The following is a 57,671-nucleotide window of genomic DNA, read 5'->3' on the forward strand; positions in this document are numbered from 1 at the left end:
CCTGGCCAGCTCCAGGATCTCCATCAGTGTGGTCGTCTTGCCGCAGCCCGACTCGCCGACCAGACCGAGCGTCTCCATCTCACGGATGTCGAAGCTGATGCCGTCCACCGCGTGGACCGTGCCGACCTGCCGCTTGAAGATCGCCCCCTTCATCTGGGGGTAGTGCCTGATCAGGTCCTTGACGGCCAGAACCACCTCACGCCGGCCGCGCGGCAGCCCTACCGGCGGGCGCCCGTGAACCATGGGAGGCTCGGCCCCGTTCCCGTCCTGGCCGCCGGTCCCCGCCTGGTAGATCTGGGCGGGCGACCAGCCCTCCGCCTCGATCTCGGCCGAGCGGATACAGGCGACCAGATGTCCGGGAGAGCCCACCGGCTCCAACGGCGGCTCCGCCTCCGCGCAGGCCGGAATCGCCAACGGGCAGCGCGGCTCGAACGGGCAGCCGGGCGGCAGCGCCGCCGGCGACGGCGGATTCCCCTCGATCGGGACCAGCGGTTGCCCGGCACCCCGGTCCAGGCGCGGGATCGAGGCGAGCAGGCCCATGGTGTACGGCATGCGCATGCGGTAGTAGATGTCGTCCACCGACCCGACCTCGACGGGGCGGCCGGCGTACATGACCAGGACGCGGTCGACGGAGCCGGCCACCACTCCCAGGTCGTGGGTGATCAGGACGATCGCCGCGCCGGTCTCCCGCTGAGCCTTCTTCAGCACCTCCAGCACCTGGGCCTGGATGGTGACGTCGAGCGCGGTGGTCGGCTCGTCACAGATGATCACATCGGGGTCGTTGGCGATCGCCATCGCGATCATCACGCGCTGGCGCATACCGCCGGAGAACTCGTGCGGGAACGCCTTGGCCCGCTGGGCGGCGTTGGGGATGCCGACCAGGTCGAGCAGCTCGACAGCCCGCTCCGCGGCCCGCTCCCTGGTGACCTTCTGGTGGATCCGCACGGCCTCGGCGATCTGGTCGCCCACCCGGTAGACCGGGGTGAGCGCGGAGAGCGGGTCCTGAAAGACCATCGAGATGGTCTTGCCCCGGAACGCGGCGAGGGTCTTCTCGGATGCCCCGAGGATCTCCCTGCCCCGCAGCCGCACAGAGCCGGTGGCGTGGGCGTGTGGCGGGAGGAGGCCCATCACGGCCAGCGAGGTGACCGACTTGCCGGCCCCCGACTCGCCGACGATGCCGAGCACCTCACCCGGACGGACCGTGTACCCCACCCCGCGGACGGCGCGCACCGCCCCACGGCCGGAACCGAAGGTCACGTTGAGGTCGGTCACCTCGAGGACCGGGTCGGTCAGGCCCCCCGGACCGGGCCGGGCCCCCGTGCCCACCTGGCGCTCGTCACACTTTCTCATTGTCCACCCCTCTTCGCGGTGGGGTCGAAGGCGTCGCGCAGGGAGTCGCCGACCAGGTTGACCGCGAGCACGGTGACGATCAGCAGTCCGGCGCAGAACCAGAACGTCCACGGTGCGTAGACGGCCGTCTTGGCGCCGTCGGCGATGAGGCTGCCCAGCGAGACGTCGGGCGGCTGGATGCCGAAGCCGAAGTAGGACAGGGAGGTCTCGGTGAGGATCGCGGCGCTGACGTTCAGCGTGGCGTCCACGGCCAGCAGCGAGGACATGTTGGGGATGACGTGCCGGAAGATGATCCTCACCGGTGGGACGCCCATGAACCGGGACGCCTGGATGAACTCCCGCTCCTTCAGCGAGATGGTCATGCTCCGGACGATCTTCGAGGTGACCATCCAGAGGAAGAGCGCCAGCACGAACACGAACAGCATCCACTGGCCCTCGGCGAAGAGCGGTGACATGATCGCCAGAATCAGGAAGGCCGGAAGCACCAGCATCAGGTCGGTGACCCAGGTCAGCGACCTGTCCGCCCAGCCCGCGAAGTATCCGGCGAAGGCACCGACCACAGCTGCCAGCGTGGTGCCGATCACCGCCGCGAGCAGGCCGACGATGAGTGACTTCTGCATGCCGCGCAGCGTGACCGCGTACACGTCGGCGCCGGTCTGCAGGGTGCCCCACCAGTGCTCGGCGGAGGGCGGTTGCAGGAACGCCATGAAGTCCTTGTCGGTGTAGGTCCACCGGCCCAGGTAGGGGCCGGCGAACGCCAGCAGGAACATCAGAGCCAGCAACGCGAACCCGATCCTGCCCTGGAGCGAGCGGAAGAAGCGGCCGGCGACCACCCGCAGCCGCGACGGCGCCTTGATTCGGCCTATGGCCGCCCTCTGCTCGGCGAGCTCCTCGTCCGAGATGGTCATCTTCTCGCTCACCCCACCCGCACCCGGGGGTCCAGGACGGCATGGAGCACGTCGGAGGCCAGGGAGGCCACCAGAATCGCGAAGGCCGCGAAGCAGCTGATCGCGGCGACGGTGTTGACGTCGTTGGTGGAGATGGAGTTGACGAGCTGCTCACCCATGCCGTGCCAGCCGAAGATCTTCTCGGTGAAGGTCGTGCCGACCAGCAGCGAGCCGAAGGTGAAGGCGAAATAGGTGACCGCCGGGATCAGCGCCGTGCGCAACGCGTGCCTGATCAGCGCGGTACGGCGGCGCAGCCCCTTGGCCATGGCCGTGCGGATGAAGTCGGCCCCGAGCACGTCGAGCATCATGTTGCGCTGGTAACGGCTGTAGACGGCGATCAGCCCCAGCGAGAGCGAGAGCGTGGGCAGGATCAGATGCTGGATCCGGTCCACCAGCTGGGCGGGGAGACCTCCCTGCAGTCCGGGAGACGCCTCACCGCTGACCAGGAAGACCTGCGCGCCGACCAGCCCGTTGAACCAGACTCCGATGATGATCAGAATGTTGGCCAGCACGACGGTGGGGACCGCGAGGACGGCGAAGGAGGCACCGGTCGACAGCCGGTCGAACACGCCGTACTGCCTGACCGCCGCACCGGCGCCGACCAACACGCCGGCGACGCTGCCCAGGATGAGTCCGATGGTGATCAGACGCAGGGTGACGGCGACCCGCCGCCTGAGGTCCGCCCTGACCGAGTCACCGGTCACCGTCTTGCCGAAGTCACCGTGGACGATGCCGCCCGCCCAGGTCAGGTAGCGCTCGAACAGCGGAGTCCTGTCGTTCAGGTTCAACTCGGTGAGACGCGCGTCGACGACCGCCTGCGGGATCGGCGGGTTGCGTCCCTCGTAGTTCGACCTGGGATTGAGCGCGCCGGCCGCCAGCATGTAGGCCAGACTCGTGGCGACGACGATCAGCATGAGGTAGTTGAGCAGTCTGCGAAGAAGGAATCCCGCCATCGTCTCCCCCCCGCGGTCCCTGCTGTCGGTGGCCATCTTGCTACATCTTGCGGCCACTCAACTACAGAGAGTCCTCAATCGGGGGTGCGATCTCAGTCAAGGACCCCGTCCGTCCCTCACTGCGGAGGTTCGCCAGGCGGCACGCGGGGTCACGCCCGACGGGTCCGGACCGCAGCCCGCAGATCACGCCGGCGGATCCGTCCGGGCACCGCTCAGGTCATCGTCCGGCGAGTTCGTCCACGGCGGCGCGCAGGTCGGCGCTGGTGATCGTGGTCAGGTCGGCGGCACTGGCGGTGCCGCCCCCCAGGGCGGCCAGGCGCACGTCGCGGCGGAGCGCGGCACGCTCGAACAGCGAGCGCGCGAACCGGCCGTTGCCAAGGCCGTCGATCAGGCCCTCGTCACAGACCCAGGTGAAGACCTCGGCCAGATCCCGGCGGGCGCCCTCGTCGAAGCGGTCGCCCGACCGCTCGGCCAGCAGCCCGGCGATCTCGGCCAGTTCGCCCGGCGCGTAGGAAGGGAACAGCACGCGCTGGTTGAATCTGCTGGTCAGGCCGGGGTTGGTCGCGAGAAACCCGTCCATCTCCCGCTCGTATCCGGCCAGGATGATCACCAGCCGGTCGCGGTCGTCCTCGGCCCGCTTGAGCAGCGTCTGCACGGCCTCGGCGCCGAAGGCGTCACCCCCGGCGTAGCCGGTGTTGATCAGGCTGTAGGCCTCGTCGATGAACAGCACCCCGCCGAGCGCCCGGTCCACCAGTTCATTCGTCTTGATCGCGGTGGCCCCGAGGTGCTGGCCGACCAGATCGGCCCGCTGGGCCTCCACCACGTCGGGCTGGGTGAGCAGCCCCAGCGCGGCGAAGATGCGGCCCAGGATGCGGGCCACGGTGGTCTTGCCGGTGCCCGGCGGCCCGGCGAAGACGAAGTGGCGCATCTGCGGCGGGGTCGGCAGTCCCCGCTCCTGGCGCATCCTCGCCACCCTGAGCTGCGCGGTGATCGCGTGGACCTGCCGCTTGACCGGCTCCAGGCCGGCCATCCGGTCGAGGTCGGCGAGCGCCTCCTCCAGGGTGGGCGTGGCCTGGTAGCCCTGGAAGCGGACGGTGAGTTCACCGAAGGCCTTGATGACGTCCTGCGCGGAGGTGGTCACCAGGTCCTCGGTGGTGGGCGAGCCGCCCCCGCCCACCACCCGCACGTCCCGGGCCTGGGCCGCGGCCTCCACCAGGCTGCGCACGAACCGGGCGTTGCCCAGCTCGTCCACGATCGCGCGCCGGTGCACGTCCTCGAACCGGGCGAGCAGCGCGGGCCCGGCGTCCTCGGCCATCCGGTCGCCGCGCCGCCGCTGCAGGAGCTCGGTGATCTGGAGCAGCTCCTCCGGTGCGTAGCTGGGGAAGCGGACCCGGCTGGCGAACCGGCTCGACAGGCCGGGGTTGGAGGACAGGAAGGCGGTCATCTCCTTCTCGTATCCGGCCAGGATGATGATCAGGCGGTTGCGGTCGTCCTCGGCCCGCTTGAGCAGCGTCTGCACGGCCTCGGCCCCGAACCGGTCGGGCTGGCCGTCGCCGGAGTTGATCAGGCTGTAGGCCTCGTCGATGAACAGCACCCCGCCCAGCGCCCGGTCCACCAGTTCGTTCGTCTTGATCGCGGTGGCCCCGAGATACTCTCCCACGAGGTCGGCGCGCTGGGCCTCCACCACGTACGCCGTCTCCAGCAGGCCGAACGCGTAGAAGATCTTCGCCACAGTCCTGGCCACGCTGGTCTTCCCGGTGCCCGGAGGGCCGACGAACACGAAGTGGCGCATCGGCGGCTCGGTGGAGTATCCGGCCTCCTTACGCAGCCGGGAGGCCTCGATCGAGGCGGCGATGGAACGCACCTGCTCCTTCACCGGAGCCAGGCCGATCATGCTGTCCAGCTCGCCGAGGGCCTCCTCCACCGAGATCGGCGGCGTCGCGGCCCGATCGCCGGACGCTACGGCCGGCTGGCCGCCCTCGCGGGCCCGTACCCGGACCGGTTGTCCCTCTCCCGCCAGTGCGGCCCTGACCTGGCGGGCCTGGACGAAACGGTGGACCAGCACCGCGGCGGCCACACCGTACGCGGCCCACAGGGCGGCGGCAGGCGCCACCGTGGTGAGCGCAAGAGCCACCAGGGCGGCAGGGGCCAGCGCCATGAGCGTGGTCAGCCACGGCGGGACCCAGCGGATGAGGTGCGCGATCCCGGCCACCGAGGGGGCGAGGAGCAGCAGCCCCGTCGAGGGGGCGGGCTGTGCGCCGTACAGGCTCTGGAAGATCGGCAGGAGCAGCAGCCAGGCCGCCACCACCACCAGGGTGGCGGCGGCGCGGGGGAAACGCAGGGTCAGGGCCATGAAGGCGAGCAGGGTGAACGGGACGAAGAACGCGTTGAACGGCGACCAGCCCATGCCCAGTGCCAGGGCGGTCGTGCCGATCAGCAGCCCGGCGTAGATCAGCCTGCGCAGAAACGGTGAAAGCTGGAAATAACGCAGCCTGACATGTTCGAACGCATCCCGTGCCGCCGCGCGCCCCGCCGGCCGGGCCCTGTCGGGCTCCCGCATTACGCCTCCCCGGTCCGAACCCGGTTATACCGCACCGGGAAGGCGTTTGCGCGTGCCTGAGCAACGCGCCACGCCGTCGCACGACACGATCAGATAAACGGATGAGACCGGATGAACTCTATGATCCGGGCATCACATTCCGGCCACGTGTCCTGCCACGGGAGACGTCCCGCTCCCGCCGCCGCGGTGCCGGGTGCCGGGCAGGGGAAGTCACCGGCCGGAGAGAGGTCTCCGGTGCCTTTCAGCCGGAGCGCGGGCGGCTCTGATGGCGGCCCGGATACTCGCCGACCACGACGTGCTTGGGGGCGACCCGGAGCACGGCGGCCTCGGTGTCACCTACGGCGATGCCTCGCATCTCAACCCAGAACCGGCGATCCAGTGGGTCGGCGACGAACACCGCCACTCTGGGATCGCGCTCGGCCGCCTCCCACGCGTCGTCACCGGCGATCAGGCGGAGCTCCCCGTCCGGGCCGACCGAGCTGACCGAGCCGATGGCCAGCACGCGTGGTCCGATGGGGTCGGCGTAGGCGAGCACCACTTCGCGGGCGTGGGTGAAGGTCCGGCGTACCTCTTCGCTGACCCCCACCGGAGGCCTGACATCACCCGGCGGGCGGGAGTCACCGCTCTCCCCCATGATCAGGGAAGCTCGCCACGGCCCCGGCGCGCCCCGCCACCACGCCCACGCCGACCTCGCGGCGAAGACCGCCACCAGGGCGGCCAGCATCCCGGCCCCGGCCTGCCGGGACCAGTCGCCCATCACCCCGGGAAGCCCCAGCGCCGGTACGGCCGCCGCCGCGCCAAGCGCCAGGGACGCGGCGACCAGCAGGGCAAGCGCCGCCCCGAGCCAGCGGTCCGTGTCGAGCACCTGGCGGAGGCAGGGGGCAAGGCCGCCCCGTTCATGCGCCCAGCCGAGCACGAGCGGGACGGCCGGCGCGGCGAAGGCCCACTCCGGCTCGTCCAGGACGAGGGTCATCCCCGCCACCACGACCAGTGCCGACCACGCGCGGCCCGCCACCAGCCAGAGGGTCACGTCGATGTCCCGCCGGGCCGTACGGTCCTCGTGGACCGCGGTGAACTCGGCCAGCGCCCTGACCGGCCGCCCCCGCCACGCCTCGACCAGCACGCGCAGGACGATGACGACCGCGCCGTTGAGGAGGACCAGTGCGGCGAGGGCCGCCCACACGCCGTCCACCGGACCGAAGATGAGCAGAGGAGCCGTCCGGGGGAGGGTGGCGATCACCGCGACGTAGGCGGCGACGGCGATCAAGGCGATCAGGACGGACACGCCGAGCCACGGATCGCGGGCGAGCATGCCGGGAACGTAGGGCCAGAGCCTGATCTGGTGGGCCTGCCTGAGGGTGATCGCCAGGACGACGGCCGGTATCGCCCCGCCCCCGATCCTGGCCTCGGCGGCCATGCCGAGCCCGAAGGCCACCGTGACGACCGCGGCGAGCGACGCGGCCAGCAGGACACGGACCTGCCGGGACCACATCTCCATGGCACGTCTGGTCCTGCCGGTCTCACGGGGATCGACGGGCCACGCGGGATCGTGATGCCCTCGGGGGCGTCCCCAACGCAGGAAGGTCAGGCCGAGGTTGATCCTGGCGCCCAGGTGATCGTCCAGGTGGCGTAACGCGTTGCGGTAGGCGTTCTCGGCACGGCGGTGCTCGCCGCGTAGCAGCGCGAGATCACCGATGAGAGCATGCGGGTCGGGCTCCTCGGGCGCGTAGCGGACGGCCCTGCTCGCCTGGGCCCACGACTCCCGCCAGCGTCCCGGCACCCGGCGGAGGGCCGCACCGAGACGCAGCCGCGCGGCCCAGGATCCGGGCGCCAGCCGTACGGCCTCCTCGGCGGCGGCCACGGCCTCCGCGTCACGGCCGAGCCGTTCGAAGGCGAGGCTGGCGAGACGATATCCCCAGTCGGCTCCGGATCCGGCCGGATCACGCTCCACCGCCTGGCGGGCGGCCTCCAGCGCGTTCTCCGGCCGGCCGCGGACCAGCCAGGCGGCGGCCACGGCACACCATTCGCGAGGACTGTCGGGGTCCATTGGCGGCGGGACCCGAGCGGGGTCCTGCCCGCCGGGACCGCTCACCACGATGGCTCATGGGCCTTGCGCTGACTCCCCACGACCGCCATGGTCCGTGCGCGATCACCGTTTGCCTAGATGGCGGATATATGCCTCTATCTCTCTAGAGAGGTCACTATCTGTCACACGATATGCCCATCCGCATGCATCATCTGATGCCGTCTCCCGCAGTGCCTGACTTCGCCTAAGCTGCGACGCATGTCCGTCCCGGCTGGCAACCCCTGAGCAGCCCATGATCACAATGGGTGCCGTGGCCGGCGCGACGCGCGACAGAAACGATCCGCAGACGCGCGGGGCCGGCCGCTGGTCGGTGCTGATGCTCCTCTGCTTCAGCCTGCTGCTGATCGCGGTGGACGCCACGGTGCTGCACATCGCGGTCCCCACACTGGCCACCGCGCTCGAACCGAGCTCTGTCGAACTGCTGTGGATCATCGACGTCTACTCTCTGGTGGTCGCGCCGCTGCTGCTGACCTTCGGCACGCTCGGCGACCGCTACGGACGGAAACGCCTGGTGCTCGCCGGCTACCTGGTGTTCGGCGCCGCCTCCGCGGCGGCCGCGTTCGCGGCGACCCCGCTCACGCTCATCACCGCCCGGGCGATTCTTGGCATCGGCGGTGCGATGATCATGCCTGCCACGCTCTCCATCATCCGGCAGGTCTTCACCGACCGGCGGGAGCGCGCGATCGCGCTCGGTGTGTGGAGCGCCGTGGCCGCGGCCGGAGCCGCTGTCGGACCGCTCCTCGGCGGTCTGCTCATCGAGCACTTCTGGTGGGGCGCCGTCTTCCTGATCAACGTGCCGATCCTCCTGGTGCTGCTGCCCGCCGCCGTCAGGGTCCTGCCCGAGTCACGCCGGCACGCCTCACGGCCGTGGGACGCACCCAGCGCGCTGCTGTCGGTGTTCGGCATCCTCGCGCTGGCCTTCGGCCTGAAGGAGGCGGGCGCGGGGCATCCGGGCGGGGTGGTGCCGGTCCTGTGCGGAGCCGGACTGCTGACCTGGTTCGTCCGCAGGCAACGGCGGCTGCCCTCCCCTCTGCTCGACCTCGGCCTGTTCCGGAGGCGAGCGTTCTCCGTCGGGGTGGCCGCCGTGCTGCTGACGGTCTTCGCACTGGTCGGGCTGGAGCTGATGCTCGCCCAGTACCTGCAGCTCGTCCTCGGTGACAGCCCGCTGGCGGCCGCCGTCCGCATGCTGCCCCTGATGATCGCCTCCGTCGCGGGCGGTCTCGCCGGGGCGCAACTGCTGCGCTGGATCGGGCTGCGCGCCACGATGAGCGGCGGGCTCGCGCTCACCGCCCTGTCTCTGCTCCCTCCGCTGGGCTGGGGCACCGAGCCGCATCCGCTGATGCTCGCCCTCTGTTTCGTCGGCATCGGCTTCGGCATCCAGGCCACCCTGCTGGCGGCCTCCGACACCATCATGTCGTCCACCCCGGAATCACGGGCGGGGAGCGCCGCCGCGATCGAGGAGACCGCCTACGAGCTCGGAGCCGGGCTCGGAGTGGCGGTCCTCGGCACGATCACCACCATCGTCTACGCACCCTCACTTGCCTCGGTGCCGGGCGTTTCCCCCGAGCTGATGGGTCTGGCCCGCCAGTCGCTCGCCACCGCCGCGCACGTGGCACAGGAGATCGGCGGCACCACCGGGACCGCGCTGCTGAGCGTCGCCCGGGTCGCGTTCGTCTCCGGACTGCACTCCACGATCGTGGTGAGCATGCTGCTGCTGGGCGTGACCGCCACGGCGGTGGCGCTCCTGGTCCCCCGCCGAGCGGCTGACCCGGATGACGGCGACTAACCGGTTTGAACGGCCTATGCTCGGTCATCTATGGGCAGGAACGGTGAATCTGACCAGAATGAGGAACCGTGCGACAGACCCTCCATGATCTTGCCACCCTGGCCGCCAGACTCGGGGTGGGCGGGATCTTCTTCGCCAACGGCTGGCACAAGCTGGAAGCGGGACTGACCGCCACCGGTGACCAGTTCGCGACCCTGGGCGCCCCCTCCCCAGGAGTCTGGGCCGCCGCCACGATGCTGACGGAACTCATCGGTGGCACCCTGCTCGTGGCCGGACTCGCCGTACCGGCCTGCGGGCTGCTGCTGTTCGTCGAGGCCGTCGCCGTGTCCGTCGTGGCCAGCGGCGAGCCGGGCCTGCCCCTGACCGGCGGCGACATCAGCCTGATCGTGGCCCTCGGCGCGGCCTCCGTCCTTCTGGCGGTCAGCGGCGCCGGTCGCCTGTCGGTCGACCACATGGTGGTGATCAAGCGGCGTGAGGCCGAGGCCGCCGAGGACTTCGCCGCCGACACCGAGGCCGACGACGTCATCGCCGCGCTGCACGGGCCGGAGGCTATCGCCCCCGCTCCCGCCTCCGCCCCCGAGGAGCCGGTACGGCCGACCGGAGCGGAGGCTCCGAGAGGATCCGAGAGCACGGAGGCCTCCGAAAGTCCCGCGGACACCGCCGAGCCCCCCGCTCCGGGGGCCCGGCCCCGCAGCCGCAGGGGCGCCGCCAAGCCGCCCACCCCCGGCAAGCAGGGCGACACCCTGGTCGCCGGGCAGAAGGGCACCCCGGCGCAGGACTGAGCCCCACGCATCACCTGGATGCCACCCAAGTGCCGGACGCTGAGCTGATCTGGGCGTGTGAACGTCCACGGGCCCGATGCCGATCACTCGTGCCGGGCCCGTGAGGGTCCAGGCGTAGGCCGTCTCTTATGCACCCTGCTGGGTAGGGATTTCGACCCGGTCGACGAGCGCGTCCAGACCCTCCCTGCGAGCACAGTGCGCGCAGCAGAACCAGCGCTGACCGGCCTGGACACCATGTCCGACGATACGGACCCCGCAGTGCTCGCAGATCGGCGCCATCCGGTGAATGGCGCATTCGAAGCTATCGAAGACGTGCACGACCCCCTGGGCGTACACCTCGAAGCTCATGTCATAGTCGTTTCCACAGACTTCACACTGCGCCATGTCTTTCCCCCTAGAATTCACGGCGACCTTCGGTGGGTCTACCCAGAGCGGGTACCACTCAGACCGGCACCAAGGGCACTCTTCACGGTGATCAGGGCGGACATCCCCAGAACGGATGCAGTCAGGCGCGCGCGCCCTTCATACAGCGGGTTCCGGCTAGTCATGACATACGTCGCGGTACGGAACCTCACCCAGATAGGCGCGCCACTCGTCCGATGACAAGGTGCGGCCGGCCCGCTCGCACACCGCGAGCACCACCTGCTCAGGGTCGACCGGATGCTCTGCCAGAGTGCCGGCGGAGTCGACCGTGATCAGCCGGGACCCGTCGGCCGTGAACGCCAGCGCCTGCAGGTCGCCGGTGCCCGTCACGATCGGCGCGCCGAGACGGCGCCCGGTCGCGACGTCCCACAGCGCCACCGCCTGGCCGTCGACCCCGGCGGCGATCACGTCACCACGCGGGGAGTAGGCCAGCCCGGCTCCGGCCCCTGCCTCGGCACCGCCCCGGATCAGGGGGCCCACCCGAGTCCGGGCGCCGGTCTCCCACACCGAGATCCGTCCGACCTGGTCAGAGGTGGCGAAGCGGGTACCGTCCGCACTGAAGGCCAGCGAGGTCACCGGGATGCTGACGGTTAGCGAGCCGTACGGCTCACCGAACGGTTTCCCGGTCGCCACGTCCAGCAGCCGCTGGTCTCCTCCGGCGACCCCGACGGCCCTGCCGTCCGGGGTGAACCTCAACGCCTCGACGGACTCCTGGGGCCGGGACCAGCGGTGACGGCCACCGGGCACATCCCACAGATGGATCTCCCCACCGGGTGTCTTCTCCGCGTCGTAGTACAGGACGTAGGAGGCCACGACGGTGCCGTCGGCGTTCAGCGCCAGGGCGGGCACCTGCCCCTCGCGCTCGGTCTCGACGGCGGCGAGCCGCTTGAACGTGGCGGTGTCCCAGATCGTCAGCCTGGAGCTCCCCCCGCCGGTGTTGACCGCCAGCCGCCTGCCGTCCCCGCTGAAGGCCATGTCGAAGTATCCGTCCGCGCCCTTGGGCCCGATGGTCAGGGCCGCGAGGAGCTCTCGCCGCCGGACGTCCCAGAGCCGGACCTCGCTCGCCTGGCTGTCCCTGGAGGCGAGCAGACGCCCGTCCGGGCTCAGCCGGGCCCAGTGGATTCCAGCGCCCTTGAGCAGCACGGGCCTGGTTAGCGCGGTGATGTCGAGAGTGATGACCGATCCCTCGGTGAGGTAGCGCAGTGTGCGCCCGTCGGGATCGAAGGCAACGGCAGGCATGAACGCGTCGATCCGCTGGGTGAGCAGGAGCCTGCCGTCCTCGACCCGCCAGAGCTTGATACTCGTATCGTCGGCGGCGGCCAGGAAGCGGCCGTCGGGGCTGAAGCGCGGCTTTCCACCGTTGCCCGACACGAATGGGCGCTCCAGGTCGGCTCCGGTCAGAGCGTCACGCAACTGGATGGTCTTCCCGCGGCTGACCGCGACGGTCCTGCCGTCCGGGCTGTAGGCGACCTGCAGATTGCTGCAGAGGCCGCACCGGTTACCCAGCGGGGTCCTGCCCAGGCCGTCCAGGGTGAAGACCACCGATTCTCTATCGAGGGTGCCCACCGCGAGCCCTCGCCCGTCGGCGGAGGTGTCGAAGTCGAAGCCGGCAACGGGCGGGAACTGCTTCTCGCCGGTCGCGACGTTCCAGACCGTGAGGCCCTCGCCCTGGGTGACCAGGAGCCGGTCCTCGGCCTGGCCGAAGAAGACCTGGGTGTCGCCGCCGGCCTCGCGGCCCTGGACGGCGAGGGCCGCACCGGTCGGCCTGCCCCTGGCCACGTCCCAGAGTCTCACCTTCAGCCCGCTGATCACCGCGAGCAGCTTGCCACTCGGGCTCAGTGCGACTCCCCGCAGGTCGGCGCCGATCCCCTTGAACCCGCCGGTCCGCCTGCCGGTCCGCACATCCCAGATCCGCACCTCGCCCTCGCCCGCGCTGACGAGCGTACGCCCGTCGCGGCTCAGCGCCCGGAACGTCTGTATCGCTGTGGACGGATCGTGGAAGGTGGCCGTCTCACGCTGGGCGAGCGAGCCGGCCAGGCTCGCCCTGGCCTCCACCACCGGGGCCAGCCGCCACGCCGCCACGCTGAGCAACATCGCCCTGACCGGCTCGGCCATCCGCAGCGAGTCGGCCGTCGCCGCAAGCTGGCGGGCCTCCGCCTGGTCACGCTGGAGCGCGATGGTGACGCTGCGCGCGTCGGCCACCCTGCTCTGCTGTACGGCGAGCGCCCCGCCGGCCAGCGCTGCCACCAGCAGCACGGCCAGCGTCATGGACAGCAACCGGGTGCGGCGGCCACGGCGCCGGGTGAGGGCGGCGCCCGCCTCCAGGAAGTCACGCTCGACCGGACTCAGCGTGATGTTGCGGCGGCCGGTGGCCGCCCAGTTCATGGCGTTCTCCAGACTGCTGCCCTGGAAAAGGTCGCCGTCCCGGCGGCCCTGGGACTGCCAGCGCCATGCTGCGTTCAGGATCCCCCGGTGGACGGCCAGGCCGTCCCGGTTGGCCTGGACCCACAGGCGCAGCCGGGGCCATGCCTGCGGCAGCGCGGGCCGGGACAGCCAGACCTCCTGGTCGTCGTGAGCGACCAGGTAGGCGAAGTTCCGGAGCACCCGGCGGACGGCGTCCGTCTCGTCGCCGATCCGCCCGTCGAGGAGCTCGGCCCACCGAGCCCGCCGTACGGCGGGCTCGCCGTCGTCGGTCACGGTGACCAGCCGGAGGAAGATCTCGGGGGCGAGGTCCCGCTCGGCCGGATCGAGCGCGGCGTAGGCGTCCTCGGCGAGGGTGCCGAGCGCCGGATCGGCGGAGGCGGCCCGTACCCGGGCTCCGGCATCACTGCCCGCCGCGAGCAGCCGGGGGGTGTCGATCCGGCCGTCCCCGCTGACCAGGGCGAGCAGTAACTCCCTTGCCGACGGCCTGTCCTGGGGGTCCTTGGCGAGCGAGGCGGCGATCAGCGGGCGGAGCCGCTCGGGCAGCATGTCGAGCTGCGGCTGGACGGAGAGCACACGGTGCATGACCCCGCCCAGGCTCTCGGCCCTGAACGGGTCCATCCCGGTCGCGGCGAACACGATGATCCCGCCCCAGGCGAACACGTCGACCGGCGTGTCCGCACGCTGACCCATGAAGATCTCGGGGGCCATGTAGGTCGGGGTGCCCGCCACCATGCCGGTCGCGGTGAGCGACATGTCCGCCGTGCGGGCGACGCCGAAGTCGATCACGCGGGGACCGTCGGGGCCGAGCAGTACGTTGTCGGGCTTGAGGTCGCGGTGAATAACCCCGGCGTCATGGATGGCCGTCAGCGCGGTGGCGATCGCGGTCGCGAGACGGTGCAGGTCACCGCCGGTGAAGCGACGCCCCTCGGCGACGGCCCTGCGCAGGCTGGGACCCTCGACGTACTCGGAGACGATGTACGGCCTGGCCCCGTCGAGATCGGCGTCGATCACACCTGCCGTGCAGAAGGAAGCGACCCGCCGGGCGGCGGCCGCCTCACGTCCGAACCGCCCGCGCAACTCGGGGTCGGTGCCCGCGTCGCCGTGCAGGACCTTGACCGCGACCCGCCTGCCCTCGGCGTCGTAGGCCTCGTAGACCACGCCCTGGCCGCCCGCGCCCAGGCGCCCGGCCAGCCAGTAGCCGCCCAGTCGCTGCGGATCCCCGTCGATCAGTCCGGTGCTCATCCCAGTCTCCGTTCACCGGCTTGTTGGACGTGCCGGGGGACAACATAGTTCGCCCGATGTCACAGGCTCAGGAGATATCTCGTCCTCCTCACGTGAACGGCCACATATCAGGACCGCCCGGGTGCGGAGCCGGCTCCTTCCCGTCTGCGCCCAGCCCGGACCCGCGGTCACCGTCAGGCCGCCGTCTCCCCCGCCGACCGGATCTTTACAGCGGTTTTACGCGTCGGTCTGTAGACATCTCGCGTAACAGATTCATCACGCCGGGGGGCTCAATGAGGAGACTCGTAATCGTGCCACCGTACGTCGCGCGACTCAAGATCAGAGACATCCGTTCGGCTGCTCGCCGCAGGGTTTCGGCGGACACCAAGGTCGTCGACCTGCGCGCCTACACCGGGCAGAACATCCTCCGGTTCCCGCTCACCGGCGGCCCCACCCCCGCGGCCTGATCCCGGCCTTCGAAAGACCCGCCACCCGCGGGTCTTTTTCCATTTCCGGGGCCTGGTTGAATGTCACACCATGAGTGATCTATCCGCAACGGAACGGACCCGGCACCGGCGCCTGCGCGAGAAAGGCCGGACCGACAGGGCGGCCCTGTACGAGGTGCTGCGCGCCGGGTTCGTCTGCCATCTCGGCGTGATCGACGGCGGCGTGCCGATGGTGGTCCCCACGGTCTACGGCTTCGACGCCGACCACCTCTACGTCCACGGCTCGGTCGCCAGCCGGAGTCTGGCCACGGGAGAGCCGTCCGGGCGCCCGTCCGCGACAGGTACCGCCGGACCGGTGACCGGATCCGGGGGCGCCGGACGAGATCTTGGAACGGCCGCGGACACGGTCTGCGTGACGGTCACCCATGTGGACGGTCTGGTCCTGGCCCGGTCGGTCTTCGAACACGGTGTCAACTACCGCTCCGCCATGGTGTACGGCGTGCCACGGAAGCTGGAGGGCGAGGAGAAACTGGCCGCCCTCCGGATCCTCACCGAGCACGCCGCGCCAGGTCAGTGGGACTACGCCAGACGACCCAACCGCAAGGAACTCGCCGCGACGACCATTCTGGCGATCTCCCTGGCGGAGGCGTCGGTCAAGGTGAGCTCGGGACCGCCCGACGACGGGGACGGCCCGGACGCCGAGCTGGGCCTGTGGGCGGGAGTGCTGCCGCTGGTCACCACCTGGCTGGCGCCGGTCGCCGACCCCCTGCTACCGGAGGACGTCACGCCCCCGGATCATATCGGCGGCCGTACGGGAACCCGACTGTCCTGACCTCCCGCGGCGTGGGCACCGGACCTTCGATCACCCGGCCGGCACAACAGGTTTTCCTAGATTTGTTCATAGGCAGAACGGAATATTATGTTCCGTTAACTATATTGGTGCAATGGAGACATCCACCACCGCGCCGATGAACGGTCGCAGAGCGCAGGCAGCCCGTAACGACCAGGTGATCCTCGACGCCGCGCGGGCGGTCTTCGTCGCCGACCCCGGTGCCCCGATCTCCGCGGTGGCGGAGCGCGCCGGGGTGGGCATCAGCGCGCTCTACCGCCGCTATGCCAGCAAGGAGGAACTGCTCCGCAAACTGTGCTCGGACGGCCTGAAAATCTACATCGGCGAAGCCGAGGCCGCCCTGGCCGACGGAGGCGACCCGTGGCACGCCTTCGCCGGCTTCATGCGCCGCGTCGTGGACGCCGACGTCCACTCCCTGACGATCAACCTGGCCGGCACCTTCACCCCCGACGAGGATCTTCACCGCGATTCCGCCCACGCGTCCGAGCTCGCCGAGCGGGTCTTCGATCGCGCCGTCCAGGCCGGCGTCCTCCGCCCCGGCCTGGACGTCGCCGACATTGCGATGATCTTCGAGCAGCTCGCCGCCGTCCACCTCGGCGACGGGGAACGCACCGCCCAGGTCAGGCACCGCTACCTCGTCCTGATGCTCGATGCCCTGCACCTCACCTCCGCTCCTTCCCTGCCGGGCCCCCCGCCGAGCGCCGAGGAGATCGCCCTGCGCTGGATCGTCTAGGGGGGCTGGATCATCTGGAGGGAAGAACATCATGGGTATCAAGGTCGTCGTTGAGGTGCTGTTCAAGGCGGTCATGGGTGGGCTGTTCGTGTTGATGTTCGCCGCCCTGGCGGAGATGGTCGCACCGAAAAAGCTGGCGGGGGTGTTCTCCGCGGCGCCCTCGGTGGCCTTGGGCAGCCTGCTGGTGACGGTGATGTTCACCGGGATGGCCGACGTGCGCATCGCGGCCACGGGCATGCAGATCGGCGCGGCCGCGTTCATCCTCTACTGCCTGGTGGCGGTACCGCTGCTGAAGATATGGGGCGCCTGGCCGGGAGCCCTGGCCGCGCTGGGCATCTGGCTGGTGGCCGTCACCGCCGGTTACCTGCTGGTGCGGTCATGACCGGTGAGCATGGCCACGGCGACCAGGCGGGTGACCGCCGCCGGGACAGCGATCGGGTACGGATAAGCCCCGGCGAGCTGGCGAAGACCCGGCCATGGGACTGGCTGGTCCGGTTCGGGTTCGGCGCCGGAGTCTCCGCCCTCGCCGGCGTGGTCTCCGTGGTGGCCGGTCCGCGAGCCGGCGGCGTGTTTCTGGCGTTTCCGGCGATCCTGCTGGCCTCGTTGACCCTGGTCGCCAAGGAGGACGGGATACGCCAGGCCCGTAACGAGGCTCGCGGGGCCACCTTCGGCGCCATAGGACTACTCGGCTTCGCCATCGTTACCGCCGCCCTGGCGGGCCGGTGGCCGCTGTGGGCGGTGCTGTCCACCGCCGCCGGAGTCTGGACCCTGCTGACGCTGGGGTGCTATCTGCTGGCCAGACACTACGGCGCCGGCGGTGACGAACCCGCCGCCGGCTGATCCGGCACGGCGGCCCACCATACGTCGGCGGGGAGCCGACCTGTCGCCGGCTCCCCGCACTGACCTGCTGTTCCGCGTCGGACGACGCCGGGAATCAGCTACATCCGCTGGTGGAGCCGCAGCCCTCGCAGACGTAGCAGCTACCGGCCGGGCGCATCTTGGTGCCGCAGGTCATGCAGAGCGGCGCGTCGGCGGTGCGGCCCTGGTGGGACTCCAGAGAGCCGACCCGCTCCGGCGCGGCCACGGTCTCCGCGCGGGGCTGGGGCTGCTCGATCGGCGCCGAGGTGGCCAGTTCGGCGATGACCTCGTCGGTGGGGATCGGAGCCGGGTCCTCGCCGCGCTGCTGGGCGGCGCGCTCGGAGGCGGAGAAGATGCCGAGGGCGGCCCGCTCGTCATAGGGCAGGTGGTCCAGGGCCAGGCGGCGGAAGATGTAGTCCATCACCGAAGCCGCCATGCGGATGTCCGGATCGTCGGTCATACCGGCCGGGTCGAAGCGCATGTTGACGAACTTGCCGACGTAGGTCTCCAGCGGCACACCGTACTGCAGGCCGATGGAGATGGCCACCGAGAAGGCGTCCATGACGCCCGCGAGGGTCGAGCCCTGCTTGGACATCTTCAGGAAGACTTCGCCGAGACCGTCGTCGGGGTAGGACGAGGCGGTCATGTAGCCCTTGGCTCCGCCCACGGTGAAGCGGGTGGTGGTGCTGGGGCGCTGGTTCGGCATCCGGCGGCGAGTCGGGCGACTGATCTCCACGACCTGTACCTCCCGCTCCGCGGGCGCGGCCTTCTCTTCGGTCTTCTTGCCGGCGACCGAGAGCGGCTGGCCGACCTTGCAGTTGTCACGGTAGACGGCCAGGGCCTTCAGGCCGAGCTTCCAGCCCTCCATGTAGACCTGCTCGATGTCCTCGACCGTCGCCGACTCGGGCAGGTTGACCGTCTTGGAAATGGCACCGGACAGGAACGGCTGGGCGGCGGCCATCATACGGACGTGGCCCATCGGGGCGATCGCCCGCTCGCCCATCGCGCAGTCGAACACCTCGTAGTGTTCGGGCTTGAGGCCGGGAGCATTCACGACGTGGCTGCTGGCGGCGATGTATTCGACGATCGCCTCAACCTGCTCCTCCGGGTAGCCCAGCTGCCGCAACGCGCGCGGGATCGTCTGGTTGACGATCTGCATGGAGCCGCCGCCGACGAGCTTCTTGAACTTGACCAGGGCGAGGTCGGGCTCGATGCCGGTGGTGTCGCAGTCCATCATCAGGCCGATGGTGCCGGTGGGCGCCAGCAGTGAGGCCTGTGCGTTTCTGTATCCGTTCTTGTCTCCGACGCGGAGGCACTCCTGCCACTGCTTGGAGGCCTCTGCGTGGATGGCCCCGTCCATGGACTCCAGGGTGCGCAGGTCGTCGTTCGCCTTGGCGTGCTTGCGCATGACGCGCTTGTGGGCGTCGGCGTTGCGGGCGTAGCCGTCGTACGGCCCGACGACCCCGGCCAGTTCGGCGCTGCGGCGGTAGGAGGCACCGGTCATCAGCGAGGTGATGGCACCGGCGATGGCCCGGCCGCCCTCGGAGTCGTAGGCATGGCCGGTGGCCATGAGCAGCGCGCCGAGGTTGGCGTAGCCGATGCCGAGCTGGCGGTAGGCGCGCGTGGTCTGGTCGATCTTCTCCGTCGGGAAGTCGGCGAAGGTGATGGAGACATCCATCGCGGTGATGATCAGCTCAGTGATCATCACGAAGTTCGCGATGTCGAAGGAGTTGTCGTCCTTCAGGAACTTCATCAGGTTGATGCTGGCCAGGTTGCAGGAGGAGTTGTCCAGGTGGAGATACTCCGAGCACGGGTTGCTGGCGGTGATGCGGCCCGTCTCCGGGCTGGTGTGCCAGTCGTTGATCGTGTCGTCGTACTGGACACCGGGGTCGGCGCACTCCCAGGCGGCCGTCGCCATCTTACGGAACAGGCCCCTGGCGTCGACCTTCTCGATGACCTCGCCGGTGAGCCGGGCACGCAGGCCGAACTCCTCGCCCTTCTCCACCGCGCGCATGAACTCGTCGGAGACGCGTACGGAGTTGTTGGCGTTCTGGTACTGGACGGAGACGATGTCCTTGCCGCCCAGGTCCATGTCGAACCCGGCGTCGCGCAGCGCGCGGACCTTGTCCTCCTCACGCGCCTTGGTCTCGATGAACTCCTCGATGTCGGGGTGGTCCACGTCCAGGACGACCATCTTGGCCGCGCGGCGGGTGGCGCCGCCGGACTTGATGGTGCCCGCGGAGGCGTCCGCGCCACGCATGAAGGAGACCGGGCCGCTGGCCGTGCCGCCGCTGGAGAGCAGTTCCTTCGACGAGCGGATCCGGGAGAGGTTGACGCCGGACCCCGAGCCGCCCTTGAAGATCACACCCTCTTCCTTGTACCAGTCGAGGATGGATTCCATCTGGTCGTCGACGGCCAGGATGAAACAGGCGCTGACCTGCTGCGGCGAAGCGGTTCCCACGTTGAACCAGACCGGCGAGTTGAAGCTGAAGATCTGGTTGACCAGGGCGTGTTTGAGCTCGTGGTCGAAGATCTCGGCGTCCTCGTCGCCGGCGAAGTAGCCCTGCTCGACCGCGGTCCTGGTGTAGACGCCCACCACCCGGTCGACGAGCTGCTTCAGGCTCCACTCGCGCTGCGGGGTGCCGACCGCGCCACGGAAGTATTTGGTGGTCACGATGTTGGCGGCGTTGACCGACCAGGAGACGGGAAACTCCACGTCCCGCTGCTCGAAGTTGATCGAGCCGTCCCGCCAGTTGGTCATCACGACGTCGCGGCGCTCCCAGCGCACCTCGTCATAGGGATGCACTCCGGGGGTAGTGAAGATCCGCTTCATCTTCAAACCCCTGCGCAACCGCTTGCCCCCACGCGCGGCTGCGCCACCGACCGTCTCCGTCATGACTTCCCCCTTCCGGGGCTCCGCTGAGCCCTCGAGTCGGACCACATCAACGCGCCGCCCTGTCCCCCGGCGCCCGGGGTATGTTCAGTCCTGCTTGACGGAACGATCCGTCCGCAGCTGCTTGATCTCGGTTTCGAAATCCGCCAGAGTCTCGAAGCCTCGGTAGACCGAGGCGAACCGCAGATAGGCCACCTCGTCCAGTTCGCGGAGCGGCCCCAGGATCGCCAGCCCGACCTCATGGGCCGCGATCTCCGCCGACCCGGTCGCCCGGATGCCTTCCTCCACTCGCTGGCCCAGCTGGGCCAGCGAGTCTTCACTGACCGGGCGTCCCTGGCATGCCCGCCGGACGCCCGCGATCACCTTTTCCCTGAAGAAAGGCTCGGTCACCCCGCTGCGCTTGCTGACCATGAGCAGCACGGTCTCCTGCGTGGTGAACCTGCGCCCGCACTCCGGGCACGTGCGCCTGCGGCGGATGGCCCCGCCATCCTCGGTGGACCGGCTGTCGATGACCCGGGTGTCAGGGTGCCGACAGAACGGACAGTGCACGCGTGTCGCCTCCTTGACCCGGCAAGCGGCCCACTCTTTCGCCCACTCCCACAGCGTCCATGACGAGATGCTCGCGCGCGCCTCTCGATAGTCGAGAAGCGGTAATGGAAACACAATTTATGGTGAAGTGCGCCGGTGATGCCACTAGATGTTGTGGTCCAACGGTAGGAGGGTCGGCCCATGAACGCAAGTTGGGAAGGCCCCGTCAGGCGAAGTCGCTGATCAGCCCATCACATTCATCCGAGCCGGGCGTGTCACCCCTCCGGAGACCTATCCAGGAGGCGGACCCGCCGGGAGAAAGAGCCGGGTCCCCGGCCGGATCACAGAGCCGGACAGACCGCAGAGATTCATGATCCGGCTGCCCGTCGGGGGCGAGCCCCCCGTCCGGCGAGCCGGCCCGGCGGACCAGGATATCGGAGGTTCCCCGCCGGTTCCTGCCGGTCGGACGGGCGCCCACCCGACCCCTCCCGCCGCCTCGCCCCGTTTTCACGGCACCCCTCATGTCTTCGACCTGCCCGAACACGTATCGAAGAAAGATCGGCGAATCGAACACGGTGTCGATCGAACTCCCGTACGATGTCGTACACCGCGTCACTGACTGATTTCGAGAACGACTCGAACAATTGTTTGAATATGATCTTCAACAGGGGTACGGTCGCCGTGTGCGACGCGAGAAATACAGACCGGGAGGCGAGGAGATCGTATGAGCGAACACGACAAGAACGGTTCGGCCGTCAGTGACCTGGCGGTGCGCAGGCGCGACTCCCTTGGCCTCACCCCCAGGCAGCGGAAGATCCTTGAGGTGATCCGTGACTCGGTGCAGCAGCGCGGCTACCCGCCCTCCATGCGGGAGATCGGCGAGGCGGTGCAGCTCACCAGCACCTCAAGCGTGTCGCACCAGTTGACGGCGTTGCAGCGCAAGGGATACCTGCGCCGCGATCCACACCGCCCTCGCGCACTCGAGGTGCGTCTTCCCGGAGAGCCGGCGCTGTGGATGGATCCTTCCACGGGCGAGGACGAGACCCCGGTCAGCCGCCCGACCGCGGCCTATGTGCCGCTCGTCGGCCGGATCGCCGCCGGCGGCCCGATCCTCGCCGAGGAGAGCGTCGAGGACGTCTTCGCCCTACCCAGGCAACTTGTCGGCGAGGGCACGCTCTTCCTGCTCCAGGTGACCGGCGACTCGATGATCGAGGCCGCCATCGCCAACGGCGACTGGGTGGTGGTCCGCCAGCAGCCCGTCGCGGACAACGGTGACGTGGTCGCCGCGATGATCGACGGCGAGGCCACGGTCAAGACCTTCAAGCGCAAGGACGGCCACGTCTGGCTCGTCCCGCACAACCCGAACTACGACCCGATCCCCGGCGACGAGGCCACCGTCCTGGGCAAGGTCGTGGCGGTCCTGCGCAAGCTCTGAGACGGCACAGCGGAGGAGAGCGTCCCTGCGGACCCGGGGGCCTCTCCTTTTCTGCGCGACTTCTGTGGGGTGCCGCCACAGCCATTGGCCGCCTCGATACCGTACGGCTGAGCCTCCGCCCTCGGCTGGGCCCGATCTGCGGTCCGCCCTCGGCCGACCGCTTCCACGGTGGCGACCTTCAACCGCGCTGCCCGCGGAGCAGTTCCACAACCGCGGTTACGTCAGAGTCGTTCCAGCCGTGCTCGGCGGCTTCCTCGTAACGCTGCTCGATCAGCCGGGCGATCGGCAGCTCAAGCCCCTTCGACTCCGCGACCTCGGCAGTGAGCCGCACGTCCTTGGCACCGAGCCGCGTCGCGAACCATCCGCGATGGTCACCATGGAGAATGTCGTCGAGCCGGTTGTGCAGACCAGGCGCGACGGTCGGCCACTGAAAGAGCAGATCCCTCAGCACCGCCTCGTCGAGCCCTGCCGCCTGGCCCGTGGCCACTACCTCGGCGACGACGGCGACACCCGCCATCAGCAGGTAGTTGTTCAGGAGCTTGAAGGTCAGGGCGTTCCCGGGATCGTCCCCGCAGTAGCGGTGGACGGTGAAAAGATCCGACCAGACAGGCTCCAGCCGGTCCACGAGGCCGCGTTCACCGCCCAGCAGGCCTGTGGCCTGTCCGCTGAGGACGGCCTGCGGCCCCCCGAGAACGGGTGCGGCCACGGACCGGCCCCCCGGCACCAGCCCCACCAGCGCGCGGGACGTGTCCGGAGAGACGGTGCTCATGTCTGCCACGACCGGACCACCGGGATCGGAGCCGAGATCACTCAGTCGGGCCGCGACGTCACGGACCGCTTGATCATCGGCGAGCGACATCAGCACCGCGTCGGCATCCCGTGCGGCCTCGGCCGGTGAGGGCGCCTCGACGGCGCCCGCGTCGATCACCTCGGATGCCTTACCGGGCGTCCGGTTCCAGACCCTGACCACATGACCGCGTTCGAGCAGTCGCAGGGCCATCGCCCGGCCCATGCTGCCCATCCCGAGCACTGACACCCGCATGCCTCATCCCCCTGTCAGCCGTTGTCTTCCTTCTCCGGCCACCGGCCACGCGGAGAAGGTCCGAAAAGGGACAGAGCTTTTAAGCGGTGTGGGAAGCGCGGATCAACGGCCTGAGGGATCCGAGCCGACACGTCGCGGTGACCCGGGCTCGGGGCGCCCGCCGCACGGGCGCCCCGAAGTCACTACGGGACGATGTTGACCAGCTTGGGCGCGCGGACGACGACCTTGCGAGGAGTGCCGGACAGGAGTGCCTGGACCTTGTCCGAGGCCAGCGCCAGAGCCTCCAGGTCGGTTTCAGAGATCTCCGGAGAGACCTCCAGCCGGTCGCGGACCTTGCCCGCGACCTGGACGACGCAGGTGACGGAGTCCTGGACCAGCAGGGCCGGCTCGGCCACCGGCCATCCGGCCGTGGCGACCGAGGCGGGGTGGCCCAGCCGCTCCCAGCCCTCCTCCGCAGCGTACGGCGCGACCAGGGACAGCATGACGGCCAGGGTCTCGGCGGCCTCACGGACGGCCGGGTCGGCGGCGCCGGGACCGGAGTCGATGGCCTTGCGGGCCGCGCTGGTCAGCTCCATCATGCGGGCCACCGCCACGTTGAACCGGTGGGAGTCGACCAGCTTGGTGACCTCATCGATGGTCCGGTGGACGGCCTTGCGCAGCTCCAGGTCACCGGTGGCGGCGTCCGCGCCGGGTGCCGAGGCCGCACCGGCCTCGGCCATGACACGGAACGCGCGGGCCAGGAACTTCTGCGAGGCTGCCGGGGAGACGTCGGCCCAGTCGATGTCGTCCTCCGGCGGACCGGCGAACACCATGGTCAGCCGGACGGCGTCCACGCCGTAGGCGTCGATCTGCTCACCCAGGTCCACGCCGTTGCCCAGGGACTTGGACATCGCCTTGCCCTGGTTGACCACCTGGCCCTGGTTCAGCAGGCGGGTGAAGGGCTCGGTGAAGTCGACCATGCCCATGTCGTGCAGGACCTTGGTGAAGAACCGTGAGTACAGCAGGTGCAGCACCGCGTGCTCGACGCCGCCGACGTACTGGTCGACGGGACCCCACTGGCGGATCTTCTCCACGTCGAACGGACCATCCTCGTAGGACGGGTCCGCGTAGCGCAGGAAGTACCACGAGGAGTCGACGAAGGTGTCCATCGTGTCGGTGTCACGCCGGGCCGGTCCTCCGCACTTGGGGCAGGAGACGTTGACCCAGTCGTCGGCCGACGCCAGCGGGGAGACGCCCTTGGGAGCGAGCGCCTCACCGCGCAGGTCGGGCAGGGTGACGGGCAGTTGGTCGTCCGGGACGGGGACCTCGCCGCAGTCGGCACAGTGGATGATCGGGATCGGGCAGCCCCAGAAGCGCTGGCGGGACAGCAGCCAGTCGCGCAGGCGGAAGTTGACCGTCGCCTTGCCGGTGCCGCGCTGGACCAGCACTTCGGTGATCTTGGCGATCGCATCGGCCTTGGAGAGGCCGTCCAGCGGGCCCGAGTTGACCAGGGACCCCTCTCCCGCGGTGGCGACACCGGTCTCGCCCGGGTCGGCCAGGCCGGTGTGGACCACGACCCGCACCGGCAGACCGAAGGTGCGGGCGAAGTCCAGGTCGCGCTGGTCGTGTGCGGGGACCGCCATGATGGCGCCGTGGCCGTAGTCGGACAGGACGTAGTCGGCCGCCCAGACCGGCATGCGCTCGCCGTTGACCGGATTGATCGCGTACCGGCCCAGGAAGACACCGGTCTTCTCCTTGTCCGTGGACAGCCGGTCGATGTCGGAGAGCTTGGCCACCTCGGCCCGGTAGGCCTCGAATGCCTCGAGCCGGTCGTCTGTGACGATCTCCTCGGCCAGCGGCGCGTCCGGAGCGACCACGAAGAAGGTCGCGCCGTACAGGGTGTCGGGACGGGTGGTGTAGACCGTGACCGGCTCGTCGCGGCCCTCGATCACGAAGTTGACGTCGGCACCCTCGGACCTGCCGATCCAGTTGCGCTGCATGGTCAGCACGCGCTCCGGCCAGCCGCCCTCCAACTGGGCCATGTCGTCCAGCAGCCGGTCGGCGTAGTCAGTGATCTTGAAGTACCACTGGGTCAGTTCGCGGCGGACGACAACGGCCCCGCAGCGCTCGCACTTGCCGGCCACGACCTGCTCGTTGGCTAGCACGGTCTGGTCGTTCGGGCACCAGTTGACCAGACCGCCCTTGCGGTAGGCCAGACCGCGCTCGAAGAAGCGGATGAACAGCCACTGGGTCCACTTGTAGTACGCGACGTCGCTGGTGTGCAGGCGGCGGGACCAGTCGACGGAGACCGCGTAGCGCTTGAAGGAGTTGGCCTGGGTCTCGATGTTGGCGTAGGTCCACTCTGCCGGGTGCGCGTTGCGCCTGATCGCGGCGTTCTCGGCGGGCAGGCCAAAAGAGTCCCACCCGATGGGGTGCAGGACGTTGTAACCCTTCTGGAACCAGTAGCGCGCCAGAACGTCGCTGAGGCCGAAGGCCTCGGCGTGCCCCATGTGCAGATCGCCGGAAGGATAGGCGAACATGTCGAGCAGGTAGCGCCGCTCGCGCGGGTCGGCGGGATCGTCGGAGGCCCGGAAGGGATCGAGTTCCTCCCACCGCTGCTGCCACTTGACCTGCAGGGCCTGCGGGTCGTAGTGCTGCTCGTCGCTCTGCATGTCGGCTTGCTCGCTCACGTCAATCTTCCCTCGGTATACGTCTGCGCAGATGATCTGACCCATCCGACCCAATAGAAAAACCCTCCGCTCATGCGAAGGGCAGCCGCATCGGCAGGCGTCTAGCGCCGGGAAGGCCGATGCGGCCCGATAAGCAGCAGGGCCGCGACACGCATATGCCCAGACTATCGCAGTCCGCAAGTCGTATTCATGGCCTGAGGAAACAGATCTGATCACGGTAAACCGGGGACACGGACACCGGCAGGTCAGCACAATGGATGCTCGTGCGTCTGGGACGGGTGGAGCCTCGACGGCGCGAAGTCCGCTGTGAGCTCACATGTCCCACCAGTTTACTCTTTTCATCGTGGCACACTCAGTCGAGCCGGGGCAGGGCCCGGATCCCTCGGAGGTCGGCCTGCCGATGCAGGATCCGCCCACCGACCCCACCGGACTCCAGTTCAGGGGGGCGTTCTCCAGTTTCCCTGTGAACTCCCCCGTCTCACGTGAGACCATGCCCAATACCCCTAATTCGGGCGTTCGCCCGGGAGGTAAGGAAGCCATGGCCTCGGAGCAGTCCAGCCAGTCCCACCTGCCTCCGGCATGGCCGGAAGCAGCAGAACCGCCGTCCGCCTGGGCGGGAGACTCCTCGGGCACCAGTCCTCGGCTCCCCCTTCCCCAGGAAGAGTCGGCCGGAGGCAATGCCTCCTGGCAGACCAGCGTCCCCGGTAACGGCTCCTGGCAACAGATCTTCGGGACACCGGCTTCCGCTTCCCAGCCGCCGGCCTCGGGGCCGCAGCCGGGCGGCGATTCCCGGCAGGCCGTACCGCAGGAGAAGCCCGGCACCTGGTCCCCCGCTCCGCCTGCGGCCGAGAACGGCGGCTGGGGCGCGCCACAGGCCGCTGACAACCGGGGGTGGAGTACGGCTCCCGCCACCGAGAACGGCGGCTGGGGGGTGGCCCACAACCCCGGCAGCGGAGGGGATACGGCCCCGGCGGGGAGCGACGGCGGTTGGAACGTCACCTCGGCGGCCGACAACGGCGGCTGGGGCAGGCCACCGGCCGGGACACCGAGCCCCGACCCCTCCCCCTCATGGACGGACCCCCCGGGCGCCGGCCCCAATCCCTTCGCCAGCCAGAACCCCCTCACCAGCCCCAACCCCTTCGGCCACCAGGAACACCCGACCACCCCGCCGAACGCCAGCCCCTTCGCCAGCCAGGACCCCCTCACCAGCCCCAACCCCTTCGGCCACCAGGAACACCCGACCACCCCGCCGAACGCCAGCCCCTTCGCCAGCCAGGACCCCCTCACCAGTCCCAACCCCTTCGGCGGGCAGGAAGCGTTCCGGAACCCCCTGGGTAACGGCAACGCTCCGGACAGCCCGGGGGCGTGGACCCTCGCAGGGGCGAGCGCCCCGGCAGCCCCTCCTGGTGCCCCGGCACAGGTTCCGCCATACCACGACCCTTCACAGGGTGCGCCCGCACACAGCCGGCCGTATCCCGGCCAGCCTCCGGTGCAGGGCCAGCCGGCCCAGCCGGGCGGCCACCTGAGCCGGGACCCGTCCGACCCCAGCAGGCCGTTCGTCACCGCGGGCCAGATCAGCGGGCCGAAGACCCCTCCGCCGGAGCGTCAGCAGGAGCTGTGGAACACGGTCTTCGGCGACAACTACCAGGCCATGGAGGACGAGCAGGAGCTTGACGAGCCGGGCAGACCGGTCTGGATCTTCGCGCTCGCGGGTTCTGTGGTGGTCGCTCTGATCGGCGCCGTGCTCTGGGCCTTCCTGGCCGGTCCGCTGGCCTCCACCAAGGAGGAGGCCACCCCTGCGGTGAAACCCTCCGCGACCGGGAAGAAGCCCGCCAGGTCCCAGGCCGTGGGCCGCCTACCGCGCTTCCCCGGCACGGCATCGACGGTCGCGGGCACCCTGCCCGATCAGGCCGCGGCGATCAGCGTGGCCAGGCTCGGCGCTCCCTGGCGACAGGACGAGCGACAGAACATGTCCATCAGCTACGGTTTCACCACTCGCCAGTATGTCCCGGCCGGAGCGGACTCTCTGGGCAAGACGCAGTTCGCACAGGTGATGTCGGGCCCGCTGTCGCCCCGGCTGAAGGACAAGTACACCTCGCCGAACAACCTGGCCCCGGTGATCAACGCGGTTGCGTCCAGCGGCCGCAAGAAGTTCTTCCCCGAGGACAACACCGCGCGCAAGATCGCCCAGCAGTCCCTGTCCGTCAACGGCCTGTCCGGACAGCTCGCCGCCTATGAGATCACCTCGGGCACGTCCGTGACGACCATGGTCGTGGCGGCCGTGAGCACTGGTGCCGACCTGCCCGCGATCGTCTACATGTCGGTTCCGGACACCAAGAAGGAACTGCTGCCCGACATCAACACCGTGTTCACGTCGATCCGGAAGGCCCCCTGACGTCCGCGCCGTTCCGGGGGACGGGACATCCGCAATCGTTTTCGCAGGCAACCGCCTACGTCAATGGAGCGCTTCCGAAGTCACAGTCGAGGTGCTTGATGCCATTGATGAAGCTGGAACGCAGGCGGTCCGGCTCCCCGACGGAGCGGATGTCCGGGATCCGGGTGAACAGCTCACGGAACATCACGGTGATCTCGCGGCGGGCCAGGTGGGCTCCGAGGCAGAAGTGCGGCCCCGGGCCGCCGAAGCCCACGTGGGGTCCCTCGGTCCGCTGGATGTCGAAGCGGTAGGGGTCGGTGAAGACCGCCTCGTCGCGGTTGGCGGCCCAGTAGTAGAGCAGGACCTTGTCGCCCTTGCGGTAGAGGTGGCCGTTCATCTCATGGTCGCGGGTGAGGGTGCGACGCATCCAGGCGACCGGGGAGGCCAGGCGGACGATCTCCTCGACCGCGCCGGGGAGGCGGCCGTCGAGGTCGGCCAGGAGCAGCGCCCGCTGGTCCGGGTTCTCGGTGAACAGGTGCAGGCCGTGTGAGATCGCGTTGCGCGTGGTCTCGTTGCCCGCCACGACCAGCAGGATGAAGAACGAGCCGAGTTCTTGCATCGTCAGCTTCTCGCCGTCGATGTTGGCACTGGTCAGGGAGGTGATGAGACCGTCGCCGCCTTCGGCGGCCAGGGAGACGACAAGGTCCTGAAGGCACTGCCCGGCACCGAGGAGCAGCTCGGCCGCGCGGCTGATGTCCTGGATGAACTCCGGATCGCCGCCGGACAAAATGATGTTGGAGGCGTCGAAGACCGTCTGGTAGTGCTCGGGGCCGACGCCCATCATGTCGCAGATGATCTTCAGGGGCAGCTTGGCGGCGACCTCGGTGACGAAGTCGCAGCCGGGGCCCCTGGCTATCAGGTCGTCCACGATCCGGGTGGCCTCGACCTGAACGTCGGCCTCGAACTGTTTGATCATCTTTGGGGTGAACGATCGGGAGACGATCCGGCGGAGCCGGGCGTGCCTCGGGTCATCCATGTTGATCATCGACCCGAAGTACTCGCCGAACTCGGACCCCAGGTCCTGGATGGAAGTGGAGCCGCGGCCCGAGGAGAAGATCTCGGGGCTGCGGCTGGCCTCGACGATGTCGGCGTGCCTCACCACGGCGTAGTAGCCCGGCCCCTGGGGCCCGAAGCTGATCTCCGGCTCGGCGAACCAGACCGGGGCCGCCTGGGCGCGCAGCAGCGCGAAGGCCGCCTCGCGCTCGGCCATCGGCCGCTCCCAGAAGGCGATGTCCGACAGATTGATGTCCGACAGCGAAACCGTCACACCAGCCCCCACCAGAACCATATTCGGTTCCCCCGATCCTGCCACAGGATCATCCACCTAACCAGTCCGGAACGTCGACTCCACGGGCAGTGACATCTCTCAGTCCCCTCAAGCGGAACCTAGCATTCGCTTGGCCCACCCGGCAGGCGTGCCGCAGAACCGGGCGCGACGGCGGGGTCGGTGGAGACGGTTCCCGCCATGTGGCGGAAGGACCTCAGGGAACACCGGCGATGAGGTCGGCGGCCCTTTCCGCGATCATCACGGTGGGGGCGTGGGTGTGGCCCCGGTTGATGACCGGCATGATCGAGGCGTCGACGACCCTGAGGGCGTCGATGCCCCGGACCTTCAGCGCCGGATCCACCACCGCGTCGGCGTCCTCACCCATCCGGCAGGTGCCCACCGGATGGTAGAGGGTCTCGCTGCGCTCGCGGATCCAGCGGACGAGCTCCTCCTCCGTCTCCGCACCCCAGTACGGATCCATCGGCGGCCCGGCGAACGGCTTGAGCGCCGCGGTGGCGAACAGCTCCTTGGCCTTTCTCAGTCCGGCGACCTGCCTGCGGACGTCGGCCTCCGCCGTCAGGTAGGCGGGGTCGATCACCACGTCGCGGCCGCTGAGGAAGACACGGCCGCGGCTCTCCGGCCGGAGCAGGATCGAGGCGATGGTCAGCCCGTGGCCGGGTGGCGGGGTGAGGCCGTGGTCGATGAACGGGCCGGGGGCGAAGATCAACTCGATGTCGGGAGCGGGCTCGTCGGGAGAGGTACGGACGAAGGCCACGGCCTCCCCGACATTCGAGGTCAGCATGCCGTTACGGCCGATCAGAAATCGGAGCAGGTTGCCGGCCGACTCGGCGCCGGCGAGTGTGACCGGCTCAGGGCAGTGCAGAATGATGCCCGAGGCCAGGTGGTCCTGGAGGTCCCTGCCGACCTGGGGTAGCTCGTGGATCGGCTCGACGCCCTCTGCCCGCAGCTCGTCGGCCGCCCCGATGCCCGACAGCATCAGCAGGTGCGGGGAACCGATCGCCCCGGCCGACAGGATGACCTCCCTGCGCGCCCGCACCACCGTGCCGTCGCCGTACTCCACGCCGGTCGCGCGCCCATCCTCGATCAGCACCCTGCGCACGTGCGAGGAGGTCAGCACGGTGAGGTTGGGCCGTTTCCGGGCGGGACGGAGATAGGCGTCGGCAGAGCTCCAGCGGCGGCCCCGGTGCTGGGTGACGGGTGTCTGGGAGCAGCCCTCGTTGGAGGGGCCGTTCAGCTCATCCAGCCGGGTGATCCCGAGCTCCTCGCACGCCCGGAGGAACATCGCGGTGACGGGATTGGGGGTGCGCAGTTCGGAGACGTGGACCGGGCCCGCCGTACCGTACACGGCGGCGCGGTTGGAGCCGACGCGCCGCTCGGCCCGCTGGAAGTAGGGCACGACCTCGTCGTAGGACCAGCCGGGCACGTCCCAGCCGTCGTAGTCGGCCCGGTGGCCGCGCACCCACATCTGGGCGTTCATCGATGAGGAGCCGCCGAGCATCCGGCCGCGCGGCCAGTAAAGTTCGCGACCGGCCATCTCCGGCTGCCTGACGGTGGTGAAGTTCCAGTCGCGATCGGTCTTGAACAGCTTGGAGAATCCCGCGGGCATCCGGATCTCCAGCCCGTCGTCGGAACCTCCCGCCTCGACGAGAGCCACCGTCGTCGAGGAGTCCGCCGAGAGCCGGTTGGCCAGCACGCATCCCGCCGAACCCGCGCCCACGATCACATAGTCATATTCCATATGGCCAATGACCCTCCGTCGTATTGACACATGGACAGCCGGCTAACCACCCCCGTAAGTGAACTCTTATCTGTTTTACCTACTCCCCGCTGCTTTTCACGTCAATTCGTAACCTTGGTTACCTACCGGTAGGTATTTCGGGGCTGCGATTATGGGCGCGTCAGAGCTTGTTCGGAGGAGGATCCATCATGCTCAACCTGTCGATCGCGCTGGAGGACAGCGCCCGGGAGCAGCCCGACCGCACGGCGCTGGTCTTCGGTGACCTGCGACTGCCGTACTCCCTGATCAACACGGTCGCGAACCAGGTTGCCAACCTGCTGGTCTCCAGGGGCATCGGCAAGGGGGACAAGGTCGCGCTGGCCTGCCCGAACCTGCCCTACTTCCCCTTCGTGTACTACGGGATCCTCAAGGCCGGCGCCACGGTCGTGCCGCTCAGCGTGCTGCTGCAGTCCAGGGAGATCGCTTATCACCTGGCGGACTCCGAAGCCAAGGCGCTGTTCTGCTTCGAGGGCACCCCGGAGCTACCGCTGGGCGAGCGCGGGCGGGCGGGTTTCGAGGCGGCGGAGGGCACCGAGCACTTCTTCGTGCTGCCTGCCACCGCGTTCGCCACCGAGTCGGAGTACGGCGAGACGCTGTGGGCGGCGCTGGACGGCGTGTCCGGTGAGTTCGCGACCGTGCAGACCTCGCCGGACGACACCGCGGTGATCCTCTACACCAGCGGAACCACGGGCCAACCCAAGGGCGCCGAGCTCAGCCACCAGAACATGCTGCTCAACGCCATGGTCTCGGACGAGATGTTCCCGCGCACCGAGGGTGGCGACACCTTCCTGGCAGTATTGCCACTGTTCCACTCCTTCGGTCAGACCGTCATCATGAACTCCGGGTTCCGCCGCCAGGCCACCCTGGTGCTCATGCCGCGCTTCGAGCCCGGCCCCGCGCTGGAACTGATGCGCAACGAGAACGTCACACTGTTCGCGGGCGTACCGACCATGTACTGGGCCATGCTGACGAAGGTCCACGCCGACGGCGACGAGGTGCCCACCTCCCTCAGGGTCGCGGTCGCGGGCGGCGCCTCCTCACCGGTCGAGGTGCTCAGGGATTTCGAGGCCACCTTCGGCGTCGGCATCCTGGAGGGTTACGGCCTGTCGGAGACCTCCCCGGTGGCCAGCTTCAACCAGCTCGGCAGGCCCACCAAGCCCGGCACGATCGGCACGCCGGTCTGGGGCGTGGAGATGAAGCTGGTCGACAACGACTGGAAGACGGTCGAGGACGGGGACCCCGGCGAGATCGCGATCCGCGGGCACAACGTGATGAAGGGCTACTACAACCGGCCCGAGGCGACCGCCGAGGTCATGAACGACGGCTGGTTCCGCACCGGCGACATCGCCACCCGTGACGCGGACGGCTATTACACGATCATCGACCGGGCCAAGGACATGATCATCCGGGGTGGTTTCAACGTCTACCCGCGCGAGCTCGAAGAGGTCCTAATGACCCATCCCGAGGTCTCCCTCGTCGCGGTGGTCGGGGTCTCCCACGAGTCACACGGCGAGGAGGTCAAGGCCTACGTCATCCGCACTTCCGGGGCGTCCGTCACCGAGGAGGAGCTGATCGGCTGGTGCAGGGAGAACATGGCGGGCTACAAGTATCCGCGGATCGTCGAGTTCCGTGACGCCCTCCCGATGACCGCCACCGGGAAGATCCTCAAGCGCGAACTCCGTTAGGGGACCGGAGTCTCGGTACGGCCCGCGTCCGCGGGGCACGGGCCGTACCGCAGGATCTTGATCAGGGCCAGTCGAGAGAGGGGCGGAGCGGCATGTGGGCTGCGCCCCTGTCGTCGAGCTTCACCCCGAGGATCTGGTGAAGCTGGATCTTGTTGCGTTCGAAGCCGACCACGCAGCCGGCCATGTAGAGCCGCCAGACCCTGGCCGTGCCCTGACCGACCTCCTCGACCGCCTCGTCCCAGTGTCCGTCGAGGTTGGCACACCAGTAGCGGAGAGTCTGGGCGTAGTGCTCGCGCAGGTTCTCCTCGTGGCGGATCTCGAAGCCGAGGTCCTCCATCTGGCGGATCAGGTAGCCGACCGACTCCAGCTCCCCGTCGGGGAAGACGTAGCGGTTGATGAAGCCGCCGGTGTTGATGGTCCTCTCGGTGCCGGTCGGCCGGGTGATGCAGTGGTTGAGGATCCGGCCGCCGGGGTTGAGCTTGTCGTACAGGAAACGGAAGTAGAAGGGCAGCTGTTCCTTGCCTATGTGCTCGGTCAGGCCGATCGAGCTGACCGCGTCGAATCCGGTCTCCTTCACGTCCCGGTAGTCCATGTGGCGGACCTCGGCCAGCTCGCCCAGCCCCGCCTCGGCGATGGCCTTCTGCGCCCACTCGGCCTGCTGACGCGAGAGGGTGACCCCCAGCGCCTTCACGCCGTACTCGCGGGCCGCGTGAATGACCATGCCGCCCCAGCCGCAGCCCACGTCCAGCAGCCGCATTCCGGGTTTGAGGTCCAGCTTGCGGGCGACCAGGTCGAACTTGGCGTACTGTGCCTCCTCCAGCGTGGACTCCTCGCTGGGGAAGACCGCACAGGTGTAGGCCATGGACGGCCCCAGCACCCACTCGTAGAAGGTGTTGGAGACGTCGTAGTGGTGGTGGATCGCCTCGGCGTCACGCTGCTTGGCATGCCTGCTGCCCATCTTGGCCAGCATGCTGCGGCGCATCTCCTGGGGCGGAGGCGGCACCCGCATCAGCAGGGGCTTGACGCCGAGGGCACGGACGGCCGCCAGCTTCTCGCTCGCCGGGATGTCGTTGATCGTTAGCGACCACATCCGCGACAGCAGATCGTACATGTCACCGTGGACATCAAGGCTCCCGGAGACGTACGCCCGGGCGAGACCGAGCTCTCCGGGAGCCTGCGCCAGGTAGGCGACCGCGGCCGGAGACTTCACCTCGATGCTGATGTCCGCGCTGTCCGGACCGGCCTTACTCCCGTCATAGGCGGCGAAACGAATATCCGCCTCGCGCCCTATGACCTTCTCGAAGATCTCTGCAAGCTTCACAGAAACAACCTCCTAACGGCCCCGCACACACTTGTCATAGAGGTCGAGCAACCGGCCACCCGCGTCATATGCCCGTTTGACCGGCCAGTAGGCGACTCCGTTATAAAATCGCCAGAAATCATCACGGGAGTAGAACGAAGTCGAGTAGAGCGACTTATGCCCCTCCAGCTCGTGCACCTTGTTTTCGATGAGCCGGTTGTAGTGGCCGTCGAATCGGCCCCGGGGCAGAGGAACCGTTCCCCAGAAGCCGAAGTTCACATACAGACGTCCAGGCTCCAGGGGGTAGAGCGGCCACTCGCCGGTGGATTTTAGCGGGCACATCCACACCGGCTCCATGCCGACCTTGTCGTGGAAGAACTCCAGGAACTCCGCACCGCGCTCGACGGGCACCTCAATGTCCTGGATGACCGACTCCTGGACGGGCCGGCCCCGCCACCGGTCCACCCGGGCGACCACGCCGTACTTGCGGTCCAGGCCGACGAGTCTGCGGTAGACGTCGGAGCGCATCCACTTGCGCGGCATCAGCGAACGCACCAGCGCCCCCTGCACGCCGAACGCGCGCGAGCACCAGAACCAGTCGGTGTCCCAGCGCCACAGGTAGTCGCGGATGCTCAGCCAGTCACGGGTCCTGGTCTGGATCGACCGGTAGTAGATGCGCATGCCGGTGTAGTCGGAGAGGTAGGGTGCGCGCTCGGCGAACTGGCCGAGGGTCACGTAGAGCTCGCCGGGACCGAAGAACGTGCCGTCCACGAAGTCGACCGGCTCACCGTCGTACTCGCCGCTCTCGCAGATCTCCTTCATGGCGATCATGCACTTGTCGGCGTCGGCGAACGGAATGTGGGTCAGCCTGACGTACGGCTGGACGGGCTTGAGCTTGATCCGGATCCGGAGCGCGTAGCCGAGCGTGCCGTAGGAGTTGGGAAAGGCACGGAACAGGTCGCGGTGCTCGTTGTCGTCACGCGCCACGACGATCCTGCCGTCGCCGGTGAGGATCTCCAACTCCTCCACCGACTCGTGCGGGAGCCCGTCACGGAAACTGGTGGACTCGATGCCCAGCCCGGTCACCGCGCCGCCCAGGGTGATCGTCTTCAGCTGCGGCACGACGTACGGCATGAGCCCGTACGGGAGCGTGGCGTCCACCAGGTGCTCGTAGGTGGTCATGCCCTGAACCTCGGCGGTCAGGGTCACCGGATCCACCGTGATGACCTGGTCCAGGTCACGGGCCGACAGCTTCGCTCCGGAAGCGCCGTCCCGGAAGCGGAACAGGTTGGTGGTGGCCTTGGCCAGCCGGGGCACCGCGTCCTCGGGGATCGCGGCGTAGGACTCCCTGATCTGCTCCACGGCGCGCCGATGCGCCGACATCTGTGTCATCTGTTGCACAGGATCTCACCCCCAGAGCCCTCATAGTAAAGATCGCCTCTAGCACGTTATATCTCGGCTGTCCCGGGAACCAGGTAGGACACGTTAAACGCTCGAAAACTCTACGTATGGACGCTCTCGGAGGGCCGGTGGGGCACCGGCCCTCACCCGTTGAGCACGTTGACCCGCCCGTCTGGCGGACCGGACAGGCTGTGCGGCGTCTCCTCGGGCAGCGCCGGCACCCTCCGGATCACGTCACTCGCCTCCGCGTGGGTGGAAGCTGTTGAAGACCTGGCTCATCCGGGGCGTCTGGCTCTTCCACTCGGCGCCGGTGGTGGTCCAGCTCAGCACCATGACCGTGTCGCCGACCCCGATGAACCGGCGTACCTCGTGATAGGTCACACCGGACCGGGCCCACGGCACGCCGCCGCTGTCCTTCATCTTCCAGGTGAACTCCCACTGGAGCCCGGCGCCGTAGGCCAAGGGGACCCGCGAGGTGCTGTCGGAGAGGATCTCGCTCCACTGCGCGACGTCCGATCTGACGTCCTCCTGGAGCGAGTCCAGGCCGTCGTAGGGGCCGGGAAGCACCTCCACCGACATGTGCGCGCCACCGTCGCGGCGCAGCCACTGGGTGTAGCCCGTCTCTGCGGCCCAGTCCCCCTTCCAGTCGGCCGGATACCGGATGGACCAGTTCTCCGGGGCGCTGGCCGACCACAGTTTCAACTGCTGCGTGGCCCCTGCGGAGGGCCGGCTCCTTGACGGGCTCGGGGAAGGTGACTCGCTCGGCGGCTCCGTCTCGGCGACCACGGCGTCGGCGGTGGCGGTGTCCGAGACAGGGGCGGCCTGCTGGGCCTCCGGCTCGTCGGTCCGCGTCATCGCCACGGCCGCCGCCGCTCCCCCCGCGGCCAGGACCAGCACGGCGACCACGATCAACGGGACCCTTCCGCGGCTGTGGTCCCGCCGCCGCCGGGCGGGCATCGTCGAGGTGGGCGCCTGCCGCCTGCGGTACCGCTCGGTACGGCGAGGCCCCTCCACGGGGGCCCCGCTCGCCTCCGCCAGGAGCATGTCGGTCTGCTCGGGGCTCAGCCGGTGGGCGGGATCGCGCTGGAGCATCCCGGTGAGCACCTCCCGCATCTCGGGGGGGACCCTGCTGAAGTCGGGCTCCTCGGTGAGCAGTGCCCCGAGGGTGGCGATGGCGGTGACGCGCTCGAAGGGGCCGTGACCCAGCAGCGCCGCATAGAGGGTGGCACCAAGCGCCCACAGGTCAGACCAGGGACCGGCCTCTTCGCCCGTGGCACGTTCCGGCGGCAGGAAACTGGGCGAGCCCGTCACCATGCCGGTCTGGGTCAGCGAGGTGTCGCCTTCCACGGTCGCGATGCCGAAGTCGGTCAGCACGGCTCTGCCGTCGGGGGCGATGAGGATGTTGCTGGGTTTGACGTCGCGGTGCAGGATCCCGGCCTCGTGCGCGGCCTGGAGCGCCGACAGCACCTGGCGGCCGATGTCGGCGACCTGCTGGACCGGCAGGGGACCGAACTCGTCCAGGCCCTGGGCCCTGACCAGCTCCATGACGATCCAGGGGCGGCCGTCCTGCTCGGCGACGTCGTAGACCGCCACGATGCCCCGGTGGTTGAGCCGGGCCGCGGTCCTGGCCTCACGCGAGGTGCGGGCCAGCTGGCGCTCGTGCTCCGCCGGGGCGAGGTTCGGCGGGAGCAGCACCTCCTTGACGGCGACCGGACGGTCCAGGAGCGTGTCGTATCCCTCCCACACCACGCCCATGCCGCCCCGGCCGAGTTCCCTCAGCAGGCGGTAACGCCCAGCGAGCACCCGTTCACTGTGCGGATATGTCATCACGCAACCCCTAGATCCCATTCGGCCAGGGCGCAAGTTTCCCATACACCAACGCGCCACGCGGCCTCGCGCCGCATGTCTTGCCATGGAAAGCCGAATGTTGTTCTACTTGCCCTGCGGGGAAGGTTGCATGCCACCAAGCGATTGCTTGATGGAGCCGCTCCGGACAGAGTTGACACCGCACCCGAGGAGATGCCGATGGAGCGCGTGACCAGGAAGGGCCCGCTGGCCGGAGTACGCGTGCTGGAGCTGGCCGGCCTGGCCCCCGGGCCGTTCGCCGGGATGATGCTGGCCGACCACGGCGCGGAGGTGCTGAGGGTGGAGCGCACCGCCGCCGTCGCCGCCGCGGGCGACCGGCCACGCGCCGACGTGATGGACCGGGGCAAGCGGACGATCGGCCTCGACCTGAAGTCACCCGATGGTGTGGCGGCGTTCAAGGAACTGGCCGGGAAGGCCGACGTGGTCATCGAGGTCTACCGGCCGGGAGTGGCCGAGCGGCTCGGCATCGGCCCCGCCGACCTGCACGCGGTCAACCCGCGGCTGATCTACGGGCGGATGACCGGCTGGGGCCAGGAGGGCCCGCTGGCGCCGACCGCCGGGCACGACATCGACTACATCGCGATCTCCGGCATCCTGTCGATGCTGGGCCGCGAGGGCGACAGGCCCACCCCGCCGATCAACATCCTCGGCGACTTCGCCGGGGGCGGCCTGATGCTGGCGTACGGCGTGCTGCTGGCACTCATCGAACGGGAGCGGACCGGCGAGGGCAGAGTGATCGACGCGGCCATGGTCGACGGAGCGGCGGCCCTGTTCGCGATGTTCTACCAGGGCGTCCAGAGCGGCCTCTGGGGTCCACGCGGGACCAACCTTCTCGACACCGGCGCACCCATGTACGACACCTACGAGACAGCCGACGGCCGCTTCCTCGCGGTCGGGGCGCTGGAGCCGCAGTTCTGGGCGGAGATGGTCAGACTGATGGGACTTGAGGACCTGCCCGACCGGAATGACAGATCCCAGTGGCCCGCGCTGCGCGAGCGGCTGGCCGAGGCGTTCCGGTCCAGGACCCGCGCCGAATGGGAGACGGTGTTCGACGGTTCGGACGCGTGCGTCTCCCCCGTACTGGAGATGACCGAGGCCGCCGGCCATCCGCACAACCGGGCCCGCGGCACCTTCGTCGAGGTCGGCGGCGTCCGGCAGCCCGCCCCCGCACCGCGCCTGCTGGGCGTGGCCGGGCAGGACCTCTCCCCCGCGACCCGGCTGACGGACCTGTCCTCCTGGGGCCTGCCGGAGGAGGCCGCCGCCAGACTGCGCGCGGCGGGAGTGCTCGCCTGACCATCCCGTTTCAAGGGCGGTATACCTGGCACAGGTGTACCGCCTTTCGTCATAGAGATTGTTTGTAATGTAGTAGATGTACTACATTCACACATATGAGTACTGCGGTGAGCGTCCGCGGGCTGCGGATGACATACGGCGCGGCCGAGGTGTTACGGGGAGTCGACCTTGAGATCGAGCGCGGCGAGATCTTCACGCTGCTGGGGCCCAACGGAGCCGGCAAGACCACCACGGTCGAGATCCTGGAGGGCTTCAGGAACAGGTCCGCGGGCGAGGTGAGCGTGCTGGGGACAGACCCCGCACACGGCACCGACGCCTGGCGGGCCAGGCTCGGGATCGTGCTGCAGAGCTGGCGCGACCACCCCCGGTGGAGCGCCAGGGATCTCCTGGCCCACCTCGGCGAGTTCTACGACGACCCTCGCGACCCGGACGAGCTGCTGGCCGCGCTCGGCCTGACCTCGCAGGCCGGACAGCGGGCGAGCCGCCTGTCGGGCGGCCAGCGCCGCCGGCTGGACGTCGCGCTGGGCATCGTGGGCCGCCCCGAGCTGCTGTTCCTCGACGAACCGACGACCGGGTTCGACCCGGAGGCGCGCCGGGAGTTCCATCTGCTGGTCGAGAAGCTGGCTGCCGACGAGGGCCTCACGGTGCTGCTGACCACGCACGACCTCGCCGAGGCGGAGAAGCTGGCGCACCGGACCGCGATCCTGGTCGGCGGGGAGATCGCCGTGTGCGGGACCCCGTCCGAGCTGGCGGAGGCCGTACAGGCGGACTCGCGCGTCCGCTGGCTGGAGGACGGGCGAGAGCGGGTCCTGACCACGCCGGACCCGTCCCGGGTGGCGTGGGAGCTGCACCGCAGGTTCGACGGCCCGGTGCCCGGCCTGGAGATCCGGCGCCCGTCGCTGGAGGAGAACTACCTGAGCCTCATCGGGAGGGCGGCATGAACGTCAGAGCACTCCGTATCGGCCTGCGACGCGGCTGGAGAGAGCACCTGCACCTGGTCAAGGACCGCAAGGAACTGATCACCAACCTGGTCGGCACGGTGGGGGTCTTCGCCCTGCTGCTGCTCTGGATCGGCGACGGTCAGGTCGGGGAGACGGGCGTCTCCCAGGGCACGTTCATGACGGTCGGGTTCCTGGCCTTCACCGTCTTCTCCAACGGCCTGATGACCCTCCCCATGGCGATCGCCGCCGACCGCGAGGAGGGGACGCTCCTGCGGCTGCGGACCATCCCCGGCGGGGTCCCGGCCTACCTCACCGGACGGGCTGTGACGATCCTGTGCCAGATCACCGTGCAGAGCGTGCTGATCGTGGGTACCGGCGTCGCCATGGGCGGGGTGACACCGCCCCGCGACTGGCTGACCCTGGCCTGGGTGCTGCCGCTGGGCACGGTCGCCGTGGTGCCGCTGGGGGCGGTCATCGGCTGCCTGGTCCCCGGGCCGAAGGCCGCGGCGGGCCTGCTGGGACTGCCGATGATGGTCCTGATGGTCACCTCGGGGGTCATGGTCCCCGTCACGTTCATGCCCGAGGCCGTCCAGTGGATCTCCCAGGCGTTCCCGCTCTACTGGCAGGGACTCGGCCTCCGTGCGGCGTTCATGCCCGACGCCATGCTCGCCGCCGAGATCGGCGGGAGCTGGCGCCTGCCCTGGGTGGCCGCCGGGCTGGCGACGTGGGCGCTCGCCGGGATGCTGCTCGCGCCGGGGCTGATCCGCCGGGTCACCCGCCGTGAGTCCGGATCACGGCTCGCCGAGCGGCAGCTCGCCGTGTAGGGATCATGAGTGCTGGGAGACTACTGGAATGTCCGCGGAAGACGTGTACAACCGGATCTCGGTGCTGAGAGCCGAGCGCGGTGTCTCGCGCAAGGCTCTGGCGACCGCGCTGGGCGTCCACTACCAGACGATCGGCTACCTGGAGCGCGGCGAGTACAGCCCGAGCCTGTTCCTCGCCCTGCGCATCGCCGAGTATTTCGAGGTGCCGATGGAAGTCCTTTTCTCTCTGAAGCCGTTCCCCCGGCTGGGCAGTGAGGTGAAGTGATGGGTGAGCTGACCCCCAAGCAGCTGGAGACCCACTGCCGCGGTGGCTGGCCCCCGCGCCCGTGGTATGCGACCCGCAGGCGCCGTCGGATCCTCGTCGGGATGGGCACCGGATCCGCCGGGCTGATCTGGATCAGCGCGATCGTGTGCCTGTATCTGGCGCCGAGCACTGCCGCCATGTGGACCACCTTCGCCCTGCTGGGCGCCGCACTGGTGATCTACCTCGTGGTCTACGCGGCGCTGATCGGGGCCACCCGCGGCATGGTCGGGCTCGCCGAGCGTTACCTGGACGAACGCCAGTCCCGCGAGCGCCAGAAGGTCCAGGTCGAGGCACGCCGGGGAACCACGGCGGTCCTCATCGTGCTCGGCGTGCTGCTCTCGCTGGCCGTGCCCAGAGGCGAGACGGTCGTCCAGATCCCGGCGGCGGCGATCACGATGCTCGTACTGAGTGTGATCGCGACGCATCTCATCCTGCCGTCGCTCATCGCGGGCTGGCAGATGACAGACCCGCCGCCGGACGACGATGACGACCTGGATGACGGAGACGACCGAGCCGACGAGGGCGGACAGCACGGCGGGCCCGGCCGGAGCGGCGAAACCCCCGGCCGGGCAGTGGACGGTCAGCCCATCGACGGGAACACCGCGGCGTAGAGGTCCACGCCGTCACGGTGGTGGACCTCCACATCGGTGGTGAAGGCGCGGGGCGGGGTGCCGCCGGACTCGGTGTGCTTCCACAGCCGCTGCCAGGCCTCCAGGAGCGCCCCCGGCATCGGCCCGCGGGCCTCCAGTTTCAGTGCCTGGACCCCGGGCACCCGGACCGCGACCATGCCCTCGGGCAGCGCCGCGGCGGTACGGACGGCCACCCCGACGATCTGCGTGTAGGCGCCGTGGTGGTCGCTCTCGTAGTCGGTCAGCACGGCGTAGACGTTCTCGTCCACCCGCCCGGGAACATGCGCGAAGGCACCGGGCACCCCCGCCCGCGCCCACAGCGCACCGAGCCGTCCCCTGCCGGGCTCCGTCTCATCGGCGTTCGAGGTCCGTACGGCATGGCCAACGACGATCATCTCGGGCCGATCAACAACGATCACAGCGCCTCCTCATGGCCACCCCCGTTGAATTCGAGCAAATGGGATCTTAGTCTCCGTTTCGACTGGTGAACCCCCTTGGGGACTCCTCAGACAGGGAACGTCCACCATGGACTATGCACCGGATAAGGTGAACGAACGTGAAGTTTCTCAATGAGATGGTGCCCGCCTACGACCTGACCTACAGCGACGTGTTCATGGTCCCGTCGCGGTCCTCCATCGGTTCCCGGCTCACCGTCGACCTGTCGACCGACGACGGCACCGGCACCACGATCCCGATCGTGGTCGCCAACATGACGGCGGTCGCGGGACGCCGGATGGCCGAGACCATCGCTCGGCGCGGCGGCATCGCCGTGATTCCGCAGGACATTCCGATCGACGTCGTCGCGGACGTCGTCAGCTGGGTCAAGGCCCGGGACCTGGTCCACGACACACCGCTCACGCTCACCCCGCACGCCACCGTCGGTGAGGCGCTCAACCTGCTGCCCAAGCGGGCCCACGGCGCGATCATCATCGTCGACTGGGAGAACCGGCCGGTCGGCGTGGTCACCGAGGGCGACTGCAGCGGCGTGGACATGTACACGCAGCTCTCCCAGGTCATGTCCGACCACCTGCTCACCCTGCCCGCCGGGCTCGACCCGCACGAGGCCTTCGACCGGCTCCACGGCGGCCGCCACCGGCTCGCCCCGATCGTCGACGGCGAGGGCCGGCTGGTCGGCATCCTGACCCGGACGGGCGCGCTCCGGGCCACGCTGTACAGGCCCGCGCTCGACGCCTCCGGCAGACTGCGCGTCGCCGCGGCCGTCGGTGTCAACGGTGATGTGGCAGCCAAGGCCAAGGAGCTTCTCGAAGCCGGGATCGACTGCCTGGTGGTGGACACCGCCCACGGGCACCAGGAGAAAATGTTCAGTGCGCTGCGGTCGGTCAGGGCGCTCGACCCGGGCGTGCCGGTGGCGGCGGGCAACGTCGTCACCGCCGAGGGGGTGCGCGATCTGGTCGAGGCCGGAGCCGACATCCTCAAGGTCGGTGTCGGCCCGGGGGCGATGTGCACCACCCGGATGATGACCGGCGTCGGCCGCCCGCAGTTCTCCGCCGTCCTGGAGTGCGCCGCCGAGGCCCGTCGCCTCGGCCGTCACATCTGGGCCGACGGCGGCGTACGGCACCCCCGCGACGTGGCCCTGGCCCTGGCCGCCGGAGCGGCCAACGTGATGATCGGCTCCTGGTTCGCCGGGACCTACGAGTCTCCCGGCGACACCCGCACCGACGCCGACGGCCGTAAGTACAAGGAGAACTTCGGCATGGCCTCGGCCCGCGCGGTGAAGCTCCGCACCGCCGAGGACTCCCCCTTCGAGCGGGCGCGCAAGGCGCTGTTCGAGGAGGGCATCTCCACCTCCCGGATGTATCTCGACCCGGTACGGCCCAGCGTCGAGGACCAGATCGACGCCATCGTGGCCGGTCTGCGCTCCTCGTGCACCTACGCGGGCGCCGCCACGCTGCGGGAGTTCCACGAGCGCGCGGTGGTCGGCATCCAGAGCTCGTCCGGCTACGCCGAGGGCATGCCGCTCCACCAGAGCTGGTAACTCCCGGACCGCACGCCCCGGCCGGGTCCGGGACCTGAGCACCGGTCCCGGACCTCCCCGGTGAGCTCAGCCCTTGACGCTGCCCGCCAGCAGACCGCGGACGAAGTAACGCTGCATCGACAGGAAGACGATCAACGGGATGATCACCGAGACGAACGCGCCCGAGGTCAGGCGCTGCCACTCGTTGCCCTTCGTGCCCGCCATCTGTGCCAGCCGTACCGTCATCGGAGCGGTCTCCGCGGTGCCGCCGGCGAAGATCAGGGCCACCAGCAGGTCGTTCCAGACCCAGAGGAACTGGAAGATGCCGAAGGTGGCCAGCGCGGGCCCGACCAGGGGCAGGACGAGCTTGCGCAGGATCGTGCCGTGGGTGGCGCCGTCCACCCTGGCGGCCTCCATCAGCTCACCGGGCAGCTCGGACATGAAGTTGTGGATCAGGAAGATGCCCAGCGGCAGCGCGAAGCAGGTGTGGGCGAACCAGACCTGGACGAAGCGGCCGGGGCCCTCCAGATCCCAGGCAGGCAGGAGGTGGACGCCGAAGACGTCCACGCCCTGGGAGAAGAACGACAGCAGCGGGACCAGCGCCATCTGCAGCGGCACGATCTGGAGCGCGAAGATGCCGATGTAGATCCATTCGCGTCCCCGGAACGGCAGCCAGGCCAGCGCGTAGGCGGCGAAGGTGGCCAGGGCCAGCGGGAGGAGCACCGAGGGGATCGTGATGACGATGGAGTTGATCAGGAAGCTGGCCATCTGGCCGGAGGACGAGGAGGTGCCGAACAGCACCTGCCGGTAGTTCTCCAGGGTGAGCTGCGGATCGGAGAAGAACGTCCACCAGCCGGTGGACTTGATCTGGTCCTCCGGGCGCAGCGAGGAGAGCAGCAGGCCGAAGGTCGGGGTGGTCCACAGGACCGCGATGACGATCGCGACCGCGCTGGCGATCTTGCCACTCAGCCTCCGCCGGACGCGCTGCGGCGCGGTCATGGCCTGGGGGCGCGCCACGGTCTCGGTCAATGTGGTCACGCGGACTCCTTCGCCGGCCACGCTGCCGTGGCGCCGTGTACGTCGGCTCGCCTCTGCATGTCGGCTCGCTCGCTCACCGGGCCTCCCGACGCTGGCGGATCTGGTAGATCACAATGGGCGTTACCAGGGCGAACAGGAAGACCGCGAGCGCCGCGCCCTTGCCGGTCTCGCCATACCGGAACGCCTGGTTGTACATCTCGTTGGCGATGACGCTGGTGTCGAACTGGCCGCCGGTCATCGTGCGCACGACGTCGAACAGCTTCAGCGTGGCGATCGACTGGGTGACCATGACCACGACCACAGCCGAGCGGATGGAGGGCAGCGTCACGCGGAAGAACATTTGCGTCGGGCTCGCCCCGTCCAGCCGGGCGGCCTCGACGATCTCGGCCGGAATTCCCTTGATCGCGGCGGAGAGCACCACGGTGGCGAAGCCCGCCTGGATCCAGACCATCACCGCGATCAGGAACAGGGTGTTCAGCGGGGGCTCCTGCAGCCACTGCTGGGGTTCGCCGCCCAGGAGGACCACGAGCTGGTTGAGCAGGCCGATCTGGTCCTGGTCCTCGGCGCGGTAGGCGTAGATGAACCGCCAGATGATGCTGGCGCCGACGAAGGAGATCGCCATCGGCAGGAAGACCAGCGACTTGGCGATCGACTCGAACCGGGTCCGGTCCACGATGACCGCGTAGATCAGCCCGACCGAGGTCACCACCACCGGCACGAGCAGGACCCAGATGAGCGTGTTGCGCAGCACGATCAGGGCCTCGGGCTGGGTGAACATCCAGGCGTAGTTGGTCAGGCCCACCCACTGCGTGCCGTCGCCACTCATGAACGACAGCAGGGTCGTCCGTATGGCGGGCACCACCAGGCCGATGCCGAGGAGGGCGAGCGCGGGCAGGAGCAGGATCGTCGCGTGGGACCAGGCCCGCCGCCGCATCGGGGCGCGGTCGACCAGCAACAGGATCACCGCGACCACCACGAGGAAGGCGGCGACGCCGATCAGCAGTTGGACGAACTTAGGCAGTTCGGCGGCAAAGTCGAAGTCCATCGGAGGGATCTCCAGGAAGGATCGGGCCGAGGGGACGACATGTCCGGTCCCGCAGACTGCACGGAACCGGACATGTCGGTGGAGATTAGGACTTAGGCCAAGAGGCGTCGATGTAGTCGAGGACGGTCTTGGTGTCCTTGCCGTTGATCCAGTCGGTCATGCCCTTCCAGAAGGTGCCCGCACCGACCGCGGCCGGCATCAGGTCCGAGCCGTCGAACCGGAAGATCGTGCTCGGGTCCTGCAGCATCTCCATGGAGAGCTTGTCGATCGGGTTCTGCGCCAGGGCCGGGTCCACGCCCTTGCGCGCGGTGACGTAGGTGCCCAGCTTCATCCGGGCCGCGGGGAACTCCGCAGAGGCGAGGTATGCCTGCATGGCCTGGACTTCGGGACGGTCGGCGAAGGCCGCCACGAACTCGCCCGCACCGAGGACCGGCTTCTTGGCCGGGTCGTTGCCGGGCAGGTAGAAGGCGAACACGTCGCCGTCCTCGGCCACCTTCGTGCCCTCGGGCCAGAAGTTGGCGTAGAAGGACGCCTGACGGTGCAGCGCGCACTTGCCCTGCGTGATCGGGACACCGCCCTCCTGGAAGGCCGTGCTGGCGATCGACTTCACCGGGCCGTAGCCACCGTTGACGAACTTCTCGTTCTTGAGGATCGCACCGACCTTGTCCACCGCCGCGACGACCTTGGGGTCGTTGAACGCGAGCTTGTGGCTCACCCAGTCGTCGTAGCCCTCGGGACCGACCTCGCGGAGCATGAGGTCCTCGATCCAGTCCGTGGCCGGCCAGCCGGTCGCGTCACCAGACTCGATGCCGGCGCACCACGGCTTGATGCCGGAGTCGGCGATGGTGCTGCTGAGGGTCATCAGCTCGTCCCAGGTCGTGGGGACGGTCCAGCCCTTCTCCTTGAACATCTTCGGCGAGTACCAGACGAAGGACTTCACGCTGGCACCCAGCGGCGCGCCGTAGAAGGTGCCGTCGACGGTCGCGTACTTGGCCCAGTCAGGCGACCAGCCCTCGCCGGTCAGCTTCTTCACCTCGTCCGAGGCGGCCTTGAGCTTGCCTGCCTTGGCGAAACGCTCCAGCAGACCCGGCTGCGGGAAGAAGGCGATGTCCGGCGGGTTGCCGCCGTCGGCGCGCACCTGGATCTGGGCCTCGAACTCGCCGGTGCCCTCATAGCTGATCTTCATCCCTGTACACGTCGCGAACGGCTTCCACGCCTGCTCGAAGAGGTCTGCCTCAACGTCGCGGATCGGGGAGTAGACACTGACGGTCTTACCGGCGTGGTCGCCATACTTACTGAAGGCCGCGCATTCAGCTGACGCGCTGCTGCTGCTGCCGCCTCCGTCCGCCGATGGCTTGGCCTCCGGGGATCCGCAGGCGGTGGCGACCAGTGCCAGCCCAATGGTGCCCGCCACCAGGGTGACGCGGTTGGCACGTGAGAGGAGCGACATGAACCTTCCTCCATATAAAGTTTCCGGGAAGCATGAGAGCGCTCTCTGGAGAGAATCGACTGCACACTCTCCGATGTCAATAACCGTGATATTACGGTTACAGCTCCATTTTGCTTGACATGCGACTCAGACAAACATGATGCTCCAGAGAGCGCTCTCACAGAATCGCCAAACAGAATGGAGTGGTGAGAATATGACCATTTCCACCGAAAAGTCCTCCGTCCTCATGGACTCCAACGTGCTGAGGTTTCCCGAGGGCTTCGTCTGGGGCGCCGCCACCGCGGCCTACCAGATCGAGGGCGCGGCTCGGGATGACGGCCGGGGTCCTTCCATCTGGGACACCTTCTCCCGGACCCCGGGCAAGGTGCACGCCGGGCACACCGGTGACGTGGCCTGCGACCACTACCACCGCTATCCCGAAGACGTCCGCCTCATGGGCGACCTGGGCCTTTCCGCCTACCGCTTCTCCATCTCCTGGCCTCGCATCCAGCCCGACGGATCCGGTCCGGCCAACCCGCGCGGCCTGGACTTCTACGACCGCCTGGTGGACGAGCTGCACGGGACGGGCATCACCCCGATCGTGACGCTCTACCACTGGGACCTGCCGCAGACCCTGGAGGATCGGGGCGGCTGGACCAGCCGGGAGACCGCCGAACGGTTCGCCGAGTACGCCGGGATCGTCCACGCGCGGCTGGGTGACCGGGTCGAGACGTGGACCACGCTGAACGAGCCATGGTGCTCGGCCTTCCTGGGCTACGCGTCAGGCATCCACGCGCCGGGCCGTACCGAGCCGGGGCTGGGCTTCGCCGCCACCCACCACCTGCTGCTCGGCCACGGGCTGGCGGTCGGGGCGCTACGCGCGGCGGGGGCGGCTCAGATCGGCATCACGCTCAACCTCGCACCAGTGCTCGGTGACGACGCCGAGGCGGCGTCCATCGTGGACGGCCTGCAGAACCGGATTTTCCTGGATCCGGTTCTGCGCGGGGAGTACCCCGCCGACGTGCTCGAACGGGCCGGTCACTTCACCGACTGGTCCTTCGTCAAGGACGGCGACCTGGAGATCATCAGCCGGCCGATCGACCTGCTGGGCGTGAACTACTACAGTCCGCAGACCGTGATCGCCCGCACCGGCGAACCCGCCAACTCCGTCTACCCCGGCAGTGAGGGGATCGCCTTCCCCAGCCCCGACGTGCCCAAGACCGCGATGGGCTGGCCGGTCCAGCCGTTCGGGCTGACCGACCTTCTGGTGCGGCTGTCGCGGGACTACCCCGGCACCCCGCTGATCATCACCGAGAACGGCGCGGCCTTCGACGACGTCATGGAGGACGGCCAGGTCCACGACGCGGACCGCGTGTCCTACCTCGACGGGCACCTGCGCGCCGCCCACGCCGCCATCGAGGCCGGCGCCGACCTGCGCGGCTATCTGGTCTGGTCGCTGCTGGACAACTTCGAGTGGGCCGAGGGCTACAACAAGCGGTTCGGCATCGTGCACGTCGACTACACCACGCAGAACCGCACCCCCAAGGACAGCGCGCTCTGGTACAGCGGGGTCGTCCGCCGGAACGGGCTGTGAGGGACCGGCCGACTCTGGAGAAGGTCGCCGCCCGGGCGGGAGTGTCTCGGGCGACCGCCTCACGGGTGATCAACGGCTCCTCCCGGGTGGCTCCGCAGATCCGTGAGGCGGTGAACCGCGCCGTGGAGGAGCTGGGCTACGTCCCCAACCAGGCGGCGCGGAGCCTGGTCACCCAGCGGGCCGACTCGATCGCGCTGGTCTTTTCCGAGCCCGCGGCCCGTATCTTCTCTGACGACCCGACCTTCGCCGGGATCATCCGGGGGGTCAGTATGGAGATCGAGAAAGCCGACAAGCAGCTCGTGCTGATGCTCACCAGCCCGGACGGGAGCTACCACCGGGTCGAGCGCTACGCCGGCAACGGCCATGTGGACGGCGTGATCATCGCGTCGATGCACGGGGCCGACCCCCTGCCGGGAATCCTGACCCGGCGAGGGGTGCCGGTGGTCTGCAGCGGTCGGCCCCGCGTGCCCAGCGACCTACCGTACGTGGACATGGACAACGCCGGCGGTGCCGAGCGCGCGGTCCGGCACCTGGTGGAACAGGGGCGCTGCCGGATCGCGACCATCGCCGGCCCCCAGGACATGATCGCGGGGATGGACCGGCTCACCGGCTACCGCAACGTCCTGCGTGACTCCGACCGCCGTTCCATCGTCGCGGTCGGCGACTTCACCCGCGAGTCCGGCGCCGTCGCCATGCGCCAGCTCCTGGCAGACGATCCGGATCTCGACGCGGTGTTCGCCGCCAACGACCTGATGGCGCTGGGTGCGCTGCGGGCGCTGCGCCAGGCGGACCGCCGAGTCCCCGGCGACGTCGCCGTCGTCGGCTTCGACGACATCCCCGCCGCGGCCTACGCCGAGCCTCCGCTGACCACCGTCCGCCAGCCGACCGTGGAGATGGGGCGACGGCTGGCGCGCATGGCGCTGAACCCGGAGGAGAGGGCGCCGCTGGTGCTCCCCACCGAGCTGGTGGTACGGGAGTCTACGAGGACAACCTGACGACGAGCTCCGTGGGCATGATCAACGGGTCGGCAGGGCCGTCCGACAGGAGGCCGAGCAGCAGGCGGACCATGGCCGCGGCCTGCTCCGCGTGCGGGTTGTGGATGGTCGTGAGCGGCGGTTCGGTGTAGCGGGCGGCCTCGATGTCGTCATAGCCGACGACGGCGACGTCGTCGGGAATGCGGCGCCCCGCCTGGCGCAGCGCGTGCATGGCGCCGATCGCCATCAGGTCGTTGGCGGCGAACACCGCGTCGAGATCCGGATCGTCTGCCAGGAGCTGGCGCATGGCGACGGCGCCGGACTCGCGGGTGAAGTCGCCGACCGCGATGATGGAACGGCGGTCGGAGTCACGGAGCACCTGCCGGTACCCGGTCAGCCTGTCCTGCCCGCCGATCATGTCCAGCGGCCCGGCGATGGTCGCGATCCGCCGTCTGCCCCGCTCCAGCAGATGGCGTACGGCGGTGACCGCGCCGTCCACGTTGTCGTTGTCCACATACGGGATGGCGACCGGCACCGCCGGCCTGCCGTACGAGACGACCGGGACGCGCAGCCGGGTGAGCGCGACGGGCAGCGGGTCGGCGCCATGACTCGACACGAGCATGACACCGTCCACATGACCGCCGGCAATGTATTTCTCCACCCGGGCGTGGCTCTGCGGCGATCCGGCCAGCAGGAGCACGACCTGCATGTTCACGGCCTCCAGCTCGATGCTGGCCGAGCGGATCACCGTGGAGAACATCGGATCGTCGGAGAACACCCGGTTCGGGGACTCCGAGACGACCAGCGCGACCGAGTTGGTCCGCTGGGTGACCAGGTTCCTCGCCGCCCCGTTGGGGACGTAGCCGAGTTCGTTCACCGCCCGCATCACCGTGTCGCGGATGTCCGGGGTCACCGTGGTCTGGCCGTTCACCACCCGGGAGACGGTCGACCGGGAGACCCCGGCCCGGGCGGCGACCGCCTCCAAGGTGGGTCGTCTCATCTCTGGTTCCCCCGCAGTCCGTTCCGCTTGATGACCTCGTGACATCACAGCGCGCTGTCTTCGAGCAGGCGCCGCTGGACGGCGGAGTCGGCATGCGCGATGCCGGGCCTACGCCGGTCCCCCTCGGCCCACTCCGAATTATCCAGCAGCGACCCGACTGGATGGCCCCGCGCGTCCGCCCTCGCGGCTGTCATCCCTTCACCGCTCCCTGCATGATTCCTCCGATGATCTGCTTACCGAGCAGCGCGAACACCACGACCAGAGGCAGGGTGCCGAGCGTGGTACCCGCCAGGCCGAGCACGTAGTCGTTGACATATCCGCTGGCCAGCGTGGACAGGGCGACCTGCACCGTCGGATCCTCCGGGGTCAGGACGACCAGTGGCCAGAAGTAGTCGTTCCAGACCGACATGAAGGTGAGCATGCCGAGCACGGCCGCCGCCGGACGGGCGGCCGGAAGCACGATGTGCCAGAACAGACCCCAGGTGGTGCAGCCGTCGACCCTGCCGGCCTCCAGCAGCTCGGTCGGCAGCGCCCGGGAGAGGTACTGGGTCATGAAGAACACGCCGAACGCGTTGACGAGCGCGGGCACGATCAGCGCGTACATGGTGCCGGTCCACTCCAGCTTCACCATCAGCATGTACAGCGGGATGATGCCGAGCTGGGTCGGCACCATCATGGTCGCCACGGTGAGCAGGAGCAGGGCGTTGCGGCCGCGGAAGCGCAGCTTGGCGAAGGCGAACCCGGCCAGCGTGGAGAAGAACATCACCGCGATCGCGACGGAGCCGGAGACCAGGACGGAGTTGACCATCGCCAGGGCGAAGGGAACGGTGTCGAAGACGCGGGCGACGTTGGCGAAGAAGTTCCCGCCCGGAATCAGCGGCGGCGGGACGTCCGCCAGGGCCGCGTTGTCACGGGAGGCCACCACGACGCTGTAGTAGAGCGGCAGCATCGAGAAGAACGCCACCGCGGCCAGCGTGAGATAGGTGAGCCTGCGGGCGGCCTCGGAGCGCCGGGCCCCGGAGACGGCGGTGCGGGTGCTCACGTCAGCCCTCCCTTCGAGCGGCGGGTGAGCAGGTAGTTGACACCTGCGACCAGGACGATGAAGACGAACATCATCCAGGAGATGGCCGAGGCGTAGCCGAAGTCGAGCTTGGTGAAGTTCTCGTAGATGAACAGCGAGAGCGTCTGGTACTGCCGGTCCACCCCTCCGGTGATGAGGTAGGAGCCGAACAGCAGCGGCTCGGCGAGAATCTGCATGGCACCGATCGTCGAGGTGATCACGACGAAGACGATCGTGGGCCTGATCATCGGGATGGTGATCCTGCGGAGCTGGGTCAGCCCGCTCGCGCCGTCGATGGTGGCCGCCTCGTACAGCTCACGCGGCACGGCCTGCATGGCCGCCAGGAAGATCAGCGCGTTGTAGCCCGTCCACCGCCACATGATCATGATGGAGATGGCGACGTGGGAGCTCAGCACCCCCTCGGTCCAGGCGACGCCCCCGACGCCGAACAGCGACAGCATCCAGTTGATCATGCCGAAGTCACGGCCGAAGAGCTGGCTGAAGATGACCACCACCGCGACCACGCTGGTCACGTTGGGCAGCAGCAGCGTGACGCGGAAGAAGGTCTGCGCCCGCAGCGGCCGGTTGAGCAGGTGGGCCAACCAGATGGACAGCAGGAGCTGCGGAAGCGTGGACAGCACCCCGATGGACAGGGTGTTGAAGGTGGCGTTCCAGAAGTAGTCGTCGGCGAGCAGCGTCCTGAAGTTCTCCAGGCCGACGAAGGGCTGTTCGTCCCGGAGCAGCGTCCACTCGTGCAGGCTCACCCAGGCGGTGTAGGCCAGGGGGAACAGCCCGAACGCGGAGAACAGCAGGAAGAACGGGGCCACGTAGGCGTACGGCGAGGCCTTGACATCGAGCTGGTGGACCAGGTGGCGGCGGAAGCGGCGAGGTCGCACCGGCCTGTTCGGTGGGACCGCCGCCAGGCGATCCGGTGCGCGGGTGGCCATGGCAGCTCCTTTCGGCGATTCGTTGGGCGACGGGACGCGGGTGGCCGACCGGTGCGAGACCAGTCGGCCGAAGGGCGACTACTTGATCCTGCTGACGTCCTTGAGCGCCTGCGTCCAGGCTTCCTCCGCGTTCTGCTTGCCCTGGTCGACCCGCTGGAGGCCGTTGCCGATCGCCTGCAGGATGTCACCGCCCTTGGGGCCCACGGGCTGCGGCTTGAGCGCCTTGGCGGCGTCGGTGAAGATCTTGCCGATCGGCGCGTTGCCGAAGTACGGGTTGACGTACTCCGCCACCGCGGGGTCGTCGTACAGCGAGGGCAGCGAGGGCAGCGCGCTGGCCTCCTTGAAGAGCTGGATCTGGCTCTCCTTGCTGGTCAGCAGGTCGATCAGCTCCGCGGCCTCCTTGGGGTGCTTGCCCTGCTTGGGCAGCATCAGGTGGGTACCGCCCTGGTTGCCGCCGCCACCGGGCACCGCGGCGATGTCCCAGGTGCCCTCACCGGGCTTCTGGTCCTTGATCGTGCCGGTCTTCCAGGCCGGGCAGACCATGGTGGCGAAGGTGCCCTTGGCGATTCCGGTGTTCCACGGCGGCGAGAAGGCGGCGAGGTTGGCGGAGAGACCGTTGTCGATCATCTTCACGCCCATGTCGTAGGCCTTGCGCACCTCGGGGTTGGTGGCGGCGACGATGTTGTACTGGTCGTCGTAGAAACCGACGGGGGCCTGCTCGACCATGGCGCGGAAGTGCTCACCGGGACCGTCGGTGAACTTGGCGCCCGCCACCTTGGCCGCGACGAACTTCTTGCCGGTCTCGACGTAGGCGTCCCAGGTCGGCCAGAGCGCCGACACCTCGTCACGGTCGGTGGGCAGGCCGGCCTTCTTGAACAGGTCGGGGCGGTAGCACATGGCCAGACCGCCGATGTCGGTGCCCAGTCCCAGGAGCGAGGAGCCGTCGTTGGAGACGCCCAGCTTCCACTTCCAGTCGAGGTACTCGCTCTGGCGCTTGTCCAGGCCGTAGTCCTTGAGGTTGTAGAACTTGTCGGGCACGGGGGTGAAGGAGGCGATGTAGCCGCCCTCGACGGCCACGACGTCCGCGGCGCCCGCTCCGGTGGTGAGCTGCGTGATGAGGTTGGTGTGGTGGTCGTTGAACTGCGCGCGGCGCTCCACGATCTCCACGTTGGGGTGGGTCTTCTTGAACTCCTCGTACAGCGGCGCGAAGTGGAAGTCGCTGAACAGCCCGACGGTCAGCTTGATCTTCTCTGCCGGCTGGGAGACATTCCCCGTGTTCCCGGTGTTCGCGGTGTTCCCGGTACTTCCGGTGGCGCCACCGCTGTCACCGCCGCAGGCGGTGAGGCCCAGGGCCAGGGCGGAAACGGCGACCATTGGGGCGAGGAACCGGTGGCGCAACTTACGCATGGAACCCTCCTAGAGTCCTCATGAGTGATCATGGAGAGAGCGCTCCCTGAGCAGATTGAGGCCAGCGGGATTACGTGTCAACGACTCTCCGGATAACAATCGCCGTTATCCGTCCGACCCAATTTGGAGAGCGCTCTCCCAAATTTTCTCGCATTTTCGCAGGTCAAAATAGGTGTCGAGCTCCCTTTACAAGATCAATGGAGCGCCCCCAGAGGGAGATGTCACGTTAACGTCTCGGGGCGGCCGGCCTTCCTGGCACCGCTCTGAAGCCTTGACAGCCCCGGCGGACCCGGCCAATCTCTGTTATAGAGAGCGCTCCCTAATGTTCTCCGGCAGGGGCCCGCGCCCCGTCGGCCACCCGCGGCGTGGATGCCGCTCGCTCCGGTGAAGACGGCGCCGGGGCTGTCGTGTCCCTCTGTCTCTCATCCGGCCGCCGGACCCCGTAGAGTCGTCCGGCCGGTCGGAAATCAACCGGCGCGTATCCAATCAAGGAGAACCACGTGGCACTGGAGAAGCCGGAGATCGACTTCCCGGAGGGCAACGCGCCCACGGAGCTGCAGATCGTCGATATCGTCGAGGGAGACGGCCCGGAGGCCAAGCCGGGACACCGGGTCAGCGTGCACTACGTCGGCGTCGCCTTCTCCACCGGCGAGGAGTTCGACGCTTCGTGGAACCGCGGTGACGCCTTCGACTTCCAGCTGGGGGGCGGCCAGGTCATCGCGGGCTGGGACCAGGGTGTCGCGGGCATGAAGGTCGGCGGCCGTCGCCGTCTCACCATCCCGCCCCACCTCGGCTACGGCAACCGCGGCGCGGGTGCCCGTATCAAGCCGGGTGAGACGCTCATCTTCGTCGTGGACCTGCTCGGCGTCAGCTGACGTTCCACCGGTGGGCCGCTCCTCCACGCGGAGCGGCCCCTCCCCCGGGTCGGATCACTCCGAAAAGCGCGGGTCCGCTCTGTCTGAACGGCACCCCCGGCTCTTAGGCTGGGCCTTGTGCTGTTGATCGATCTTGCGCGCACCTCCGCAGCCGTGGCCGCCGGCTCCGCCAGGCTGTCCAAGATCGGCCATCTCGCGGAACTGCTCGGCCGGGTCGAGCCGGCCGAGGCGGAGATCGCCATCGCCTACCTCTCCGGCGAGCTGCCACAACGCCACATCGGCGTGGGCTGGGCCGGCCTGCAGGATCCGCCGGACCCGCGCCTGGCCGCGACCGCCACCCTGCGCCAGGTCAACGACCTCCTCGACCGCATCAAAGCCCAGGCCGGTCCAGGCTCCCAGGCTGCGCGCAGAGCCCTGATCACCGAGCTGTTCGGCGCGCTCACCCGTCAGGAGCAGACCTTCCTGTTCCGGCTGCTCCGCAGCGAGCTGCGGCAGGGCGCGCTGGACGGGGTGATGGTCGAGGCCATCGCAGAGGCGTCCGCGGTGCCGGTGGCCGAGGTCCGGCGGGCACTGACCCTCCGTGGCTGGCTGCCGGCCGTCGGCGCCGCCGCGTTGAGCGGCGGGGTCGAGGCGTTGCGCGCCTTCCACCTGGAGGTCGGCCGCCCGGTGTCACCGATGCTCGCGCAGAGCGCCACCTCCGTCGCCGCCGCCCTGGGCAAGCTCGGAGGTCCGGCGGCGATCGAGTGGAAGCTCGACGGTGTACGGGTTCAGGCACACCGCTCCGGTGACGCGGTGAGCGTTTTCACCCGGACCCTCGACGACATCACCGCCCAGGTGCCCGAGCTGGTCGAGGCGGTCCGCACCCTGCCCTCCGAGGACCTCGTCCTGGACGGCGAGGTCCTCGCGCTACGCCCCGACGGTCGCCCCGAGCCCTTCCAGGTCACCTCCGGCCGCGTGTCCAGCCGCCTCGACGTGGCCCGGGCCCGCGAGAGGACCCCGCTGCGTGTGTTCTTCTTCGACGCCCTGCGGGTGGACGGCGCCGACCTGCTCGAACTGCCGGGCGAGACACGCCATGCGGCACTGGCCTCGGCCGTGCCCCCGGAGCTGGTGACCCCCCGTCTGGTCACCGACGACGTGGCGCGTGGCGAGACGTTCTTCAAGGACGCCCTCAGAGGCGGCCACGAGGGTGTGGTGGTCAAGTCGCTGCGGACGCCCTACGCCGCGGGGCGGCGTGGAGCCGGCTGGATCAAGGTGAAGCCCCGGCACACTCTCGACCTGGTCGTCCTCGCCGTCGAGTGGGGCAGCGGCCGCCGCGAGGGCAGACTCTCCAACCTGCACCTGGGCGCCCGCGATCCGCGGACCGGTGGATTCGTCATGCTCGGCAAGACCTTCAAGGGGCTGACCGACGAACTGCTCGCCTGGCAGACGGAGCGTTTCCTGGCACTCGCCGACGGTCCCACCGACGGCTGGACGGTCGCCGTCCGCCCCGAGCTCGTCGTCGAGATCGCGTTCGACGGAGTCCAGCAGTCCAGCCGCTATCCCGGTGGCATGGCACTCCGCTTCGCCCGGGTGATCCGCTACCGGCCCGACAAGAGCGCCGACGAGGCCGACACCGTGGAGATGGTGCGCTCCCTCATGCTCTGACCGGGTCCGCCGTCCGCACGCCGCACAGGATGGCGGGCCCTTTACGGCCACGCGCCACGCAGGATGACGGGTCCTTTACGGCCGCACGTCACGCAGGATGGCACGTCGACGTTCCGCCGGCCTGCTCATGATTCATCACGCGCGCCTGCGACGCCGGGCGGTCCGGGAGATCATCACCTCCCCAAAGTTGTCGATCCATGACCTGGATTAGGCGGATCTTCTACTGAATAGATCCACTTTCTTGACCAAAGTGTCATAAATCACGATTCTCCCATTAACTTGCCTTTACTGATGGTTTGTCGCATATTGTCAACCGCATTACGGCGGGAAACACCCCTGAACCCCGCCGCTGTGGTCGGCCGGCGCGTCCCCCTCCCCCTTGCCCGTACGGCCCTCCCGTGTCCTGTCCCCGACTTTGGACCGTGATCTCCTTGGGCCTGCACTCCTCCCCTCCGTCCCCCCGCACCTCACCCTCGAAAAAATCACCGGCGAGCAGGCAGCGCCTGGCCACGCTGGCCGCCGGTGCCATAGTGGTGGCCGTGGCCTCGGCCACCGTCTGGGCGATCTCCACCGACGGCAACGCCTCACAGACGACCGTCTCCGCCGGTCTGGCCGGGGCCCGCTCCCCCGCAATCGTCCCTGCCGACTCCGCCTCCCCCCAGCAGGCGACAGCCGGGAACGCGACGGCCACCGCTGACGAGATCACCGCCCCATCTGCCACCCCGTCGGCCGGTCCGGCCGCCACACCCACGGCGACACCGGGCGAGAACCGTCCCTCCCCGGCGAAGAGCGCATCGGGCGACGCCGGGGCCACCATGCCGGCCGGCACGCCGAAGACCGGGAAGTCCCGCACTCCCGATGTCGCCGCCAAGCCGAAGGTGCACGTGATCTCCGCGGGGAACTGCGGTGCCTCGTTCTACGATGAGCCGCAGATGACGGCCAGCGGCGAGCGCTT

Annotated in this window: 46 protein-coding genes (2 of these 46 cut by a window edge); 21 read left to right on the forward strand and 25 right to left on the reverse strand. The window is 69.0% G+C overall.

Annotated elements, in window-relative coordinates:
• The 5 genes from ACIN94_RS23990 to ACIN94_RS24010 all read right to left on the reverse strand — a co-directional run.
• On the reverse strand, nucleotides 1-1,350 hold the 5' portion of the coding sequence (locus ACIN94_RS23990; protein WP_400709872.1) for a dipeptide ABC transporter ATP-binding protein. 801 nt of this gene lie to the left of the window's left edge; the window shows 1,350 of its 2,151 coding nt (coding positions 1-1,350); the start codon lies at nucleotides 1,348-1,350; its stop codon lies off the left edge, out of view.
• Nucleotides 1,347-2,258: an ABC transporter permease gene (locus ACIN94_RS23995; RefSeq protein ID WP_400710159.1), complete on the reverse strand. Its 912-nt coding sequence runs from the start codon at nucleotides 2,256-2,258 to the stop codon at nucleotides 1,347-1,349. Before ACIN94_RS23995 ends, ACIN94_RS23990 begins: the two co-directional genes overlap by 4 nt.
• Nucleotides 2,259-2,266: 8 nt before the next feature.
• Nucleotides 2,267-3,250, reverse strand: coding sequence for an ABC transporter permease (locus ACIN94_RS24000; protein ID WP_400710162.1), 984 nt, complete (start codon nucleotides 3,248-3,250; stop codon nucleotides 2,267-2,269).
• A 217-nt stretch (nucleotides 3,251-3,467) separates the two neighbouring features.
• Nucleotides 3,468-5,810 (reverse strand): AAA family ATPase, encoded by a 2,343-nt coding sequence (locus tag ACIN94_RS24005; RefSeq protein ID WP_400709875.1) that lies wholly within the window; start codon nucleotides 5,808-5,810, stop codon nucleotides 3,468-3,470.
• Between the two features lie 241 nt (nucleotides 5,811-6,051).
• A complete protein-coding gene (locus ACIN94_RS24010; RefSeq protein ID WP_400709878.1) occupies nucleotides 6,052-7,905 on the reverse strand; it encodes a tetratricopeptide repeat protein in 1,854 nt (617 codons plus the stop codon).
• 232 nt (nucleotides 7,906-8,137) lie between these two features.
• On the opposite strand from ACIN94_RS24010, the gene ACIN94_RS24015 reads away from it, so the two are divergent.
• On the forward strand, nucleotides 8,138-9,682 hold the full coding sequence (locus tag ACIN94_RS24015; protein WP_400710165.1) for an MFS transporter: 1,545 nt from the start codon (nucleotides 8,138-8,140) through the stop codon (nucleotides 9,680-9,682).
• A 68-nt stretch (nucleotides 9,683-9,750) separates the two neighbouring features.
• Complete coding sequence (locus ACIN94_RS24020) at nucleotides 9,751-10,464, forward strand: DoxX family protein (protein WP_400709881.1); 714 nt, start codon at nucleotides 9,751-9,753, stop codon at nucleotides 10,462-10,464.
• A gap of 126 nt (nucleotides 10,465-10,590) precedes the next feature.
• On the opposite strand, the gene ACIN94_RS24025 is transcribed toward ACIN94_RS24020, so the two are convergent.
• Nucleotides 10,591-10,848: a hypothetical protein gene (locus tag ACIN94_RS24025; RefSeq protein ID WP_400709884.1), complete on the reverse strand. Its 258-nt coding sequence runs from the start codon at nucleotides 10,846-10,848 to the stop codon at nucleotides 10,591-10,593.
• 156 nt (nucleotides 10,849-11,004) lie between these two features.
• Nucleotides 11,005-14,553 (reverse strand): protein kinase, encoded by a 3,549-nt coding sequence (locus ACIN94_RS24030; RefSeq protein ID WP_400709887.1) that lies wholly within the window; start codon nucleotides 14,551-14,553, stop codon nucleotides 11,005-11,007.
• 290 nt (nucleotides 14,554-14,843) lie between these two features.
• Between ACIN94_RS24030 and ACIN94_RS24035 the strand changes: the two genes are divergently transcribed.
• The 5 genes from ACIN94_RS24035 to ACIN94_RS24055 all read left to right on the forward strand — a co-directional run bounded on the left by ACIN94_RS24035 (nucleotide 14,844) and on the right by ACIN94_RS24055 (nucleotide 17,401).
• A complete protein-coding gene (locus tag ACIN94_RS24035; RefSeq protein WP_400709890.1) occupies nucleotides 14,844-14,999 on the forward strand; it encodes a hypothetical protein in 156 nt (51 codons plus the stop codon).
• 70 nt (nucleotides 15,000-15,069) lie between these two features.
• Complete coding sequence (locus tag ACIN94_RS24040; protein WP_400709893.1) at nucleotides 15,070-15,810, forward strand: pyridoxamine 5'-phosphate oxidase family protein; 741 nt, start codon at nucleotides 15,070-15,072, stop codon at nucleotides 15,808-15,810.
• 112 nt (nucleotides 15,811-15,922) lie between these two features.
• Nucleotides 15,923-16,561 carry a TetR/AcrR family transcriptional regulator gene (locus ACIN94_RS24045; protein ID WP_400709896.1) on the forward strand — a complete coding sequence of 213 codons (639 nt, stop codon included), beginning with the start codon at nucleotides 15,923-15,925 and terminating at the stop codon, nucleotides 16,559-16,561.
• Between the two features lie 31 nt (nucleotides 16,562-16,592).
• A complete protein-coding gene (locus ACIN94_RS24050; protein WP_400709899.1) occupies nucleotides 16,593-16,943 on the forward strand; it encodes a DUF3147 family protein in 351 nt (116 codons plus the stop codon).
• Nucleotides 16,940-17,401, forward strand: coding sequence for a DUF3147 family protein (locus ACIN94_RS24055; protein ID WP_400709902.1), 462 nt, complete (start codon nucleotides 16,940-16,942; stop codon nucleotides 17,399-17,401). The genes ACIN94_RS24050 and ACIN94_RS24055 overlap by 4 nt, the downstream gene beginning before the upstream one ends.
• Nucleotides 17,402-17,495: 94 nt before the next feature.
• Here the strand turns inward: ACIN94_RS24055 and ACIN94_RS24060 are convergent, their stop codons facing one another.
• Complete coding sequence (locus ACIN94_RS24060) at nucleotides 17,496-20,315, reverse strand: vitamin B12-dependent ribonucleotide reductase (protein ID WP_400709905.1); 2,820 nt, start codon at nucleotides 20,313-20,315, stop codon at nucleotides 17,496-17,498.
• A gap of 84 nt (nucleotides 20,316-20,399) precedes the next feature.
• The gene (nrdR, locus tag ACIN94_RS24065) at nucleotides 20,400-20,861 is read right to left on the reverse strand and encodes a transcriptional regulator NrdR (RefSeq protein WP_400709908.1); all 462 of its coding nucleotides are present in this window, start codon (nucleotides 20,859-20,861) and stop codon (nucleotides 20,400-20,402) included.
• Between the two features lie 703 nt (nucleotides 20,862-21,564).
• On the opposite strand from nrdR, the gene lexA reads away from it, so the two are divergent.
• Nucleotides 21,565-22,275 (forward strand): transcriptional repressor LexA, encoded by a 711-nt coding sequence (lexA, locus tag ACIN94_RS24070; protein WP_400709911.1) that lies wholly within the window; start codon nucleotides 21,565-21,567, stop codon nucleotides 22,273-22,275.
• A gap of 178 nt (nucleotides 22,276-22,453) precedes the next feature.
• Here the strand turns inward: lexA and ACIN94_RS24075 are convergent, their stop codons facing one another.
• Together ACIN94_RS24075 and leuS are read right to left on the reverse strand one after the other, a co-directional pair.
• A complete protein-coding gene (locus tag ACIN94_RS24075) occupies nucleotides 22,454-23,317 on the reverse strand; it encodes an NAD(P)-dependent oxidoreductase (protein WP_400709914.1) in 864 nt (287 codons plus the stop codon).
• Nucleotides 23,318-23,499: 182 nt separating this feature from the next.
• A complete protein-coding gene (gene leuS / locus ACIN94_RS24080) occupies nucleotides 23,500-25,968 on the reverse strand; it encodes a leucine--tRNA ligase (protein ID WP_400710168.1) in 2,469 nt (822 codons plus the stop codon).
• Nucleotides 25,969-26,329: 361 nt separating this feature from the next.
• Between leuS and ACIN94_RS24085 the strand changes: the two genes are divergently transcribed.
• Entirely contained in the window at nucleotides 26,330-28,381 is a 2,052-nt protein-coding gene (locus tag ACIN94_RS24085; RefSeq protein WP_400709917.1) for a hypothetical protein, read from the forward strand.
• A 55-nt stretch (nucleotides 28,382-28,436) separates the two neighbouring features.
• On the opposite strand, the gene ACIN94_RS24090 is transcribed toward ACIN94_RS24085, so the two are convergent.
• Together ACIN94_RS24090 and ACIN94_RS24095 are read right to left on the reverse strand one after the other, a co-directional pair.
• Nucleotides 28,437-29,708 carry a cytochrome P450 gene (locus ACIN94_RS24090; RefSeq protein ID WP_400709920.1) on the reverse strand — a complete coding sequence of 424 codons (1,272 nt, stop codon included), beginning with the start codon at nucleotides 29,706-29,708 and terminating at the stop codon, nucleotides 28,437-28,439.
• A gap of 193 nt (nucleotides 29,709-29,901) precedes the next feature.
• Nucleotides 29,902-31,446: a GMC family oxidoreductase gene (locus ACIN94_RS24095; protein ID WP_400709923.1), complete on the reverse strand. Its 1,545-nt coding sequence runs from the start codon at nucleotides 31,444-31,446 to the stop codon at nucleotides 29,902-29,904.
• Nucleotides 31,447-31,634: 188 nt separating this feature from the next.
• Here ACIN94_RS24095 and ACIN94_RS24100 point away from each other — a divergent pair, with 188 nt between their 5' ends.
• Nucleotides 31,635-33,170 (forward strand): long-chain fatty acid--CoA ligase, encoded by a 1,536-nt coding sequence (locus tag ACIN94_RS24100; protein WP_400709926.1) that lies wholly within the window; start codon nucleotides 31,635-31,637, stop codon nucleotides 33,168-33,170.
• Between the two features lie 61 nt (nucleotides 33,171-33,231).
• Here ACIN94_RS24100 and ACIN94_RS24105 read toward each other — a convergent pair whose 3' ends face one another.
• From ACIN94_RS24105 to ACIN94_RS24115, 3 genes are all read right to left on the reverse strand, one after another.
• On the reverse strand, nucleotides 33,232-34,491 hold the full coding sequence (locus tag ACIN94_RS24105) for a class I SAM-dependent methyltransferase (protein WP_400709929.1): 1,260 nt from the start codon (nucleotides 34,489-34,491) through the stop codon (nucleotides 33,232-33,234).
• A 12-nt stretch (nucleotides 34,492-34,503) separates the two neighbouring features.
• On the reverse strand, nucleotides 34,504-35,853 hold the full coding sequence (locus ACIN94_RS24110) for an FAD-binding oxidoreductase (RefSeq protein ID WP_400710171.1): 1,350 nt from the start codon (nucleotides 35,851-35,853) through the stop codon (nucleotides 34,504-34,506).
• 252 nt (nucleotides 35,854-36,105) lie between these two features.
• The gene (locus ACIN94_RS24115; protein WP_400709932.1) at nucleotides 36,106-37,674 is read right to left on the reverse strand and encodes a serine/threonine-protein kinase; all 1,569 of its coding nucleotides are present in this window, start codon (nucleotides 37,672-37,674) and stop codon (nucleotides 36,106-36,108) included.
• A gap of 222 nt (nucleotides 37,675-37,896) precedes the next feature.
• Between ACIN94_RS24115 and ACIN94_RS24120 the strand changes: the two genes are divergently transcribed.
• The 5 genes from ACIN94_RS24120 to ACIN94_RS24140 all read left to right on the forward strand — a co-directional run bounded on the left by ACIN94_RS24120 (nucleotide 37,897) and on the right by ACIN94_RS24140 (nucleotide 41,710).
• Complete coding sequence (locus tag ACIN94_RS24120; RefSeq protein WP_400709935.1) at nucleotides 37,897-39,030, forward strand: CaiB/BaiF CoA transferase family protein; 1,134 nt, start codon at nucleotides 37,897-37,899, stop codon at nucleotides 39,028-39,030.
• A 95-nt stretch (nucleotides 39,031-39,125) separates the two neighbouring features.
• Complete coding sequence (locus ACIN94_RS24125; RefSeq protein ID WP_400709938.1) at nucleotides 39,126-39,971, forward strand: ABC transporter ATP-binding protein; 846 nt, start codon at nucleotides 39,126-39,128, stop codon at nucleotides 39,969-39,971.
• Nucleotides 39,968-40,795: an ABC transporter permease gene (locus ACIN94_RS24130; protein ID WP_400709941.1), complete on the forward strand. Its 828-nt coding sequence runs from the start codon at nucleotides 39,968-39,970 to the stop codon at nucleotides 40,793-40,795. The genes ACIN94_RS24125 and ACIN94_RS24130 overlap by 4 nt, the downstream gene beginning before the upstream one ends.
• A 28-nt stretch (nucleotides 40,796-40,823) precedes the next feature.
• On the forward strand, nucleotides 40,824-41,060 hold the full coding sequence (locus ACIN94_RS24135; RefSeq protein ID WP_400709944.1) for a helix-turn-helix transcriptional regulator: 237 nt from the start codon (nucleotides 40,824-40,826) through the stop codon (nucleotides 41,058-41,060).
• Entirely contained in the window at nucleotides 41,060-41,710 is a 651-nt protein-coding gene (locus tag ACIN94_RS24140; protein WP_400709947.1) for a hypothetical protein, read from the forward strand. Before ACIN94_RS24135 ends, ACIN94_RS24140 begins: the two co-directional genes overlap by 1 nt.
• Here the strand turns inward: ACIN94_RS24140 and ACIN94_RS24145 are convergent.
• Nucleotides 41,680-42,147 carry a GyrI-like domain-containing protein gene (locus ACIN94_RS24145; protein WP_400709950.1) on the reverse strand — a complete coding sequence of 156 codons (468 nt, stop codon included), beginning with the start codon at nucleotides 42,145-42,147 and terminating at the stop codon, nucleotides 41,680-41,682. The genes ACIN94_RS24140 and ACIN94_RS24145 overlap by 31 nt on opposite strands.
• A gap of 137 nt (nucleotides 42,148-42,284) precedes the next feature.
• Here ACIN94_RS24145 and ACIN94_RS24150 point away from each other — a divergent pair, with 137 nt between their 5' ends.
• A complete protein-coding gene (locus ACIN94_RS24150; RefSeq protein WP_400709953.1) occupies nucleotides 42,285-43,724 on the forward strand; it encodes a GuaB1 family IMP dehydrogenase-related protein in 1,440 nt (479 codons plus the stop codon).
• Between the two features lie 66 nt (nucleotides 43,725-43,790).
• Here the strand turns inward: ACIN94_RS24150 and ACIN94_RS24155 are convergent, their stop codons facing one another.
• The 3 genes from ACIN94_RS24155 to ACIN94_RS24165 all read right to left on the reverse strand — a co-directional run bounded on the left by ACIN94_RS24155 (nucleotide 43,791) and on the right by ACIN94_RS24165 (nucleotide 47,236).
• Entirely contained in the window at nucleotides 43,791-44,702 is a 912-nt protein-coding gene (locus tag ACIN94_RS24155; RefSeq protein WP_400710174.1) for a carbohydrate ABC transporter permease, read from the reverse strand.
• A 112-nt stretch (nucleotides 44,703-44,814) separates the two neighbouring features.
• A complete protein-coding gene (locus ACIN94_RS24160; RefSeq protein WP_400709956.1) occupies nucleotides 44,815-45,786 on the reverse strand; it encodes a carbohydrate ABC transporter permease in 972 nt (323 codons plus the stop codon).
• A gap of 85 nt (nucleotides 45,787-45,871) precedes the next feature.
• Nucleotides 45,872-47,236 carry an ABC transporter substrate-binding protein gene (locus tag ACIN94_RS24165; protein WP_400709959.1) on the reverse strand — a complete coding sequence of 455 codons (1,365 nt, stop codon included), beginning with the start codon at nucleotides 47,234-47,236 and terminating at the stop codon, nucleotides 45,872-45,874.
• Between the two features lie 193 nt (nucleotides 47,237-47,429).
• On the opposite strand from ACIN94_RS24165, the gene ACIN94_RS24170 reads away from it, so the two are divergent.
• Together ACIN94_RS24170 and ACIN94_RS24175 are read left to right on the forward strand one after the other, a co-directional pair.
• The gene (locus ACIN94_RS24170) at nucleotides 47,430-48,809 is read left to right on the forward strand and encodes a GH1 family beta-glucosidase (RefSeq protein WP_400709962.1); all 1,380 of its coding nucleotides are present in this window, start codon (nucleotides 47,430-47,432) and stop codon (nucleotides 48,807-48,809) included.
• Nucleotides 48,806-49,804, forward strand: a complete 999-nt coding sequence (locus ACIN94_RS24175; RefSeq protein ID WP_400709965.1) for a LacI family DNA-binding transcriptional regulator — start codon at nucleotides 48,806-48,808, stop codon at nucleotides 49,802-49,804. The genes ACIN94_RS24170 and ACIN94_RS24175 overlap by 4 nt, the downstream gene beginning before the upstream one ends.
• Here the strand turns inward: ACIN94_RS24175 and ACIN94_RS24180 are convergent.
• The 5 genes from ACIN94_RS24180 to ACIN94_RS24200 form a co-directional block, all read right to left on the reverse strand.
• The gene (locus ACIN94_RS24180; RefSeq protein WP_400709968.1) at nucleotides 49,788-50,783 is read right to left on the reverse strand and encodes a LacI family DNA-binding transcriptional regulator; all 996 of its coding nucleotides are present in this window, start codon (nucleotides 50,781-50,783) and stop codon (nucleotides 49,788-49,790) included. The two genes, ACIN94_RS24175 and ACIN94_RS24180, sit on opposite strands and share 17 nt — an antisense overlap.
• Nucleotides 50,784-50,827: 44 nt before the next feature.
• A complete protein-coding gene (locus ACIN94_RS24185; protein WP_400709971.1) occupies nucleotides 50,828-50,977 on the reverse strand; it encodes a hypothetical protein in 150 nt (49 codons plus the stop codon).
• Nucleotides 50,974-51,825: a carbohydrate ABC transporter permease gene (locus ACIN94_RS24190; protein ID WP_400709974.1), complete on the reverse strand. Its 852-nt coding sequence runs from the start codon at nucleotides 51,823-51,825 to the stop codon at nucleotides 50,974-50,976. The genes ACIN94_RS24185 and ACIN94_RS24190 overlap by 4 nt, the downstream gene beginning before the upstream one ends.
• Nucleotides 51,822-52,790 carry a carbohydrate ABC transporter permease gene (locus ACIN94_RS24195; protein ID WP_400709977.1) on the reverse strand — a complete coding sequence of 323 codons (969 nt, stop codon included), beginning with the start codon at nucleotides 52,788-52,790 and terminating at the stop codon, nucleotides 51,822-51,824. The genes ACIN94_RS24190 and ACIN94_RS24195 overlap by 4 nt, the downstream gene beginning before the upstream one ends.
• A gap of 78 nt (nucleotides 52,791-52,868) precedes the next feature.
• Complete coding sequence (locus tag ACIN94_RS24200; protein WP_400709980.1) at nucleotides 52,869-54,197, reverse strand: extracellular solute-binding protein; 1,329 nt, start codon at nucleotides 54,195-54,197, stop codon at nucleotides 52,869-52,871.
• A 500-nt stretch (nucleotides 54,198-54,697) separates the two neighbouring features.
• Between ACIN94_RS24200 and ACIN94_RS24205 the strand changes: the two genes are divergently transcribed.
• The 3 genes from ACIN94_RS24205 to ACIN94_RS24215 form a co-directional block, all read left to right on the forward strand.
• On the forward strand, nucleotides 54,698-55,072 hold the full coding sequence (locus ACIN94_RS24205; RefSeq protein WP_400709983.1) for an FKBP-type peptidyl-prolyl cis-trans isomerase: 375 nt from the start codon (nucleotides 54,698-54,700) through the stop codon (nucleotides 55,070-55,072).
• A 117-nt stretch (nucleotides 55,073-55,189) separates the two neighbouring features.
• Nucleotides 55,190-56,716 (forward strand): ATP-dependent DNA ligase, encoded by a 1,527-nt coding sequence (locus tag ACIN94_RS24210; protein WP_400709986.1) that lies wholly within the window; start codon nucleotides 55,190-55,192, stop codon nucleotides 56,714-56,716.
• 422 nt (nucleotides 56,717-57,138) lie between these two features.
• A protein-coding gene (locus ACIN94_RS24215; RefSeq protein ID WP_400709990.1) for a septal ring lytic transglycosylase RlpA family protein crosses the window boundary here: on the forward strand, nucleotides 57,139-57,671 show its 5' portion. The gene runs 220 nt beyond the window's last position; the window shows 533 of its 753 coding nt (coding positions 1-533); its start codon is at nucleotides 57,139-57,141; the stop codon falls past the right edge of the window.

Source organism: Streptosporangium sp. NPDC087985 (assembly GCF_044741965.1).
Classification (GTDB): domain Bacteria; phylum Actinomycetota; class Actinomycetes; order Streptosporangiales; family Streptosporangiaceae; genus Streptosporangium.

Bases quoted from the DNA above. Each gene is read 5' to 3' on its own strand.
- ACIN94_RS23995 (WP_400710159.1), bottom strand. From the start codon at position 2,258: ATGACCATCTCGGACGAGGAGCTCGCCGAGCAGAGGGCGGCCATAGGC.
- ACIN94_RS24185 (WP_400709971.1), bottom strand. From the start codon at position 50,977: ATGACAGCCGCGAGGGCGGACGCGCGGGGCCATCCAGTCGGGTCGCTG.
- ACIN94_RS24075 (WP_400709914.1), bottom strand. From the start codon at position 23,317: ATGCGGGTGTCAGTGCTCGGGATGGGCAGCATGGGCCGGGCGATGGCC.
- ACIN94_RS24055 (WP_400709902.1), top strand. From the start codon at position 16,940: ATGACCGGTGAGCATGGCCACGGCGACCAGGCGGGTGACCGCCGCCGG.
- ACIN94_RS24090 (WP_400709920.1), bottom strand. From the start codon at position 29,708: ATGGTTCTGGTGGGGGCTGGTGTGACGGTTTCGCTGTCGGACATCAAT.
- ACIN94_RS24110 (WP_400710171.1), bottom strand. From the start codon at position 35,853: ATGTCGGCGCATCGGCGCGCCGTGGAGCAGATCAGGGAGTCCTACGCC.
- ACIN94_RS24125 (WP_400709938.1), top strand. From the start codon at position 39,126: ATGAGTACTGCGGTGAGCGTCCGCGGGCTGCGGATGACATACGGCGCG.
- ACIN94_RS24200 (WP_400709980.1), bottom strand. From the start codon at position 54,197: ATGCGTAAGTTGCGCCACCGGTTCCTCGCCCCAATGGTCGCCGTTTCC.
- ACIN94_RS24045 (WP_400709896.1), top strand. From the start codon at position 15,923: ATGGAGACATCCACCACCGCGCCGATGAACGGTCGCAGAGCGCAGGCA.
- ACIN94_RS24060 (WP_400709905.1), bottom strand. From the start codon at position 20,315: ATGACGGAGACGGTCGGTGGCGCAGCCGCGCGTGGGGGCAAGCGGTTG.
- lexA (WP_400709911.1), top strand. From the start codon at position 21,565: ATGAGCGAACACGACAAGAACGGTTCGGCCGTCAGTGACCTGGCGGTG.
- ACIN94_RS24180 (WP_400709968.1), bottom strand. From the start codon at position 50,783: ATGAGACGACCCACCTTGGAGGCGGTCGCCGCCCGGGCCGGGGTCTCC.
- ACIN94_RS24050 (WP_400709899.1), top strand. From the start codon at position 16,593: ATGGGTATCAAGGTCGTCGTTGAGGTGCTGTTCAAGGCGGTCATGGGT.
- ACIN94_RS24165 (WP_400709959.1), bottom strand. From the start codon at position 47,236: ATGTCGCTCCTCTCACGTGCCAACCGCGTCACCCTGGTGGCGGGCACC.
- ACIN94_RS24135 (WP_400709944.1), top strand. From the start codon at position 40,824: ATGTCCGCGGAAGACGTGTACAACCGGATCTCGGTGCTGAGAGCCGAG.
- ACIN94_RS24140 (WP_400709947.1), top strand. From the start codon at position 41,060: ATGGGTGAGCTGACCCCCAAGCAGCTGGAGACCCACTGCCGCGGTGGC.
- ACIN94_RS24120 (WP_400709935.1), top strand. From the start codon at position 37,897: ATGGAGCGCGTGACCAGGAAGGGCCCGCTGGCCGGAGTACGCGTGCTG.
- ACIN94_RS24095 (WP_400709923.1), bottom strand. From the start codon at position 31,446: ATGGAATATGACTATGTGATCGTGGGCGCGGGTTCGGCGGGATGCGTG.
- leuS (WP_400710168.1), bottom strand. From the start codon at position 25,968: ATGCAGAGCGACGAGCAGCACTACGACCCGCAGGCCCTGCAGGTCAAG.
- ACIN94_RS24160 (WP_400709956.1), bottom strand. From the start codon at position 45,786: ATGGACTTCGACTTTGCCGCCGAACTGCCTAAGTTCGTCCAACTGCTG.
- ACIN94_RS24100 (WP_400709926.1), top strand. From the start codon at position 31,635: ATGCTCAACCTGTCGATCGCGCTGGAGGACAGCGCCCGGGAGCAGCCC.
- ACIN94_RS24000 (WP_400710162.1), bottom strand. From the start codon at position 3,250: ATGGCGGGATTCCTTCTTCGCAGACTGCTCAACTACCTCATGCTGATC.
- ACIN94_RS24170 (WP_400709962.1), top strand. From the start codon at position 47,430: ATGACCATTTCCACCGAAAAGTCCTCCGTCCTCATGGACTCCAACGTG.
- ACIN94_RS24025 (WP_400709884.1), bottom strand. From the start codon at position 10,848: ATGGCGCAGTGTGAAGTCTGTGGAAACGACTATGACATGAGCTTCGAG.
- ACIN94_RS24195 (WP_400709977.1), bottom strand. From the start codon at position 52,790: ATGGCCACCCGCGCACCGGATCGCCTGGCGGCGGTCCCACCGAACAGG.
- ACIN94_RS24155 (WP_400710174.1), bottom strand. From the start codon at position 44,702: ATGACCGCGCCGCAGCGCGTCCGGCGGAGGCTGAGTGGCAAGATCGCC.
- ACIN94_RS24005 (WP_400709875.1), bottom strand. From the start codon at position 5,810: ATGCGGGAGCCCGACAGGGCCCGGCCGGCGGGGCGCGCGGCGGCACGG.
- ACIN94_RS24130 (WP_400709941.1), top strand. From the start codon at position 39,968: ATGAACGTCAGAGCACTCCGTATCGGCCTGCGACGCGGCTGGAGAGAG.
- ACIN94_RS24015 (WP_400710165.1), top strand. From the start codon at position 8,138: ATGGGTGCCGTGGCCGGCGCGACGCGCGACAGAAACGATCCGCAGACG.
- ACIN94_RS24030 (WP_400709887.1), bottom strand. From the start codon at position 14,553: ATGAGCACCGGACTGATCGACGGGGATCCGCAGCGACTGGGCGGCTAC.
- ACIN94_RS24040 (WP_400709893.1), top strand. From the start codon at position 15,070: ATGAGTGATCTATCCGCAACGGAACGGACCCGGCACCGGCGCCTGCGC.